This is a genomic window from Streptomyces sp. NPDC017991, assembly GCF_044328075.1.
GTDB lineage: Bacteria > Actinomycetota > Actinomycetes > Streptomycetales > Streptomycetaceae > Streptomyces.
On the sequence record NZ_JBIRGP010000001.1, the window covers coordinates 770,579 to 826,193 of the forward strand.

Genomic DNA, 55,615 nt, shown 5'->3' on the forward strand with positions numbered 1-55,615 from the left:
CCCGGGGGGGGTCTCCCCCCCCGGGGGCCCACCCGCCGGGGGGGGGGTGTGTGTCGCGGCCCCCCCTCCCCCGCGCCCCCGCCGGGGGGGGGGGCACCCCCCCGGGGGGTTCCCCCCCCCCCGCCGACGGGACGATGAGGTGGAGGGCGCAGACGTGCGCCGGCATGCGGCGGAACGGACGGCACGGCTGCCCGGTACAGGCGCTCGGTGACAAGTGCGCGTGGCACGGGAGCTCGTGAGCACCGTCCGGACGGTTCAGGAGGTTCGCGCCATGGCCATACCGATCGCCTTCACGCCCTCCCTGCCCCCCGCCGAGAGGGCGGTGTACGGCAGGGACGCGCGCAAGCGGGCCTCCCGTTCGTGTCACGGCTGGTTCGAGGCGGAGCAGGAGCGGCCCGACCCCGTCGAGGTGCTGGAGCGCCAGTCGCGGTCACGGCTGCCCGAGTTGGTGCCGATCCGCTACGGACGCATGCTGGAGTCCCCGTTCCGCTTCTACCGGGGCGCCGCGTCGATCATGGCCGCGGACCTCGGGCCCGTCCCGAACTCCGGCCTGACGGTGCAGCTCTGCGGAGACGCCCACCTGCTGAACTTCCGGTTGCTGGCCTCGCCGGAACGGCACCTGGTCTTCGACATCAACGACTTCGACGAGACCTGGACCGGACCCTTCGAATGGGATGTCAAGCGACTGGCGGCCAGCTTCGCGATCGCCGCCCGGGCCAACGGTTTCCCGGTCGAGGAGCAGGACAGCGCGGTACGGGCCTGTGTGCGGGCCTACCGGCATCGGATGCGCCGATTCGCCGGCATGGGCACGCTCGACATCTGGTACGCGCAGGACGACGTCGACCGGATGCGGGAGCTGCTGGCCTCGTCGATGGACAAACGGGCCAGGCGCCGTACCGCCGACGCGTCGGCGCGGGCCAGGACAAGGACGCACCTCCAGGCCTTCGAGAAGCTCACCCGGGTCACGGCCGAGGGCCGGCGGATCACCCCGGACCCGCCGCTGATCACTCCGCTGCGGGAGCTGCTCACGGACACCTCCGAGAACGACGAGGAGAAGGAGCTGCGGACCGTCGTGGACGGGTACGCGCGGACCCTGTCCTCCGAGCGCCGGCACCTCCTGCGTCGCTACCGTCTCGTGGACATGGCCCGGAAGGTGGTGGGCGTGGGAAGCGTCGGAACACGCTGCTGGATCCTGCTGATGCTCGGCAGGGACGACGGGGATCCCCTGCTGCTGCAGGCCAAGGAGGCGCAGGAGTCGGTCCTCGCCGCGCACACGGGCGGCGACCACTACGACAACCAGGGCCGCCGCGTGGTGGCGGGGCAGCGGTTGATCCAGACGACCAGTGACATCTTCCTGGGCTGGACGAACGTGGTGGGGTTCGACGGCCAGGGCCGGGACTTCTACGTACGGCAGCTGCGGGACTGGAAGGGCATCGCCCGGCCGGAGACCATGGACCCCCGACTGCTGAGCCTGTTCGGCCAGTTGTGCGGTGCCTGTCTGGCGCGGGCGCACGCCCGTTCCGGTGACCCGGTGGCCATCGCCGCCTATCTGGGCGGCAGCGACCGCTTCGACCGCGCGCTCGCCGGGTTCGCGCAGGCCTACGCCGACCAGAACGAGCGGGACTTCGAAGCACTGGGCGCCGCTGTCCGCTCCGGCAGGGTCCGCGCCGAGAGCCTCTGAGAGCACGCGTGCGGGGGGCGGCGCCGGCGGTGTCACTCCGGGAGCTGGCGCATCTCCAGGACCCGTAGGCCCAGCGACCGGCAGCGGGCCAGCAGCCCGAACAGGTGTGCCTCGTCGATCACGGGCCCGAACAGGAGGGTCTGGCCGGACATCAGCACGTGCTCCAGCTCCGGGAAGGAACTGACCATCGTCTCCGACATGTCTCCGTCGACTCGGATCTCGTAGCGCATGAGCTGACTCCCCGGATGACCTGGCAGGCGGGCCGCACCCCTGCTCATGATCTTCCGCCTCGTGGTGTCACCCGGCCTCACCCCGGAAAGGTGATACGCCGTTCGGCCCGCCCACCTGCGACAGCGCGCCGATGCGACAGCGCGCAGTGCGTCAGTGCGTCAGTGCGTCAGTGCGTCAGGAAGAGCTTGAACGAGATGATCAGCAGGCCGAGCAGCAGGTTCACCCCGGCGGTGACGGCCATCAGGCGGCGGGAGGCGCCGCTCCGCCGTGCCGCGGCTGTCGACCAGCCCACCTGACCGGCCACGGCGACCGCGAGCGCGAGCCACAGGGTGCTCTCCATGCCTAGCCCCAGCAAGGGGCTGGCCGCCACGACGACGGCCGGCGGCACGGCTGCCTTGACGATCGGCCACTCGTCGCGGCAGGCGCTCAGAACGGTGTGGCGGTCCAGCCTCCGCTGCGTCAGACGCGCGCCGAACACCTCGGCGTGCACGTGCGCGATCCAGAACGCCAACCCGGTGAGCAGCAACAGCAGCACCAGTTCAAGGCGGGGGAACGACCCCAGCGTGCCGGCTCCGATGATCACGGAGGCGGCGAGCATGGATCCGTAGACGCCACCGGTGCAGTCGGCCCTGGCCCGGCGCTCCGCGCCGCGTGTCGCACGAGGTGTGGCATGCCCGGTACCGGACATCTCGATCTCCCTTCGGGCGACGACCACGGCCGCCCGGGTGCCCGTACCGGCCGTCCTGTCTCCATGGCACGTGAAGAGCCCGGACGGCGCCTCACCCTCCATGGGCGACCCCGGCGAGACGCAACCACGACCGCGGCCCTGTCTCTTCGGATCGCGGCCGTGATCACAGCAGTCGCAGCTCGCGCGCGCGGCGGACCGCCTCGTTGCGCCGGTTCACCGCCAGTTTCCGGTAGACGCTCTTGAGGTGGGTCTTGACCGTGTTCACCGACACGTACAGATCGGCGGCGATCTCCTCCGTCGACATCATCTGGGCCAGCCGCTGGAGTACGTCGCGCTCGCGTCCGCTCAGCTCCTCGACGACCAGCGGCGGTGGCAGGCCCGCGGACCGGGGCGGCTCGACGTGCCGCGGCGAACCAGGAGTCAGCCACCCCGCGGCCAGCACCCGCAGGGGCCCCCTGTCCAGGCCAGGCCTGATCCACGGTCCGGCTTCGAGGAAGGGACGCCTCAGCCGCTCGGGGCGTGCCTCCCGCAGTGCCAGCGCGACGAGTCTGCGCGAGGCCGCGACATCGCCCGCCCTGTCCGCGGCCTCCGCTCTCACCAGTGTGGCCCGTACGGTCACCGCGGGGCCGGTGCGGCCCCCGGGCCGCACCCTGTCGAGCAGGTCGATCGCCTCGTCGGGCCTGCCCGCGGCGAGCTGGGCGCGCGCGGCCCCCACGACACACGCCACCTGGACGTCGGGCACCGCCTGCAGGAGCTTGGCGGCCGTCTCCGGGCGGCCTTCGGCCAGCCGGACCCCGGAGGCGATCAGCGCGGCGTGCCCCTGCGCCCACGGCGAGACGACGTCGGCACGGACGGCGGTCTCCGCCGCGACGAGTGCGGCTCGCGGTTTGCCGCAGGCCAGCAGCAGCCGCGCGGTGACGATCGCCCGGCCCGCCTCCGTCACCGGGTCGGGCAGATCACCGTCCGGCCCGGCCGCCGCGTCGAGGAGTGCCTGGGCCCGGCTCAGTTCGTTGCGGTCGACGGCCACGGCCGCCAGGACCAGCCGCCCCATGCCCGAACCGGGCAGATACGCGGGACCCGGCGGATGCGTAGGACCGAGCGGATGCGCGGGACCGGACCGCTCCGAGCCGGTCGTCGCGGCCAGAGCCCGGGACTCGGCCCTGCCGAGCCAGCCGTCCAGATAGTCCATCAGGGCCAGCCTGGCCAGGGAGTCCTCGCGCGCCGGCACCGTCATCGCCGCGCGGGGGCCGTCGGCCACCGTGGACAGCGCCTCGCGCGCGTCCTCGAAGCGCCCGGCCCACAGCCGTGCGGAACCGAGGTGGGTCAGCAGGAGGGCGGTGACTTCGGGGTGCCTGTCCAGGAGGTGGGCGGGAATCTCCCCCCGCAGTCTCTCGGCGGCCCGCGCGGCCGTCTCCGCCCGCCCCGGCGATCCGGTCAGGCGGGCCGCCAGGGCCTCCAGCAACTCGCAGCTCAGCCGGGCCGCCGCCGGTGCGGAAACCCCGCCCGGCTGAGCGCCCTCCCCCTCCAGGCTCCGCCGGGCCCGCCGCAGGTGGGGCAGGCCGCGCTCCAGGTCGCACCGGGCCAGTTCCCGGGCCGCGCGTACGAGGTGCGTGGCGGGGCTCGTCGCCTCGGGTCCCATCCGGTCGAACAACTCGGCGAGGTCCTCGGAGCGAAGGCCGGTGAGCAGCTCACCGATGGCGAGGTCGTCGACGAGCGCACCGGCCGTGAAGTCCCAGTCGCCGGCGTCGGCACCGTGGCCGAGCGTCTCGGCGAGGGAGCCGGAGCACCGCAGCCATACCGCCGCGCGCCGGTGGAGTTCGGGCTCAAGCCCTGGTGAGCGCATGCGCAGATGGGCGCGGAGGATTTCGCCGAACAGCGGGTGGAGGCGGTACCAGGTGTGCCCGAGGTCCTCGACGAAGGCGTTCTCCCGGTGCAGCCCCGCCAGGATGGGTTCGGCGTCGGCGCGTTCCGTCAGGGCGTTCGCCAGCGCGGGACTGAAGCGATCGAGGACACTCACCCTCAGCAGGAGGTCCTGGGTCTCGGGGGGCTGCCTCTTGAGCACCTCCGCCAGGAGGAAGTCGGCGACCGCGGAACGGTCCGCCTCGAACTCCTTCAGGTACCGCTCCGGGTTCGGGCTCTTCCGGGCGGCCAGGGCACACAGGCGCAGACCCGCGGCCCATCCCCGGGTGCGCTCCACGAGCGCGCTCGCGGCGTGGGCGGGAACCCGCAGTCCGTGTGCCTCCAGGAGTACGGCCGCCTCCTGCGGTGTGAAGGCCAGCTCCGCGTCCCTGATCTCGGTCATCTCGCCGGCCGCCCGGTAGCGGTGCAGCGGCAGCAGCGGTTCGGTGCGGGTGACGAGGACGAGACACAGGCCCCGGCCCGCGTGGTGCAGGACGAACTCCAGTTGCTCCGCGATCTGCGGGTCGGTGATGCGGTCGTACTGGTCGAGCACCACGGTCACGGGCAGGTCCCGGACGCTCAGTTCGACGGCCAGCCGGGCCAGGAGCGGGTGGTCCACGCGGCCGGCGTCGGCGGGGAGGCCCAACTCGGCGGACAGCGGCACACCCGAGTCGCGCAGGGCCTGGAGGAAGTAGGCCCAGAACATTCCGGGCTGCTGGTCCGTCGCCTCGGTGGTCAACCAGGCCAGGGGCTCGGTCCACCCCGTGGCCCAGTCGGCGACCAGCAGGGTCTTACCGGCTCCGGCGGCTCCGTTGACCAGGGTCAGCGGTGTCAGCAGGGACTGGTCGAGGTGTCGGACCAGCCGGTCGCGCCGGAGCAACATCGCCGGGCGTGCGGGTATGACGAATCTGGTGTGCAGAAAGGGGTCGCCCCGGGGATCGGCATACGGTGCTGTCGGTGCCGAACCGATCTTCTGGAACCCGGCCATGGCGCTCACCACCACTGTTCTGTTCGTCAGACCACACGGGCAGCGCTTCCTCCTCAGCATCTCAGGGTTCCCCCGTACCTGCGCGGCGCGCGGTCACCCCCGGGTACGGAGGGGCCCCGTCGGCCTCGGAGCCCGCCCGTCCCCTACTCAGCCGAGGGCGTCCATCTCCTTGTCGAGCGAGAGGGCGGCCGTGATGAGCGCCAGGTGCGTGAACGCCTGCGGGAAGTTACCGAGCTGCTCCCCGGTCGAGCCGATCTCCTCCGCGAACAGGCCCACGGGGTTGGCGTAGGTGAGCATCTTGTCGAAGGCGTACCTGGCCGGCCCGAGCTGTCCCGCCTGCGCCAGCGCGTCGACGTACAGGAAGCTGCACAGGGAGAACGTGCCCTCGCTGCCGCGCAGTCCGTCCGGGGACGCCTGCGTGTCGTAGCGCTGGACGAGGCTGTCGGAGACGAGTTCGCGCTCCATCGCGTCGAGGGTCGACAGCCAGCGCGGATCCTTGGGCGCGATGAAGCCCACGGACGGCATGAGCAGCAGGGACGCGTCGAGGGTGGTGTCCTCGTAGTTCTGGACGAACGCCTGGCGCCGGGTGCTCCAGCCGCGCTCCATCACCTGGCGCAGGAGGTCGTCCCGTGCCATGGTCCATCCCGGGATGTCGGCGGGCCGGGCGAAGTCACGGGCCATCCGGATGCCCCGGTCGAAGGCGACCCAGCACATGAGACGGCTGTAGGTGAAGTCCTTCTGCCCGCCCCGGGTCTCCCAGATCCCCTCGTCGGGCCGGTCCCAGGCCTTGACCAGCCAGTCCAGCACCCCGGACAGTGCCTGCCAGCCGTCGTACGGCGGTGCGTTGCCGGCGCCCTGCACGGTGTGCGAGAGGGCGAGGACGGCCTCTCCGTAGATGTCGAGCTGGAGTTGACCCGCGGCGCCGTTGCCCGCGTACACCGGCGCCGATCCGCGGTAGCCCTCGAAGTGGTCGAGAGGCACCTCCGTGAGCTCGGGATCGCCGTCGACGCGGTACATGATCTGCAGGGGTTCTCCGCTGACCGTGCGGCCCGCCTTCAGCCGGTCGCCGAGCCAGCCGCGGAACGCGTGGGCCTCCTCCTCGTGGCCGAGGCCCAGCAGGGCACCGACCGACATGGATCCGTCCCGCACCCAGGTGTAGCGGTAGTCCCAGTTGCGTCCTCCGCCGATCTGTTCGGGCAGTCCCATGGTGGGTGCCGCGACGGGCGCCCCGGTCGGCGCGTAGGTGAGCAGTTTCAGGGTGATGGCCGCCCTGTTCACCATGTCCTGCCAGCGTCCGCGGTAGTGGCTGCGGCGTACCCACGCGTGCCAGAAGTCCCGGGTACTCTCGAACAGCGCCCTGACGTCCGGGGGTGTCAGCGGCGGTACCGGGGTGTCGTCGGCGTCGCCCACCGTCAGGACGAGGGCGGTGAAGTCCCCCTCTTCCATGGTCAGTTCGCTGCGGATGTCGTCGCCGTCCCCGCTCCACCGCACCGGGCCGACGGTCTGCACCACGGCCTGGGCGCCGGGGGCGTCGAAACGCACGGCGTCCTCGCCGAGGTCGACACGGTGCCCGGCGCGGCCGTAGTCGAAGCGGGGCCGGCACGCCAGCGAGAAGCGGACCCGGCCGCGGGTCACCCGCAGGATCCTGACGAGCCGGTGTCGGCCCGCCGCGCGCTCGGGGCGCTCCACCGGCATGAAGTCGACCACTTCGCCCACGCCCGACTCCGTCAGGAAGCGGGTCACCAGGATCGCGGTGTCCTGGAGGTAGATCTGCACCGGCGGCCGCTCGGTGTCGGCGGACACGGTGAAGTGACCACCGCGCTCGTGGTCGAGGAGCGAGGCGAACACACTGGGCGAGTCGAACCTGGGCGCGCACAGCCAGTCGACCGTGCCGTCGGAGGAGACCAGTGCGGCGGTCTGCAGATCGCCGACCAGCCCGTGGTCGGCGATGGGGGGATAGCGTCGCATGGTCGGTGCTCCCTTCGGCCGGAGCGCCCCGAACACCGAATGTCCCGGCACCGTGTCACGCCCCGCGCCTACCAACATCGCCGCACGACACCACGCGAGCCTCCCCCGCGACGGGTGAGATCCCCCGCGTCCTGAGGGGCGCGGGGAACTGCGCACCGGGGGTCAGGGGGCGGAGCCCCCGAGGCGGTGACGGGACGCCCCACCAGGCCTGCGCACCCGCTCGACGCGGCCCGGCACCCGCCGGACTTCGGGCACCCGCCGCTCAGGAGAACAGCGCATCCAGATCCGGCTTCTCGCCACCGAAGAGCCCGTCCCGCTCACCAAGAGCCGCCAGCTTCTCCAAGGAGGCCATGTCCACGTCCGGCGGCCACCCCGGCAGCGTGAGCTTCGCCAGGACATCGCCGTCGATCCTGGTGTACGTGGTGAGGACCTGACGGGCCTCGTCGGGGTGGTCGGTGGCGTACCGGAGCGACTCGGTCATCGCCTCGGTGAACTTCTTCACCAGGCCCGGGTCCTCTTTCACCAGCTCGGCCGAGGTGAAGTACGTGGCCACGGTGAGCTTCGGGTCCGTCTCGGCGAACGGGGACGCCACCACGCGGGCACCCTGCGCCTTGGCGATCGTCATCGCGGGCTCACCCATCCACGCGGCGTCCACACGCCCTTCCTCCAGTGCCGCCGGCATCTGGTCGAACGGTATCTCCACGAACTCGACCTCGGACGGGTCGCCGCCGGCCGCGCGGACCGATTCACGCACCGTGGTGTCCCCGATGTTCTGCAGGGTGTTCACCGCGACCGTGCGTCCGGCGAGATCCTCGGCCGACTTGATCGGGCTGTCCTTGCCGACCCCCACACCGGTGACATCGCCCCCGACCTTGCCGTTGGACGCCGCGCCGTTCACCACGGATCTGACCGGGACTCCCTTGACCTGGGCGACCATCAGCGAAGTGGTGTTGCTGAATCCGAACTGGAACTGGCCGCTCACCACTCCGGGGATGATCGCCGCACCGCCCTGGGCACTGACCATGTCCAGCTCGATGCCGCGGCTGCCGAAGAATCCCTTTTTCTGTCCCAGATAGAGCGGGGCCACATCGACGATCGGAATGATGCCGACCTTGACCCGTGTGGTCTTGTTCCCACCCGAGGACGACGAACCGTCGGCTCCCGGGTCGGAAGAGCCGCAACCGGCCGCGGCGACGATCGTGGTCAGCACGGCGACAAGCCCGAGAACGCGCCTTCGCATGGGCTCCTCCTGCAGCTCGGTGCTACGGCTCGGCCTATGTTGTGCATTTTCGTGACGGCAGGAATCTACAGGCCTAGTTTCGCGCTGTCAGTACTCAGGACAAGGGCGGCCTCGTACGCCGCCGGCACCGCGGGCGCCGAAGATCTTTTACGCGCGCCCTTCGATTTCACACGTCCACCGCAACTTTATTTCGCTATCCACTTCTTTTCGTGCGAGTGATCCGGCCGTTCGGAGGACGGTCTTCGAATTCTCGAACGGCCGCGTTTGGACCGGCTCTCTCCGGTCAGCCGTAACAGTGGATCGCACGCACGAAGCACAAGTGAGGACGTGAACCGCAGTGGCCGAGAACGAGAAGGCGAAGGCGAAGACCGAGCAGGCCAAGGGCAAGGTCAAGGAGACCCTGGGCCAGGCTGTCGGCAACGAGCGTCTGACTGCCGAGGGCAAGGCGGAGCAGTCCAAGGGGGACGCCCGCCAGGCCAAGGAAAAGACCAAGGACGCATTCCGCCATTGAGGATCACCTATTGCGGAGGGCCCGTCGCACGCTCTTGCGGCGGGCCTGCTTCTTTTTCAGGCGAAGGAGCAAGAAATGCTCAGGGAGCACCGGATGTCCGTCACCGGCGCGACGACCTTCCCGTCCCGGCCCACCCCCTCCGGGCCCCGTAGTCCGGCCGAGGTGCGCGAAGAGGTGCGGTACGCGCTCGCGGAGGCCCGTCGGTCCCGGCGGCGCGAGGCCCTCGGCGGTGACGAGATCATCGGCGACGCCCTGCTCGTCGCCTCGGAGCTGACGACCAACGCGATGCTGCACGGCGGCGGTGTCACCGGGTTCGAGGTGACGCTGGACGACGAGGAGGTACGTCTGTCGGTGAGCGACCGCAGCCAGGAGTTCCCCACGCCGGCACTGCATGCCGACAACCGGGGCTTCATGCGGCCCGGCGGCCATGGCTGGCCGATCGTCTGCCGTCTCGCCCGCGACATCACCATCTCGGAACTCCGGACGGGCGGTAAGCGCATCACCGCCGTCGTGCCGCTCACCCGCCGGTAGGGCCCGGCCGACGCAGTCCCGCGTACAGCCCCAGCATGTCCGGGCCTGTCCGGTACACACGTCGGACCGGCCGCACCCTGCCGGTACAGCCGGTCCTTCGATGCCGACGCGAAGCCGTCCGCGGGGGTTACTCCTTCACGACCCGACCCGGATGCCGGGGAGAAGCCGGCCACAGGGGTCGGTCAGGCCTTCACGATGCCGCGTACGTTGTCGACGGATCCGCAGCCGGACTTCAGCCGGTGCGCCCGCTCCTTGAGGAAGTCCGCGCCGAGTTCTTCGCGGCGCTCCATGGCGACGTTCTCCCGCGCCCCGTTGAGGATGGTCCGCTCCTCCTCGTCGGTGTGGTGCGCGATGGCCTCCACCAGCTCTTCGAGCTTCTCGTCCCAGTCGTCCGAGCCGATCTCGTCGACCTCCAGGAGGGCGAGCAGCGCCTTGTTGCCCTCCGCGTGCTCCTCCTCGCCGTGCTCCACCTCCTCGTCGTCGATGTCCTTGTAACGCTTGAGGGCGGGGTAGACCTTGATCTCCTCCGCGAGCGCGTGGGCGATCAGCAGGTCGGCGAACTCCTTCAGCGCGGACGCCCGGTCCGCCTCGACACTGCGCATCTGCCGGAAGAGGTCCTCCATCCTCCGGTGGTCCGCAAGTATGAGTTCGACGACATCTCGTGTCTCAGGCATGAGTGCGGTGGGCCTTCCTCGCTGGAAATACAGTCCAGCGACACGTGTGCCCCCGCCGTCGTGGAAGAAAAGCACCGGAGGAAAAGCGCCCTGCCCGCCGCACCCGGCGTCAGGCGGTGAGAGCCTGCCGGGGCACCCTCACCGCCGTCGCCGGGGCCGGGGCCGGGGCACGCTCCACGGAACGGGCCGCGGGACGCGCCGTGGGACGCACGGCGGGTCGCACCGGGTACGTCGTCTTCGAGGGGTCGACCACCGGGTCGCCCAGCACGAGCCGGCCCGCCGCGTGCAGCGCGTCGCACTCGTCCGTGGGCAGGGCCACGTAACAGCCCCCGAACCCGGAGCCGGCCGTGGCCGCCTGCCAGTAGCCGTACCGGCGGCGGCCGTTGGCGTGCACGGTCAGGCAGACGGGGACGCGCTGCACCGTGATCAGCCGCAGCACCTCGGAACCGCCGGCGCCGAGCGGCGCCGGTGCGGGCGTGCGCGGGACGGCCCGCAGCAGAGTGAGCGGCGCTCCGTCCGAGGCTCGCGGCACGGCACGGCGGTGGAGAGGGGGTGTCATGTGCGGGCGGCCTTTCGACGGACGGGTTCGATCGCGTATCGCCTGGCGCGATGACGTTCTCGTTGCTCGGCATTCTTCCTCAGGGCACTGACAACGCGGGACGGAGCCGCTCCGGGCCACTCCCCGGGGCCGCCCCTCACCGGCGGCCGGGCGGCGGGGGCGCATGATGTGCGCGGCCTTCCAGCTCGCCCTGGACGAAGGGGTCGTCGGCGCTGTCGTACGCCCCGGCGTGATCGAAGAGCGCATCGGTGATGCGCTCCCACTCCTCTGTCTCCGCCTGCGCGATCAGTGCGTCCCGGCCGGTGCGCGAACCGTCCTCGGCCGCCTTGCGGGCGTCCTCCCACGCGGCCTTCGCCTCGTGATGCCGCATCCCCTGCGCGGATCGCCGTACCCGCTCCCACGCGTCACGCTCGTCCTCGGACGGCTCCACCACCTCGTCGCTCGTGTCGTCGACGAGACCGGACGCTCGGTCCTGCTGCGGGCTCACTGCTCCACCTCGCTGGGGTACGGCGCGAAAACTGCCTTCAGCAGTCTCGTCTGCCCCCGTCGCGGGAGCCGACACCTACCAGTGATGACGAGCCGTTACCTCAGTAGGTTCCCTCGGTCCCGGGCGGGGAGGCCCGCGTGCACCGCGTACCGCGGACATCGCCCCCTGTGCCCCTGTGCACCTCCCGCGCTAGGCGGTGTTGTCCCGGGAGGTGCGGCTGCGGATGCGTCGCCGCAGGGTGCGTCGTTCGGCCTCGCTCTTGCCGCCCCAGACACCGATGCTCTGTCCCGTGTCGAGCGCCCAGTTCAGACACTCGTCACGCACGGGGCAGCGCCGGCAGACGGACTTCGCGTCCTCGATCTGCACAAGCGCGGGGCCTGTGCTACCGATGGGGAAGAAGAGGTCGGGATCGACGGTGCGGCATTCCGCGTACTCGCGCCAGCCCTCCATGGGGGCCTCCTTCGGTCGCAGTGGTGTTGTTCATGGGATTCGGTCCCCCTTCGGGTCACCACGGACCGCCCCGGTGAAACAGGAAGTCTCGTGGGGCAGTGCTGCCCACCTCCCCGGGTGACCCCGGCGATCACGTACCGGACGTACCGAAAGGCCAGGCCCGCCGCGACGCGGACGCCCGGATGGCAAGATGGGCCTTCACGAGGCATCCCGGGATGCTTCACCAAAAGATCAGGTGGCGCATGTCTGAGGTGGCGGCCGAAGTCTGGGAGCAGTTCGCGATCGCCGTGGCGGAGATGGCGCGGGATCTGCTGGCGCAGGACTCCGCCCAGGGCACGCTGGACCGCGTCGTGGATCATGCGAAGGTTCTGATCGACGGGTGCGACGAGGCAGGCATCCTCACGGTGCGGCAGGGCGAGGTGCACGCACTGGCGGCCACGAGCGACGTGGTGCGCCGGTCGGACCGCATCCAGCAGGACCTGCAGGAAGGCCCCTGCTTCGACGCGGTGACCGACCGGCAGCAGATCTACGCCATCGAGGACCTGCGGGAGCCGAACAAGCAGTGGCCGCGCCTCGCCCCCGAGCTGAGGAAACTGGGCATGGGAAGCATGATGGGCTTCCTCCTCTTCACCGAGGACGACAACCTCGGCGCCCTGAACGTGTACTCCCACAAGCCGGACGCCTTCGACGAGACCGCGCGGCGCGCCGGCTGGATCCTCGCCTCCCACGCGGCCGTGGCCTTCTCCGCGGCCCGTACGCATCAGCAGCTGAGCCACGCCATGGAGACCCGGCACGAGATCGGCGAGGCCATGGGCATCCTGATGGAGCGCTACGGACTGACCGAGGACACGGCGTTCAAGGTGCTCAAGAAGACGTCGCAGGACCGCAACGTCAAGCTGCGCGAGATCGCCCGCCAGATCTGCCGCACCGGCGAGAAGCCCGCCTGACGCCCGGCCGCCCGGGCGGTCCGGCCCACCTGGCCCACCTGGACGATCCGGTCGACCTGTCCGATCCGGTCGAACCGTCCGATCCGGTCGAACCGCCCGTCACAGGAAACGGCGGATGGGGATGACGGCCGCCTCCCGGGCCCGCTGCACGACGGAGCGACGCTGCCAGCGGCCCTTCTCGATCAGGGTGCTGGCGGTCAGGTCCTCGTCGAAGTGGGCGTCGAGCGTCGACGTGAACTCCTCGTCCAGCACGGCGAGCATGATCTCCTCGTCGTGGTCGAGCGAGCGGCGGTTGAAGTTGGTCGAGCCGACCAGCGAGGCGACCTTGTCCACGGTGATGACCTTGGCGTGCATCATCGTCGGCTGGTACTGGTGGATCTGCACACCGCAGGCGGTGAGGTCCTCGTAGTAGTGCTGGCCGGCCAGCTGGCAGACCCGCTTGTCCGTGTGCGGTCCTGGCAGCAGGATCTCCACCCGCACGCCCCGGCGGGCCGCGGCGCACAGCAGCTCGACGAAGAACGCGTCCGGCGAGAAGTAGGCGGTGGCCAGCCGGAAGCGCTCCTCGGCCGACTCCAGCATCACCCGGAGCAGGGTCTGCATGTCCTGCCAGCCGAAGCTCGCCGAACCGCGCACGACCTGCACCACGGCCCCGCCCTCGGGGGTGTGCGCGACGAACCGGTCGCGGTCGTCGAAGAGTTCCTCGTGGCACTCGGCCCAGTTCTGCGCGAACGCGGCGGCGATACCGTCCACGGCCGGTCCGCGGACCTCGGCATGGGTGTCGCGCCACTCGTGCTCGTTGCGCGCGTCGCCGCACCACTCCTCCGCGATCCCCACCCCGCCGGTGAACGCGGTCCGTTCGTCGACGACGAGGACCTTGCGGTGACAGCGGTGGTTCTGCTTGAGCGGGGAGAGGGCGAGCGGCTTGCGGAACCACGCCACCTGCACCCCGGCCTGTTCCATGGCCGCCAGCAGGTCCTTCTCGATCAGCCTGCTGCCGAAGCCGTCCAGCAGCAGCCGTACCCGCACCCCGTCCCGGGCGCGGTCCGCGAGTGCCCGCGCGAACTCGCGGGCGATGTCGCCCTTCCAGTACACGAAGGTCATCATGTCCACGGTGTGCTCGGCGGACCGGATGCCCGCCAGCATCGCGGCGAAGATCTCGTCGCCGTTGCGCAGAGCGGTGAGGGAGTTGCCCTCGGTCGCCGCGATGCCGATGAGTCTCTCCAGTCGGCGCCGTATCCGTTCCGCGCGTCGCGCGTACTCCGGCGACGACCATGTCCCGGAAGGGCGGGTCGCCTTCTCCGGCTGGTCCTGCGTGGCGGACCGGTTCCGTGTGTCCGGCTGGTCCTGTGTACTGGTCATGGCATCACCCGGCCGGCACAGGGAGGAGACAGGAGGACGCGCTGCCCGGTCCGGCACGGGCGCGGCGAGCAGACTGTACTCCGGCCCCCTGGGTGCTCATGACGGACGCTTTCGTAATTGACCGGGGTTGAGCAGACATGCTCTTGAGGAAGCCGGGCAGGAGACGTTCAACTTGCTTTCTAGTTAAGGCGGCACCGTGACTACCTCCGTGAACACCCGCGAGGCATCTGACTGCGGCACGGGCGTGCAGGAGGCCGCGGGCGACCTGCCGTGGATCGAGGACGGGGGCAAGGTCGCTCCCAAGGACGCGCGGGTACTGTCCCGGCTGTTCCTCGACCGGCTACAGGAGCTGGAGGAGGGCACCCACGAATACCAGTACGCCCGCAACACCCTGATCGAGATGAACCTGTCCCTGGTCAGCTTCGCGGCCCGCCGGTTCCGCAACCGCGGCAGCGGTGACATGGAGGACGTCATCCAGGTCGGCACGATCGGCCTGATCAAGGCGATCGACCGCTTCGACCTGTCGCGCGAGGTCGAGTTCACCTCCTTCGCGATCCCCTACATCGTCGGCGAGATCAAGCGCTTCTTCCGGGACACCACGTGGGCCGTGCACGTCCCGCGGCGCCTTCAGGAGCTGCGTGTCTCCCTCGCCAAGAGCAAGGAAGCCCTCGCCGCCACGCTGAACCGCCCGCCGACCGTCAAGGAACTCGCCGTCCACCTGGACCTGAGCGAGGACGAGGTCATAGAGGGCCTGGTCGCCGCCAACGGTTACGTGGCCGGGTCCATCGACACCCCCGGTGGCGACGACGACTCCGCCGACGGCGGCCCGAAGTACGCGGACACCCTGGGCGAGGAAGACCCGGCGATGGACCTCTTCGAGGACCTGCACACGCTCGCGCCCCTCCTGCAGCAGCTCGACGACCGGGAGCGGACCATCATCGAGATGCGCTTCGGCCGCGAGATGACCCAGGCGGAGATCGGCCGCGAGCTGAATCTCTCCCAGATGCACATCTCCCGTCTCCTGACGCGCACGCTGAGCCGACTCCGCGCCGGCCTGCTCGCCGCGTGACGGCAGCTGTCGCGCGGGAACCACTGGCTGTCGCACACATGACGGGACCGACATGTGTGACGGGACTGACACGTGTGACGAGACCGACGCGTGTGTCAGGACCCACGCGTGTGACGGATCGAGAGGACGAGCAAGGGTGAACGAGCAGGACCCGCTCCGGGAGTCGGCCGCGCCGATCGTGACCGAGCCCGTACCGGATCTCCAGCTGCAGATGCTGGTACGACTGGTCGGCCAGGACCCCCAGGCGGCGCTGCCGATCACCTTGCTCATCGGGGGTGGTCTCCTCTACGGCGACCTCATCTCGCACAAGGCGTGGAAGACCGACTGGGCGCGCAGCCTGCGCGGTGTCGACGGACCCGGCGCACAGCTCCTTGAGCGGTTCCCCGAGCAGGTGGACGAGGCGGTCTCCGACAAGCAGGGGCGCCCGGTCCCGCAGCGGCTGCCGCAGTGGATCCATCTGCGCGACGCCACCAGTGTCGTCGGGGCGGGCGGCCCTGTCGTGATGCCCCTGTGGCGGGGGCGGCTCACGGACGTCTCCGGATGGTCCCTGGGCAAGCCCGACAGTTCCCTCGGCGAAACAGAGGACAGTCGCCTCTGACGTACGGACACCGAGCGAGGTGACTCAGGGGGGACCAGCGGAGCGGTCCCCGGAGGTCAGCCAGCACTCCTTCGCAGGCCGTTCGAGCCGGAGGTGCGCAGCGCGCCGACCGTCTTCAGCAGCAGGTCCGCGGGCTCCCTGAGCCTCGGGTGGGCCAGAACCGTGTTCCGCAGGCCGCGCAGCATCCTGCGCCACAGCCGGTGTGTCGTCGCCACCGGGCGGGGACGAGTCGCGAAGCCCTCCCCCACACGCAGCTCCCGGGTCTTGAGCCAGTCCTTGTACTCCTTGTCACCACGCCCCAGGTCCAGGCACCGCCCCTGGGTGCGCCATCCGCGCCCCGGCACCTCTCCGGCCGCCGGCTGCGGCCCGAAGTGTCCGACGGGCCCAGACGTCGCGAAACAGCAGGCGGCCCGTCGAGGCTGTCGGTCGTGACGGAAGAGGTGTGAGTCGGGTGCACCGGTCGGTCAGTTCGTAAAGTCACCTTGAAGGTTGAATTCGAGACATGGCTTCGGGTGACCGGTCAGGTGTCTCTCGCACACCTCGCCGCCTGCGCCTTTGCGGCCCGCGACAGTGTGCCGGGGGCCATGGAACTGCGGGGACGGTCCTGACAACTTCGGGATCATGGCCTGATGATGCGAGTAGCATCCGGCCCCAGCAGCACACGATGACGAGGAAAGGTAACTGCCATGTCCGAAGTCGAATCGGCCGCCACACAGCTCAAGACCCAGTACGCCGCCCAGGTGTCCGCGGACCTCGAACGCAACACCACGGAGCAGGAACGTATCGGCGCCGAAGTGGAGGCGCTCCAGGGGCAGTTGAGTGCCCTGCAGCATGACCAGACACTGCTGGCCGAGCTGCAGCGGGCGTTGGGGGGAGACAAGGTAGCCGCGAACACCAAGGACGGCTCCGCGCCCGCGCCTTCGGTACCGCGCCAGGCCACGGCCACGGCGGGCGGACGGAAGAAGGCCACCCCCGCGAAGTCGGCCGCCAGGCCGGCCGCCACGAAGGCCACCGCCAAGTCGGTTTCGAAGTCCGCTGCTTCGAAGTCCGCTGTTTCGAAGAACGCTGTTTCGAGGTCCGCCGCCGCAAAGCCCGCGGCTGCGAAGTCCGCCACCTCGAAGACCGCCTCTTCCAAGGCCGAAGCCGAGTCCGCCGCAGAAGGGTCCGGTGACGCGAAGGCGGTCGCCGCGAAGCCCACGCTCGTCGAGCTCATCCGCGAACACCTCGGCCGGCAGTCCGAGCCGCGCTCCTCCGCCGAGGTCGCCACGGCGCTGGCGCAGGCCCACCCCGAGCGCGAGATCAAGCCCAAGGTCGTACGCACCACGGTGGAAGGACTCGTCGCCAAGGGGCAGGTCCAGCGCACCAAGCAGGGGTCGTCCGTCTTCTACACGACGTCCAAGGCCGCGCCTGCCGACACCGCCGCCACGGAGCAGGCCGCCGCCCCGGCAGCCACTGCCTGACTGTCACCCGGCGCCCGCCCGGCCGACGGGGCGCGGTGACCCCGCCGGCCAGTGGCTGCCCGCGGAGGACCGCCGGGCGATGACCGCCGGTCAGGTGGTGACGCAGGTGGTGCCGTTGAGGGTGAACGCGGTCGGGGCGGTGTTCGCGGCGCCCTTGTTGGCGGTGAAGCCGACGGCGACCGAACCGCTCGCGGGAATGGTGGCGGTGTACGAGGCGTTGGCGACGCTCACCGACGCACCGCTCTGGGTCGGGGTACCACCCCACATGTTGGAGACCGTCTGACCGTTGGCGAAGGCGAAGGCCAGCTTCCAGCCGCTGATCGCGGCGCTGCCCGTGTTGCGGATGGTGATCTCGCCCTGGAAGCCGCCCGGCCACTCGCCGCTGACGCGGTAGCCGACGGAGCAGCTCGTGCCGGGTGTGCCGCCGCCGTCGGCCGTGGTGACACTCACCGTGGCCGAGCGGGCCGAGCGGTTCCCGGCCGCGTCACGTGCGTAGACGGCGAAGGTGTACGCCGTGTTCGCGGTGAGCCCGGTCACGGTGGCGGTGTTGGTGGTGGCTGCGGCGACCGTGGTCTCGCTGCTTCCGCCGACCCGCACGATGTCGTAGGCGGTGACGCCCACGTTGTCGGTGGCGGCGGTCCAGGTGAGGGTCACCGAGGTGGCCGCCACGGCGGAGGCACCCGGGGTGCCCGGAGCGGTCGGGGCCTGGGTGTCGCCCGGGGTTCCACCGCCGTAGATCGTGGCCTCCTTCGAGGTCTGGGCGATGCCGTTGGCGCCGTTGAAGATGCGCTGGCCCCACGAGCTGAGCTGTGTGGGGTCGAAGCCGATCGTGAGATCCAGGATCGGGTCGGTGTTGCCGCTCCAGGACCAGGCGAGGTAACCGAGGCGCAACTGCTGCGCCGTGGCCATCATGGTGTCCTCGTCCGGGTCGCCCCACTGGTCGGCCGGACCGCCGAACTCGCCGATGAGAATGGGGAGTTCGGCGGTGACGAACGCGTTCAGGTAGTCGGTGATCTCCGCCGCGGTGTCGAAGACGCTGTACATGTGGATCGAGAAGATCAGATTGCCGGTGGTGTCGGCGTCGTAGACGGCCTGGGCGTTGGCCCGCATGACTCCTTGCCAGTCCTGTCCCCAGTTGGGCGCGTCCACCATGATGGTGTGCTCGAACCCGGCGGCGCGCAGCTTCTTGACGGCGGCGACCGTCGGATCGGTCCAGCCCGCGGGGTTGGTGTTGCCCCAGGGCTCGTTGCCGATGTTGACGATGACGTAGTTCTCCTGGCCGGTGAGCACGCTCTTGAGGCCGATCCAGTAGTCGGCCGCGTGGTCGAGCGTGCCGGCCGCGGCGTCCTCGCCGTAACCGGTGGTGTCGTGCACCTCCAGTACGCAGATCAGCCGGTTGGCCTTGCACTGGGCGATGACGGCGGCCACATCCTCGGGGCTGTTCTTGCTCCAGCGGTGACCGTCGGAGAGGACGACACGGACGGAGTTGGCACCGAGCGCCTTGATGTCGGCCAGCGACTGCGTCTCACCCGGGTACCAGGTGTGGGCGTGGTTGACGCCGCGCATGACGAAATCGTTGCCGTTGCCTTCGAGCAGGCGGCCGTCGTCGATATGGAGGCCGGTCGCGAGGGCGCCCGGAGACGCGCCCGGCGGGTCACCGGGCACCTGGGCATGTGCGGTGGTCGGTGCGAGCGCGCCGAGAACGACGAGCCCCAGGAAGGCGGCCAGCCCGGCGAGCAACGCGCTGACAAAATTCTTCCGTGTCGTGCTTCTTGTTCTTCTCACTGCGACTCCAGGGAGTGAGCGCCAAGAAACTTGGGTTTCGGGAAAGTGGGAGCGCTCCCATAGAGGCATCTCGCCAGGAGCACGTCAAGACTTGGCGCATGCTCGGGCGTGTAACGGATGTGCCGGAGGGGCCTTGGGGGAGGCCCCTCCAGGGCTCATCAGGACCCGGCGGCGCCGGGGGCAGGAGCGTCGAAGGGTACGGACGTGTGCTGATGGACGATCAGCCAGCGGTCGCCCGTCAGCCGGTAGCCGGTGGTCACCCGTGCCGTCGTGTCCAGAGCGCCGCCGCCGGCCAGTGTGGCGCGCATCCGTACGAGCGCGTGGCTGAAGGCGATGCTCTCGTCGACCCGGACGCGGAATTCGAGCACCTCGCGCTCCACCGGCCCGGACAAGGCCGAGAACCACACCTCCTCGGCCTTGCGGAGCGCCGCGACCCCGCGCTGCTCCAGACCGCTCACCGGGTGGAACACCTCCACGTCCGGTGCGTAACAGGCCATCGCCCGGTCGAAGTCCCGCTCCCGTCCGGCGGCCGTCAGTTCCGCGTCGAGCCGGCGGATCTCCCCCTCGGCGTCCTCGTCGTCCCAGAACGCGCGCACCTCCATGGCCCCGAGGGCCGCGACCGGATGCTTCGCGGCGGCCTGAACGGCCTCCTCCAGGCTGTCGCACTCAAGGATGTCGTACCCGGCGACGTACTCCTTCGTCTCCGCGAACGGCCCGTCGGTGCGCAGCACTTCACCGCCGCGTACGCGCACCGTCACCGCGTCGGCCGGGGGGCGCAGCCGGTGCCCGTGGAGCCGTACGCCGCGCCGCACGCTCAGCTCCTCCACCCATGGTTCGACAGGGGCCATGCCCGAGGCGTCGGCGGTGTCGTCGCCGCAGACCAGCAGCATGTACTTCATGGTTCCTCCCGGTGTTCCTGAGACCCTGTACCTCACCGACGAACCGGGGCGAGCCGAATCGACGCCCCCGCAGCATCTCTTGTGCGCAGGGCGGCTGAACAGGCGCTCCCTTCCCGTCGGGAGTACCGGCGCGCGCCGCGTGACCACTCTCACGCCCCCCGAGGTCCGCTTGTCACCACCCCAGTACGCGCACTACTGTCACGACGCCTTGGTGCTCGGGAAATCGGTGTGATGCCGGTGCGGCCCTCGCCACTGTGATCGGGAAGTCCGGCTCCGGCCCTCGCGGGCAGCCACTGGGTCCTCGGACCCGGGAAGGCGGAGCACGGATGGTGTTACCCGTAAGCCAGGAGACCGGCCAAGGCGCGTCAACCATCCACGAGGTGCTGGAGAGGGTCTGCTGAGCCATGCACATTGCCGAGGGTTTCCTTCCTCCGGCGCACGCGGTCGCCTGGGGCGTCGCGTCGGCGCCGTTCGTCGTCCACGGAGTCCGGTCGCTCACCCGTGAGGTCAGAGAACATCCCGAGAGCACGCTCCTCATCGGCGCGTCGGGGGCCTTCACCTTCGTTCTCTCCGCACTGAAACTGCCGTCGGTGACCGGGAGCTGTTCGCATCCGACCGGCACCGGCCTGGGTGCCGTCCTGTTCCGGCCGCCGATCATGGCGGTCCTGGGCACCATCACCCTGCTCTTCCAGGCGCTGCTGCTCGCGCACGGCGGGCTGACCACGCTGGGCGCCAACGTCTTCTCGATGGCGATCGTCGGCCCGTGGGCCGGTTACGCGGTGTACCGGCTGCTCCGGCGGTTCGACGTGCCGCTGATGGTCGCGGTGTTCTTCGCCGCGTTCGTCGCCGACCTGTCCACCTACTGCGTCACCAGCGTGCAGCTGGCGCTCGCGTTCCCCGACCCCAGCAGTGGATTCCTGGGCGCGCTCGGCAAGTTCGGCTCGATCTTCGCCGTCACCCAGATCCCGCTCGCGGTGAGCGAGGGGCTGCTCACCGTGCTCGTGATGCGGCTGCTGGTGCAGTCGAGCAAGGGCGAACTGACCCGGCTCGGCGTGTTCCTGGCCGGCAGGCAGTCCCGGTCCGCGAAGTCCGGAACGGCCGAGTCGAACGACACGAACGAGATGAACGAGACGACCGGGACGGTGGCCCGATGAGCCGTAACGCGAAGATCAACGCCCTGCTGCTGCTCCTCGTGGCCGCGCTCGCCGTCCTGCCGCTGGCCTTCGGCATGGGCGACCACAAGAAGGAGCCGTTCACGGGCTCCGACGCGGAGGCGGAGACCGCGATCACCGAGATCGAGCCGGACTACGAGCCGTGGTTCTCGCCCCTGTACGAGCCGCCGTCCGGTGAGATCGAGTCGGCGCTGTTCGCCCTCCAGGCCGCCCTCGGCGCGGGCGTCCTCGCCTACTACTTCGGCCTGCGCCGGGGCAGGCGCCAGGGCGAACTGCGGGTCCTGGCACAGCGGGAGGGCGGCCGGACGACGGCCGGGGCACCCGGCGGCGCCGGTGAGTCCGCGGCCGGACCGAACCGACCGACCGAACGGGCCTGAGCCTTCGTGCTGCCGATCGACGCGGCGGCGCACAGCAGTCGCTGGCGCCGCCGCCATCCCGTCGACAAGGCCGTGCTCGGTCTCGGCCTGACCGTCCTGGCGATCTCCCTCCCGCCCTGGCCGGGCGCCGCGCTGGTCCTGGTGACCGCCCTCACCGTGCTGCTGGGCCCGGCCGCGGTGCCCGGCCGACGGCTCTGGCGCGCCTACCGGGTGCCGCTGGGCTTCTGCGTCACCGGTGCGCTCCCCCTGCTGCTGCAGGTCGGCGGCCCGGACGGGTTCGTGACCCTGGCGGCGGGCGGTCCGGTGCGCGCCGGTGAGCTGTTGCTGCGTACCTCGGCCGCCTCCCTCGGCGTGCTGCTGTTCGCGTTCACCACTCCCCTGTCCGACCTGCTGCCGCGGCTGGTGAACGCCGGGGTGCCCGCGCCGGTCGTCGACGTCGCCCTGGTGACGTACCGGATGAGCTTCCTGCTCCTGGACTCCGTACGCCGGATCCGGGAGGCGCAGGCCGCCCGGCTCGGGCACACCACGCGGGCCGCCGCCTGGCGTTCGCTGGCCGGGCTCGGCGCCACCGCCTTCGTCCGGGCCTTCGACCGGGCGACCCGGCTGCAGGCCGGGCTCGCGGGCCGCGGTTACGACGGCACCCTGCGCGTGCTGGTCCCCGAGGCCCGGATCTCCGCGCGCTTCACGCTCGCCAGTGTTGCGCTGCTCGCGGCGGTGGCCGCACTCACCTTCGTACTGGAAAGGCCGCTGCGATGAGCGAGCCCGTGCTGGTCGCCCTGCGGGGCGCGTCCTACGCCTACGAGGACGGCCCCACCGTGCTCAGCGGCCTCGACTTCGAGGTGCGCGCCGGGCGTGCGCTCGCCCTGCTGGGGCGCAACGGCAGCGGAAAGACCACCCTGATGCGGCTGCTCAGCGGCGGACTGCGCCCGCACACCGGGCAGTTGACCGTGCAGGACCGGCCGGTCCGGTACGACCGCAAGGGCCTGACCCTGCTGCGCACGACCGTCCAGCTGGTCGTCCAGGACCCGGACGACCAGTTGTTCGCCGCGTCCGTCTTCCAGGACGTGTCGTTCGGGCCGCTGAACCTCGGCCTGCCCGACACCGAGGTACGGGCCCGGGTGGACGAGGCACTAGCCGCGCTGGACATCTCGGCCCTGGCCGAACGCCCCACCCATCTGCTCTCGTACGGACAGCGCAAGCGGACCGCGATCGCGGGCGCCGTGGCGATGCGGCCACGGGTGCTGATCCTCGACGAACCGACCGCGGGGCTGGACCCGGACGGTCAGGAACGGCTGATCGCGACCCTCGACGGGCTGCGCGCTAGCGGCACCACCGTGGTGATGGCGACGCACGACGTGGACCTCGCCCTGCGCTGGGCCGACGACGCGGCACTCCTCACCCCGTCCGGAACGGTCACCGGGCCCGCGGATGCGACCCTGGCCCGTACGGACCTCCTGGAGCAGGCGGGGCTGAGGCTGCCCTGGGGGATCGCGGTGGCCGAACTACTGAGCGCGCAGGGCCTGTTGACCTCGCCGTCCATCGGTCCGCGCACTGCGGAGGAGCTGGCCGCGCTGACCTCGCGGCACTCCGCTCCCCCGGTGCCGGCCGACACCTGACGGCCGTCAGTCGGCGGGTGTCACCCTGGTCACCCTGCCGCGGGCGTCGGCCTGCAGATAGCCGCTTCTGTTGTACTCGTCGGCGAGGTAGACGAGCATCTCGGCGCCCCGGTCGAACAGATCGTTCGGTGACTTGACCACCAGGTAGCGGGTCTTCACGTCGTCGACGTTCAGCTTCTTCTCCGCCTCGGCGAGCAGCGCGGGGAGCCTGTCCCAGTCGAGGCCGTCCAGGGTCATCGGCTGGGCCCCGCCGGCCAGCTGCGCCTTGATCGGGCTCTCCTGGACGCCCCGGCCCACGTAGTAGGTGTACTGCTCGTAACTGGTCCGGCTGCCCTCGACCATCACCTGCGCGGAGACGTAGTCGGGGTAGACCGTCAGGGTGCCGTACCGGTCGCGGCCCGTCTCCTTCTCCAAGGCCTTGAACGCGGTGCGGATGCCGTCCGGCGTCAGCAGGTCGGTGGGCGTCTTCTGTTCCGTCCGTCGGGGTGTGGGGCTCTTGTCGGCCGTACCGGTCCTGTCCGCCGTGGAGGACCTGGCCGACGGATTCGCCGTCGCGCTGTTCGTCGGGTCGCCCGAGGCCGACGATCCCGAGCCCTCTCCGTCGGGCAGCAGTGTCCACGCCAGCACGCCCACCAGCACCGTTCCGACGGCGGACAGGGCGACCGTGGTGCGTCGTCCCCGCCTCGCGGGCCGTACGGGGGTCGGGCCGGCCGGCCCGGGCACGGCGTCCTGCGGAGGTGTGAGCCGGTAGGAGGTGGGCTCCGTACGGCCCTCGGGTGCGGCACCGGCCGCGCCCTCGCTCGTGGCCGCGGCCACGCCCGCGCCCACGGCCGTCAGCAGGCGGTCGAGCGTCCCGGCGTCCGGGCGGGCCTCCGGGTCCCTCACCAGCACCCGCATCAGCGCGTCCGCCAGCGGGCCCGCCTTCCGGGGCGGCGGAACGTCCTCGTACAGGACGGCCGCCAGGGTGGCCATCGTCGTGCCCCGGCGCAGCGGATGCCGGCCCTCGACGGCCGCGTACAGCATCATCGCCAGCGACCACAGGTCCGACGCCGAACCGCCGTCGTGGCCCGCGATGCGCTCGGGTGCCATGTAGTCGGGCGTACCGATGATCGAACCGCTGGCGGTGAGGGCCGTCGACTCACGGATCGCCGCGATCCCGAAGTCCGTGAGCACGGGGCGGCCGTCGGGGCGCAGCAGGACGTTGGCGGGCTTGACGTCCCGGTGCTGGATCCCGGCGGCGTGCGCGGCCCGCAGCGCGGCCAGCACCTCACGCCCGATCCGGGCCGTCTCCACGGGGTCCGTCGGGCCCCGCTCCAGCCGGTCGGCGAGCGAACCGCCGCCGACCAGTTCCATCACGATCCAGGGGTACGTTCCCTCGCCGCCGTCGACGATGTGATGGATCGTCACGACGTTCGGGTGGTCGATCCTCGCGAGTGCCCTGGCCTCGCGCAGCACCCGTTCCCGCAGCAGCCGCGCGCCCTGCGGGTCGTACTCGGCGAGGTCGATGTCCGGCGGCCGGACCTCCTTGACGGCCACGTTCCGGTGCAGGGCGAGGTCCGTGGCCCGCCAGACCGTACCCATCCCGCCGCCCCCGAGCCGCGCCTCCAGCCGGAACCGCCCGTCGATGACCCGTCTGCCGGAGTCCGCCTCGCTCATGCGCGGGAGCTTAGAGGACGGGTACGACAGGCCTTCTCCCGGGCGGGTGCGGCCTCACAGCGTGCCCACGGCCGTCGGCCTGCCCAGGTAGGTGAGCGGGCCGGGGTCGGGTACGGGGATCTCGTGGAAGCCCAGGCGGTCGTAGAACGCCCGCGCGGCGACATTGGCGGTGACCATGCCCAGATGGACCGCCGGGGCACCACGGTCGTGCAGGGCGGCGAGGAACGTCCGCATCAGCCCCCGTCCGAAGCCCCGCCGCTGCCAGTCCGGCAGGAGGTCGATGTGCAGATGTGCGGGATACGCGGCCAGGTCGGGCAGGATCATCCGCTCGGGAGTGTGCAGGAGAGCGATCATCTCCTCGTCGGGTGTCCGGGGTTTTGCGGTCGGCTGGGGATAGCGTCCGGCGACCTGCGGAATCCAGCTCGCGCGGAAGGTCTTGACGAACTGTTCCGTGTCGGCGGTGCCGATGACGTAGCCGACCGCACGGCCCGATCCGTCGTCCAGGACGAAGGCGAGTTCCGGCTCCAGGTGGCAGTAGGGCGTGGCGAAGATGGACGGCATCAGCTCCTCGTCGGGATACCGCTCGCGCGAATCCCCTCCGTCGAGGGCGGTTCGCACACAGATGTCGGCGACGGCGGCACGGTCGGCGGGTCGGTAGGAGCGGATGCTCGGCTGTGGGCGCATGGCGAGCATCCTGTCTCTCACGGGAGCGCTCCCACAACCGAGTTCACATGGACGGCTCCCAGCGAGCGAGCACCAGCTTTCCGCCCGGCTTCAGGCCCCGGTGCCCGCGTAGCTGTGCCCCATGACCGCGGCGCCGGCGTTCCCGGCGGCGTACGGGCCGGGGATGACGGATCCGTCCGGGCACAGTACGCGCGGGCGCCCGTGCGCAGGCCGCCCTTGGAGCCCAGGTCCCCCGGAACGGTCTTGAAGGCGTGGTACGGGGCCAGCCACAGCGGCGCCGGGCAAGAGTTCGGGAGGATCGCGGGGTCGGTGTTGTAGTGGTCGTAGACACTGTCGCCGCGGTGGAAGTCGGCGTCGGTGCCGCTCGGGCAAGGCTGTTGAAGCGGTTGCATTCCCGCCGCACCCGACCCGATCACGACGACGTCGTACGTGCCGAGCAGAGGCAGGCCAGCCGCCCGGGCCGTACCCGGCGGCCCGGCGGCGAGCGCGAGCCCTGTTCCGGTCGCCGCGCGTGGCAGCGGAGGAAGGAGGGGTTCAGGGGGTGGTGGCGGCCTCGCGCTCGCGGTCCGTCAGCGGCGGGCCCCCGAGGTGCGGTTTCTTGCGGCCGAGGCAGACCAGGGCGAGCATGTCGGGCATGAGGAGCCGGGACGGCGGCCTCTCCATGCTCATCACGTCGAGCAGGATGCGCAGGGCACGGGGGTTTCTCGATCCGGCGTCGACCGCCCTGTCCACAAAGGCGGCCAGGGCCCTTTCGAGCCGCGTGGGAGGCTCGTCGCTGGCACCCGGGTAGAACACGTCCTGGCCCACGGCCAGGCTCCAGGCGTTCTCGACCGGACGCGCCGCGCTCCGCTGGATGCGCCGGGCCGTGCCGGGCGCGCGGAGGTCCCGGCGTTCCAGGATGCGGCGCAGCGCGACGACGCTCTGCGCGGCGGCACTCAGCCCGTGGCCGTAGACGGGGTTGTAGCCGGCGACCGCCTCACCGAGCACGGCGAAGCCGTCGGGCCAGCGCGCGGCCTTCTCGTAGTAGCGCCGCCGGTTGGCCGTGCTGCGGGTGGTGACGACGTCCGTCTCGGGCACGGCGTCGGCGAGGAGTTCACCGATGACGGGGTGCGGCAGGCCGAGCGCGAAGGGCACGAACCGCTCGTTGTCGCCGCTCGGCCGGCCTCCCCTGGTTCCGGCGAGCGTGACCAGCCACCGGCCGCCCTCGATGGGGGTGATGATGCCGCCCCTGCCGGGGTTCTGACGGGGGTCGGCCTGGACGTTGACGATCGGGAAGCCGTCGGCAGCCGTGCCGGGGGCGCGGTAGATCCGGCTGGCGTAACCGAAGCCGGCGTCGACCGTGCGTTCCTGCACCGGCGGCAGCCCCAGGTCCCCGAGCCAGTGGGGGGCCCGGCTGCCCCGGCCACTGGCGTCGATCACCAGATCGGCCGGGAGCGTGCCTTCGGCGTCCGCCGAACGTATTCGTACGCCGGACACCCGGCGGGCGCAGCCTTCCAGGGACAGCAGTTCGGTCTCCTGGCGCAGGGTGACGCGGTGGTCCGCCAGCACCCGGTCGCGGATCACCGCGTCGAGCAGATCCCGGCTGCACAGCAGGCTGATGTGGCCGCCATGGGTGAAACGGCGGAACCACTGCCCCGAGGGAGCCTTGGACACCAGGTCGGCCATGACGGGTGTTCTCCGGGCGCCGCGGTCGACGAGCTGGTCGATGACGCCCGGCAGCAGCTCGTCGAGGGCCTTGACGCCACCGGACCACAGGACGTGTGCGTGCCGGGCCTGTGGCAGGCCCTTGCGTGGCCGTGGGCCGTCCGGCAGAAGGTCCCGTTCGATGATCGTGACATCCGCGTGGCCGGCCAGCACCGATGCGGCGAGCATGCCCGTCATGCCCCCTCCGACGACGATCGCGCGGCGCCGGGGGGTGGACTTCGTGTCGGACATGGGTGTGGGCCCTTTCTGTTGACCGGCGTCGGCGCATGACTGCGGCAGGCGGGGCGCGCGGGTACGGGTTGATCGCGGTGCGGAGCACGGGAACCGGGATACCCCCGGTCCGGCCGCCCGTTGATCGAACCATGAGCGGGCCGGCCGGCCACCTCGGACCGTCAGGCCCTGTCGTGGTCGTGGTCGTGATCGCGATCACGGTTGGGGCCGCGATCACGGTCGGGGCCGCGGTTGGGTTGGTGATCGCGGTGGGGGTCCTGCGCGTGCTCGTCGTGGCCTTGGCGTGCCTTCTGCCGGGCCGTCCGCTCCCGGGCCGCCCGCTGCCGGGCCTCGGCGACGACGGGCGAGGACGACAGGGCCCGAGCCAGCTGCACCATCAGCCGGGGGTGTGCCACCGACCGCAACCGGCCCACGTCCGAGGGGAGTTCCGCGTCGGGGTCCACGGAGACATGCACCCTGGCCGCCGCGAGCATGGCCGCCTCGGCCACGATCTCCGCGTGGTCCAGCGCCACCGCCCTGCGGACCTCGTCGTCGAGGTAGGGCGAGCACACCAGGACTCCGTCCAGGATCGTGATCTCCTGCTGGACCAGGCGTACCACCGGAAGGTCCCACCAGTGGGTGTCGGCCACCGGAGCCCGCAGGTCGCGCAGCTCAAGCCAGAGCGGCCGGAGGAGCCGGTACCGGCGCCAGGCGCGGAAGTTGGTCGCGGTGGAGGGGCCTACGCGCGGCAGCGCGAAGCCGGCGGCGACGGTGACGCCCGCGACCGCCACGAGGGGCGGCGAGAGGCTCGTGGAGAGGAAGTCCCAGTCGAGGCCGCTCCAACGGGCTCCGATGGCGAGGTACTTGGCGACCTGGTACGACAGGTCGAAGAGCACGCCGACGACGATCAGCGTCAGGCCCTTGCGCGTGAGGTCCCGCACCTTGCGCAGCCAGGCCAGGCACATGCCCGCGAGGGCGGCGGTCGCCGCGGTGTGGGCCACCAGGTACAGCAGGATCATCTCGCGCATGTACGGCGTCCTGGCGTAGTACGTGTCCAGGTCCCGGGTCCGTTCCACGGGTACGTCGGCCAGGACGAAGAGCGTGACGATCCCGATGATCACCAGCCCGTAGACGCACACCACGAGCCCGGACGCGCGGGCGACGCGCCCGGGCTCTCCGCCCCTCCAGGCGATCATCAGGACGAGGTAGCACGCGCTGAGCGCGGACATCCCCGAATAGACCAGCGGTGCGGAGAAGTTGGCGATGCCGGTGAGGTCGTTGACGACGCCGATGGTGGGAGGCGCGGACAGCATGCACACGAGCGCGCCGATGAGCAGGACCGAGATGCTCGCGGCCATCAGGGGGTCGCGCCAGGCTCCCCTCATGGCCGGCAGATTGAGGACGGCCGTGACGAGAAGGATCACGCCAGGGATGTAGAAGACGACGTCCACGACTTCACCGGCCTTCCGCGGCCACGGAGGGCTGTGCTTGAACGTGCATATGTACGTGCATGTGTACGTGCTTGTGTACGTGCTTGTGTACGTGCTTGTGTACGTGCTTGTGTACGTGGTTCGAGTGGCTCATGTGGGGGACTTCTCGCCGTCCTCGGCCGGGGCGGCGGTACCGCTCTCCCGGGCCGCCGCGACGATCGGGGACGAACGCAGTGCGACCGACACGCCCACGGGTGCGGTACGCACCGCGCTGATCTCGGAGTGGTCGGGGAGGGCACGGGAGCCGGCGGGCAGCGTCCGGCCGGCCGCGCGGACCGCGGCGGCGACCATCGCCGCGTGGCCGATCCGGGCGGCCTCGTCGTCGGTGTGGCCCGCGGCGACCGCCGCGGCCCGCGCGCGCGTACGGACCCCGGTGTCGAACCACGGCGCCACGAGGCTCAGCCCGTCCTGGATGCCCGCCTCGCGCCGGGTCAGGCGGACCTGGGGCGACGAGTACCACGGGACGGGGCCGGCGAGCGGTGTCCGGGGCGAGGCGCGTCCGAGTTCGCGCCACAGGGAGCGGAGCTTGCGGTAGGTCTTCGCCGCCCGCCAGTTGGAGACCGCCCAGGGGCCCACGAGGGGCATCAGGAATCCGACGGTGGCGCAGGGCGCTGACAACGCGGAGAGGAGCGGCGCCAGGGTCGTACTGAGGGCTCCCCAGTCCTGACCGGCCCAGCGCGCCGCCACCGCGGCCATTTTGAGGCCGCTGAAGGCCAGGTTCAGCAGCCAGCCGAGCACGAGGATCCACAGACCGGCCCGTAGCCATCCGCGTACCTGGAGCGCCCAGCGCCAGCACAGCACCGTCGTGACGAGCGCGGCGGTCATGTGGGCGACCAGGTAGAGCACGATCATCTCGCGGATGAACGGGGTCGTCGCGTAGTAGGTGTCGAAGTCCGTGTGCCGGTCCACCGGGGCGTCGCCGAGGGCGAAGAGGACGACCAGCGTGACGACGACCAGGGCGTACCCGGCCTGCCAGCGTCGCGAGACACTGCGTACGTGCTCGGGCGGGCCCCCGCGCCAGTGGACGATGAGCAGCAGACAGGCCGCGCTGAAGGCGCTGATGATGCCGTACACGAGCGGGCTGGAGAAGTTGGCCGTGCCGGTGACCTCGTTGACGGCGGTGATCGTGGGAGGCGCGGCGAAGAAGAAGCCCGCGCCGCCGAGGGCGATCACGAGACAGACGGACCGCACGAGCGGGTCGCGCCAGTCCTTGACCAGGCCCGGCAGTTTGACGGCGAGGCCGATCAGCGTGGCGACGGCCGGTATGTAGTAGTCCGAGGAGTCCACTGCTCAGCCCTGTGGCCGGCGCTGTCCCAGCGACGCACCGATCCGGCCGGCGATCTTGCCCCGGTCCATGGCCGCGCTGTCGGGTTCGCCCTCCAGCCAGACGCGGAAGCGGGTGACCGCCAGCAGTCCGAATCGCTCGGCGTCCGCCTCCTCGCGCCGGTCGAACTCGGTGCGGGCCGCCACTTTGCGTACCGGCTCCTGCAGTTCGGGGAGTTCGGCGCCGGTCGAGACCATGTGGGCCGCCACCGCCTTGCCCACGACGTGGTTGCCGCAGTCCCCCTTGAGCATGTGCCACACCTCGTGGAAGAAGATCGCCAGCTGGTGCAGTGGCGTCGCCCGCTTGTCCACCACGATGAGGTCGTAGGCGGGGAGGTCGAGCCACAGTCCGCTGGCCGTCTGGTGCGGGAACTCCTCCTTCACGAGCCGCACCTCACGGCCTCTCAGTTCACTCACGGTCGTGACCAGCGCGGCGAACAGGACGTCGGGATCCGTGGGCACGGGCAGGGTCAGCCCGTCGACCAGCTGACCGATCAGATTCCGCATCTCTCTGGCTTTGCCTGTGCGCACTGCTCTCCCCGCGAACCTCAGCACGGGCACCGTCGCACGGCGTCCGCCGAATCCCACCCTGCCTGCCGTACATCCGGTCGAAGGCGTTCGGCGGTCGTGCGGGGGACGGGCCCGGGGCGACGCCCTCGGTACCGACCACCGGCACGGGCTCCAGCGCGCCCAACTCGGTAGGCAAATATGTCAAACCAGAGCCGTGTCGGCCACACCGAGCCGGAAGAAGTACGGGGAAGGCAGTGATCTGAAATACCGAACAAACCCGACATGTGCCGGTCTGATCCTGGCGCATCCGTTGCGCTCACAGGGCCCTCCCTTGCGGCAGCGGAACGTCAGCCGCCTGCCGTGCCCTCCGGACCGCCCGGCACGGCCGCCCACCTCGGCCGGCATCGCCGCTGCTCGCAGGGGGTGTTCTCCGGCTGTACACGATGCGCCGCGAGCGCTGTCCGTTCCCCGACCCTGTGGAGTTCACGCTTCCTGGCCCTTCAGGAAGGTCTTGATCCAGTCACTCGTCGCCGCGTGTGCCGCAGTTCGCGGAGCGCACGGCCCTGGGCACGGAACGAGCGGGAGCGGTCCGCACGCGCGGAGGGGGGGGGGGGGGGGGGGGGGGGGGGGGGGGGCCCCCCCCGCCCGGGGGGGGGGGGGGGCCCGGGCGGGCGGGGGCCCCCCCCCCCTCCGTGATGTGCGACGGTGCCGCTACCTCGATCTGCTGCTGATACGGCGCAGGAGCACGAAGCCGGCGATCACCAGCAGTCCTCCGGCCGCGGCCGGCCACAGGCTCGTACCGGTTTCCGCGAGTCCGCCCGTGACCGTCTGCGGGGCGGCCACGCCGCCCGCGTCCTCGGGTTCGGGGCCGGGTACGGCCCCGCCGGCGTCCGCGCCGCCCGTGGAGCCGGCGGCATCGCTCCGGGTCGCCGACGGTGACGTGGCCGCCTTGGGCTCGTCGTCGCCCTTGCCCTGGTCGTTCTTGCCCTTGTCGGCGCCGTCCGCCGCCTCGGTCGCCCCGGTGTTGCCGGCCGAGGGCTTCGCGGTGTTCTTGCCGCCGTTGTCCGCGGGGGTCTCGCTCTGGCCGTTGTCCCCGGGCTCGTCGTCGCCCGGCTGCTCGGTACCGGGCTCCTCCGTGCCGGGCTCGTCGTCGCCCGGCTGCTCGTTGCCCTCGGTCGGGTCCGGGGCCGGCGAAGTCGCCGGCGGGTCGGTCGGCTCCTCGCCGCCACCGCCACCGCCGTTACCGCCTCCTCCGTTACCGCCCCCGCCATTGCCGCCGCCGTTGCCGTTGCCGCCGTCATCGGCGCCGTCGCACTTACGGCCCTCGTTGATGCAGTCCACCATCTCCCCCATCAGCGCCTCGTCGAAGACGTTGATGAAGTCGCCGTGGTCGGTGCCCGGCTTGTGGAGCTGCTCGGGGAAGGAGTCCACCGCGAAGAACGGCTTCGACTTGCCGCCGTCGGCCACACTCGGCGCGTCGACGTCGTAGACGATGCGCTGCACCAGCTGCGGAATGGCCTTGAAGTCGTTCGCGCAGCTGCCGTCGGCGGCGGCGAACGCCACGTGCGTGCGGTGGTTGGCGCTGTCGATGTTCCGGCCGTCCCAGCAGCTCTGGAACCTGAAGGTGCGGACCACGTCACTGCCCTGGGGACAGAGGGGGTACTTGTCCTTCAGCTGCCGGTCCTCGAACCCGGTGCAGCTCCACGACGCGTTGGCGTTGGTGGGGCCGTTGACGAACGCCTTGGCGTCGCCGGTGATGATGCGCAGCAGCTTCGGCATGGCCGTGACCTCGCCGCGCGGGCTGCCCTCGAAGGACATCGTGGCCGCCTTGGGCCTGATGATCTCGCCGGCGTTGCCCTCGATGCCACCGCCCGGAGAGGCGGCGTCCTTCTCGTCGGCGCCGTTCTGCAGACGCAGTACGGGCCAGAAGTACGAGGACTTGTCGCCCTCGTCCTCGCAGGACGTCTCGGCGTTCGCCAGGTCCTCGTCGCTCGCGAAGGCGTCGTTGGACTGGTTGCCGACGTAGTCGTGGAAGTGGTGGGCGCCGTTGCTGACACCGGGAGCCACGATCACGTTGTCGGAGTTGAACAGCCCGTTCTCGTTCACACCGCACTTGGTGACGAAGGAGCCCTTGGAGGCGTTGCCCTGGGCGGCAGGCTTCGACACGTTCGGCTCGACGGTGGAGATGTCCACGAAGTCGGCCGCCACGGGACCGTTTCCGGCCTGGCCGCCGTTGCCGGGAGGCTGCTCGCCCTGCTCCTGCTCACCGCCCTGGCCCTGATCCTGGCCCTGGTCCTGGCCGTCGCCCTGACCCTGGTCCTGGCCGTCCTGACCGGCGCCGTCACCCGCGTTGTCGCCCTCGGCAGCGCCGTTCCCCTCACCGTCCTGCCCGTTCTCCGGCTCGTCCTGGTTGCCGGAGGCGCGGAGGATGCAGGGCGCGAAGGCGTCCAGCCCCTCGGGGCGGTCCCCCACCGCGTCGATGGCCGCCACGATGCGCTCGATGGTCGCCGCTCGCTTGTCCTTGAGCGGGTTCATGATCGAGTTCTGCGCGAAGGCGGCGTCCTGCTTGATCGCGTCCGCGGAGCTCTGCAGCCGCTGATAGGCCTCGGCGATCTGCTTGTCCAGGAGGGCGAGTTGCTTGTCGACCTCCGTCTTGGACCCGTCCGGCACCGCGGCCAGTTCACTGCCGACATCCGGGCAGTCGATCGTGGCGGCACCCGAGGCAAGGACCTGGTCGGTCTGGCCCGAGGTGCTCTCGGAGGCAGTGGCGTAGACGTTCGCCGCTACCAGCCCGCCTCCTCCCAGCATCAGCGCGACCGCCCCGATGGTCGCGCGTCGTGCGCCTGTTGGGCGTCTGCGCGTGTTGCGTCCCAAGGATCTACTCCTACGCTTCGTTGCCGACCGGCATGGCAATCCCCCGCTTCATACGGAGATGAAGCTCCGAGTGTTCAGACACATCTCGAATTCATAGAAACCTCTCATGAACCAGACGTTTGCGAGACCCGTGTCCGGGCAATCACGTTTTCCTGCGGTCTGGTTGGGGAAGGGCGTTCCGATGCGCTCCGTGAGGGCGCACCTGAGAGCGTTTCCACCGGTTTGCGCTGGTCAAGTCGCCACTCGTGGCGGGTTTTTCCGACGGCCACGAAGGGAACGTGCCATCACCTTGGGCGGCTTACGCTGCTGTTGGTGTGGTGCGAGCGGGGTCCCGCCCGCACCGGCCGCCGCGCATCCGTTCAGGCCCCGCGTCCCGGTCATCCCGCGCGAGCGACCGTCCCGCGCGAGCGCCACGCACCCCGGGCCGCGCACAGGCACCGGGCTCCGGACCCGCAGCACCCCGTACATGCACATGACAGCCCCGCCGGTCGGGCGGGACCGCCAGGGCCGTGCGCCGCGGCCGGTGTCCGACGCGGGCGGCCTCACGCATGGACGCTCTGCCGTCGCCGGCATCCGGACGCATCATGGAAGTGGATGCATTTGCCCGGATCTGCGGCTAGAGCGTGCACGGAGGCCGTCATGCAAACCCCGGACCGCTACCGGCTGACCTTCACCCATGGGCGATCGGGCGGCGAGGCCGTCACGGACGAGGTGGTCGTGGAACGGACCACCTCCCTCGGGCCGGGCGGCAACCCGGTCTACTGCGACCCCACCGGCATCCTGCGCGCCGAGATCAGCCGGGCGGGAGAAGTGCGGATGCTCGCCAGCGGCGGCTACCAGGCGCCGCTGCCGCCGTCCGCCGAGCCGCTGCCCTGAGTGTCCGGGCCTCGCGCCGGACCTCGCGCGGGAACGGGAAGGGGCCGGCCGGAAGGGGCGGCCGGGGCGGGACCGGGCGAGTCGCCGACACGCCCTTCGCCCAGGTTCGGCCAGAGGTCCGGGCCGCCTGGGCCGGACCTTCACCCGTCACACCCACCAGGGGTGCCTCTCGCCTCTCGGCCCCCGGCAGTGTAGACATGAGCATATGGTCCGATACTTGGGTCGATCCTGGGCCCGGTCGACCTCCCGCCCCAGCGGCCTGCGCGCGCGACGCAGGCGTGACCGCCCCGGCCGAGCACACGGGCGGCGGGCGCACCAGGCGCCGCACCGGCCGCCCGGTCAGCGGGGAACGCGGGAAGGCGGGTACCCGCCCGGGTCCGCGGGAGTCCGGTCGGGGTTGCGCGGACGCAGCGTCGCCGGCCAGGTCTTCCTGCTGCAGGTGGCGATCGTGCTGCTGCTGGTCGTGACCGCGGCCGGTGCTCTGGTCCTGCAGGTGCGCCACGACAGCACGACGGAGGCGCGGAACCGCTCCCTGGCCGTCGCCGAGACGTTCGCCAACGCTCCGGGCACCCGCGAGGCGCTGTCCGCCCCCGATCCCACGGCCGTGCTCCAGCCGCGTGCCGAGGCCGCCCGCCTGGGGTCCAAGGTCGACTTCCTCGTGGTGATGAACACCGACGGCATCCGCTACACCCATCCCAAACCGGACCGGATCGGCAAGAAGTTCGTCGGCACTCTCGGCCCCGCCCTGGCGGGCAAGGCCTTCACCGAGGAGATCACGGGCACCCTCGGGCCCCTCGTGCAGGCCGTGGTGCCCGTCAAGACGGACGACGGCAAGGTCGTGGGTCTGGTGTCGGCGGGCATCACGACCGAGAACGTGGGAGGGGTCGGGGACCGCCAGCTGCCCCTCCTCCTGACCGCCGCCGCGATCGCCCTGGCGCTGGCCCTGGGGGGCACGGCACTCGTGAGCAGGCGGCTGATGCGCCAGACCCACGGCCTGGGCCCGTTCGAGATGACCCGGATGTACGAGCACCACGACGCGGTGCTGCACGCCGTCCGGGAGGGCGTGCTCATCGTCGGCGGCGAGGGCCGGCTGCTGCTCGCCAACGACGAGGCACACCGCCTGCTGGATCTCCCGGAGAACGCCGAGGGACGTCATGTCCTCGAACTCGGCCTGGACGCGGACACCGGCGCCCTGCTCGCCTCGGGACACGTCGTCACCGACGAGGTACGCCTGGTCGGTGACCGGCTGCTGGCCATCAACCAGCGGCCCACGGACCTCAAGGGCGGCCCGGCGGGCAGTGTCGCCACGCTCCGCGACTCGACCGAGCTGCGCGCGCTGTCCGGCAGGGCCGAGGTGGCCCGGGAACACCTCAAGCTCCTGTACGACGCCGGGGTGGGCATCGGTACGACCCTGGACGTGACCCGTACCGCCGAGGAACTGGCGGAGGTGGCCGTCCCCCGGTTCGCGGACTTCGCCACGGTGGATCTCGCCGAAGCCGTGCTGAGCGGCGAGGAACCGGACGCGGGCACCTCGCTGCGCCGTACGGCGTTCAGCGGGATCCGCAAGGACGCGCCCCTGTACGCGGTGGGCGAGCGGATCGGATTCATCGCCTCCACCCCGCAGGCGCACAGCCTCGGCACCGGCGAGGCCGTGGTCGCGCCCGCGCTCAAGGAGGCCCACGGCTGGCTCGCCCAGGACCTGGAGCGCACCGCGCAGGTCGTGCAGTACGGGATCCACTCGCTGATCACGGTCCCTCTGCGGGCGGGGCACCTGGTGATGGGCGTGGCGAACTTCTGGCGCTCCGAGAAGCCCGAGCCGTTCGACGAGGAGGAGCTGGCCCTCGCCGAGGAACTGGTCGCCCGGGCCGCGGTCTCCATCGACAACGCGCGCCGCTACACCCGCGAGCACACCATGGCCGAGACCCTGCAGCGCAGTCTGCTGCCCCGCAACCTGCCCGAGCAGAGCGCCCTGGACATCGCCTACCGTTACCTTCCCGCCCAGGCGGGTGTGGGCGGCGACTGGTTCGACGTGCTGCCGCTGTCCGGCGCCCGGGTCGCGCTGGTCGTCGGCGACGTCGTGGGCCACGGGCTGCACGCGGCGGCCACCATGGGACGGCTGCGCACGGCGGTCCACAACTTCTCCGCGCTGGACCTGCCGCCCGACGAACTGCTGGGTCTCCTCGACGAACTCGTCGGCCGGATCGACCAGGACGAGGCGACGGAGGACGGCAGCGCCGCGATCACCGGGGCCACCTGCCTGTACGCCGTCTACGACCCGACCACCCGGCAGTGCACGGTGGCCCGGGCCGGCCACCCGCCGCCCGCGGTGGTCCGCCCGGACGGCAGTGTCGACTTCCCCGAGGTGCCCGCCGGGCCGCCGCTCGGTCTCGGCGGTCTCCCCTTCGAGACGGCCGAGCTGAAGCTGGAGGAGGGCAGCAGGCTGGTCCTCTACACGGACGGGCTCGTCGAGGACCGGGAACGGGACATCGACGTCGGCCTCGAACTCCTGCGGACCGCCCTGACCGGGGCCGACCGCTCCCCGGAGGACACCTGCCAGGCCGTCCTCGACGCACTGCTCCCGCCCCGCCCCAGCGACGACATCGCCCTGATCGTCGCGGGCACGCGCGCGCTCGGCGCCGACCGCGTCGCCGAATGGCGGGTGCCGTCCGACCCGGCGGCCGTCGGTGAGGTGCGCGCCTCGGCCACCCGGCAGCTGACGGAGTGGGACCTGGACGACCTGGCGTTCACGACGGAGCTGATCCTCAGCGAGCTGGTCACCAACGCGATCCGGTACGGCAACGGCCCCATCGAGGTCCGTATGATCCTCGACCGCAGCCTGATCTGTGAGGTCTTCGACGGCAGCAACACCTCACCGCATCTGCGGTACGCGGCCTCGACGGACGAGGGCGGACGCGGTCTGTTCCTCGTCGCCCAGCTCACCGAGCGCTGGGGCACCCGCTACACGCCCGCGGGCAAGGTCATCTGGACGGAACAACCGCTCTCCTGAGCCGAACTCCTCCCGTGCCGCACGACGTGCCCCACGGCGTGCCAACGGCCTGCCCAACGGCTGCTACTGCTTGCCGTTTCCCTGGAGGCGCTCCAGGTCGTCGGGGCGTACCTGGATGACGAACAGCGCGACGAGGGCCGCAACGAAGGCGAAGATCGCGGCGATGACGAAAGCGTGCGAGATGCCCGACGTCAGCACCTGGTCGCCCCACGGCGACGGGAGTTCGCCGGTTCTGCGGAAGCGCAGGCGCTGGGCGGGCGTCGCCTCCGCCATGAACGCGCGGACCTGATCGGTGGCCTCGTTGCGGCTGGCCGTACCGAAGACGGTGACCAGTACGGACAGGCCGAGCGAACCGCCCACCTGCTGGGTGGCGTTGAGGATTCCGGAGGCCGCCCCCGCCTCCTGCGGCGCCACACCCGACACGGCCATCAGCGTCAGCGACACGAAGTTCAGCCCCATACCGAAGCCGAAGACCAGCATGGGCCCGAGGATGCTGCCCGCGTAGGTGCTGTCGACCTCGGTCAGGGTCAGCCAGGCGAGCCCGACGGCCGAGAGGATCGCGCCCACCGTCATGAACGGCTTGGGACCCCATCGGGGCAGCAGCTGCGAGGCGATTCCGGCGCCGACCGCGATGACGGCGCTGACCGGCAGGAAGGCGAGGCCGGCCCGCAGCGGACTGAAACCGAGGACGTTCTGCACGAAGAGCGTCAGGAAGAAGAACATGCCGAACATCGCCGCGGCCAGGCTCAGCATGATCGCGTAGACCCCGGCGCGGTTGCGGTCGCGGAACATCCACAGAGGCGTGATGGGCTGCTTGGACCGGCTCTCGACGAAGATGAACGCGGCGAGGAACACCACGGCCGCCACGAACGACCCCACGGTCAGGCCGTCGCTCCAGCCCTCCTCCGAGGCGCGGATGAAGCCGTAGACGAGCAGCACCATGCCCACGGTGGAGGTGAGCGCGCCGAGGACGTCGAAGTGGCCCGGCATCCGTTCGGACTCCCGGATGTAACGGGGCGTCGCGAGCGCAATCAGCAGGCCGATGGGGACGTTGACGTACAGGACCCAGCGCCAGTCCAGCCACTCCACCAGCAGGCCGCCCGCGAGCAGGCCGATCGCGCTGCCACCGGCCGACACCGCGGCGAACACTCCGAACGCCCTGTTGCGCTCGGGCCCTTCGCGGAAGGTGGTGGTGATCAGCGAGAGGGCCGTCGGGGAGGCGATGGCGCCGCCGACGCCCTGCAGGGCGCGCGCCGCGAGCAACTGCCAGGACTCCTGGGACAGTCCGCCGAGCAGAGAGGCCAGCACGAAGAGGAGAACGCCGAAGACGAAGACCCTGCGGCGGCCGAGGATGTCGCCCAGCCGGCCGCCGAGCAGGAGCAGACCACCGAAGGTCAGTGTGTAGGCGTTCACCACCCACGACAGGTTCTCGGTCGAGAAGCCGAGCGAACTCTGGATGTGTGGGAGGGCGATGTTCACGATGGTGATGTCGAGGACCACCATCAACTGGCACGAGGCGATGACGAGGAGTGCGATTCCGCCGCCGTGGCCCCGCTCCGGGGTCTTGGCGGTGTCGGAAGGTGTCGCGTGTGAGCCCGTCATGGGATCGGCCTGTGTCCTGGCGATGTCCGGTTCCGGACGTCCGCTACACCGACGTTAGCCCTGGGCTCCCGTCCCCACCAGTCGATCACCGGGCCCACGGACGACGCCCGTCGGGAGGCGGGTTCTCACGGTGGTGCGTGGTGCCCCGCCCCGCTCAGTCCTCGCCCCTGACGATGTTCCCCTCCGGCTCCGCGGAAGTGCGGCGGGTGTCCCTGTCGGCTGTCGCCGGAAGGCAGAAGCGCACGCCTCCCACCCGGCGGCGACGGGCCTGCGCCCAGCCGGTCTCGGGGCGACGGACGGTCTCCGGTGTGCTGCCGTACGCGGTCACGACTCCTCACATTCCTTCCGCAGACCGTGCCTCCCCTGGGGGCCGGGTCTGCGTCATGTCGCTGCCATGTGTCGTCTACCGGTGCCGGGTCCCCCGCGGCGGTGCCCGGAAACCCCGCCGTATCCGGGTCGCGTCCCCGCCGCGCCCGCCGGTCCCCCGTACGGGTGGAACCGACGTCAGTGGCCGGCTCGGGAGTCGGGCTCGTGGGCCGGGGCCGTCCGCGTCGACGGGGGTCTCGCGTCACGCTCGGCGTCGTGCTGCTCCAGCAGCGACAGCAGACCCGCGACCGACAGGCCGGCGTCTGCCGGGTGGCGCAGGATCGTCCCGGGCTCGATGCGGTACTCGTTGGTGCGCCCCTGCCGGGTGTGGGTGAGATAGCCGTCCTGCTCCAGATCAGAAATGATCTTCTGTACGGCACGCTCGGTCAGCCGGCAGCGCGCCGCGATGTCCCGGATGCGGGTGTTCTGGTCCTCGGCGATCGCGGCCAGCACCCGGGCGTGGTTGGTGAGGAACGTCCAGCCGGAATGTGTCTCAGGTACTTCACCCATGACCGACAGTATACGTCCTGTGATTCACGCAAACCAAAGGGTGAAAGAATTTTCATGTATCACTTGACGTGTGAAACTCTGGGGCGGAATCTGGAGGAGACAGTGACGGTGGATGCCCCGGGAGCGGCTGCCATGTCGGAACCCACGCTTTCCGCACAGGTCGGCGGTTCGTACACAGCCTCCTGCGAAGGGCCGCCCGGCCCGGAGCACACCTCTGCGTCCCTGAAGGTCGAGACGCACCGCGCCGGTGAGTGGATGACCGTGGTGGCGGCCGGCGAGATCGACATGGACACCTGCGCGGCGCTGCGGCACTCCCTGTGCGAGGCCCTCGCCGATTCGGTGCGCGGTGTGCGTCTCGACCTGGCCGGGGTCGACTTCTGCGACTGTTCCGGACTCAACGTCCTGCTGCTCGTCCGGCGGTACGCGTTGATGGACGGCAAGAGGGTCGTCATGTGGTCCGCGAGCCGCGCCGTCGAGCGGCTGCTCGCCCTCTCGGACACCTCGTCACTGTTCACGCCCGCGGGCGATGCCGACCGTGACATCGCCCGCGGGAATCGGAACCAGCACCACGGCACGAAGCGCAGCACCATGGAGGAGAGAGCGTTGTCCGGTGACACCACGGACGCCATTGACATCGTCGACACCACCGACGCCGAGCACAGTCTGCGCGTCGAGGTGGTCCAGTTGAAGCGCGCCATGCAGACACGGCCGGTCATCGATCTGGCCCGCGGAGTCCTGATGGCGTCGTTCGGGCTGAGCCCCGAGGACGCGTGGAGCGTACTGGTCACGGTCTCTCAGAACGCCAACATCAAGCTGCACCATCTCGCCGAGGACACGGTGGCGGCCGTCACGGGCGAGCCCCTGCCCGAGGCCCTGCGCCGCCAACTCTCCGCGGCGGTGGCCGAGCTCGCGGCACTCCGCCCGGCGGCGACCCGGGAATCGGAGCCGTGAACTCGGGAGACGTCCTGGCGGACGCCCCTCCCGCAGTTCCGCCGGCCGCAGGGGCGCACGGCCCCGTCCTGGCGGCGCTGCCGTTCCAGCAGCCCGTCGCTGAGCCGGTGGACGCGACGGGGATCATGCTGAACGCCCCTGTCGGCGGGCGCGTATGACTTTCCGGAACCGCTCCCACCGCAGGGGCGGCAGGTGTGTGCACTCCGGGAAGAGACGAGGGATCGATGACCGAACAGCGTTACCACGTCATGGGTATGACCTGCGGCCGCTGCGCCGACAAGCTCGGGTCCGAGGTCGGCGGAGTCCTCGGGGTGAACGGTGTGCTCGTCGACATCGACACCGGGTCGGTGACCGTGACGGGTGAGGCGTTCGACGGGTCGAAGGTCTGCGCGGCCATCGCGGGAGCCGGTTTCGAGGTCGCCGCAGTGCTCTGACCCCTGCCCGCCGCACGCGCAGTACGCCCTGTCCAGCCGAAAAGATGCCTTTCATCCTAACGAAGGGCACATCCGGACGGACCGCACGAGCCGGGCTCCGCGTCCACTAGCTTCCCTTCCCTGCGCATGTGCCCGCACCTCAGGGCGTATCAGGGACAGAGGAGCGACGTGGCCGGAGTGAGCCTCCCGGAACATCCGTACAACCGCACGGAGGCGACCCGGCTGCTGTGCGCCGGCACGTATCAGGACGCCGCCTTCCGCCGGCGGGTCATCGACGAACTGGTGGTGCACCAGGAGCGTCCCGTGGCCCCGCCGCTGGGGGTCGACGTGCTTCCCGTGCTCACGCACGCCGTACGGATCACGCGGCAGGAGTCCCGTACCGCGGGGCTGATGCTGGCCGCCTGGCTGGGGTTCCTGCTGTCCGACGTGGTGATGTTCTGGGACAGCGTCGCCGACCGCTGGGGCGTCGGGGCCGAGGTCGGCCTCGGTGACGTGTTCACCGCGTTCTACGCGGGCGACGACCGGCTGACCGCCGGGTTGCCCATGCCGTGGTCGCAGTTCTACGCGTTCGTCGCCCTCGGCCTCTGGTGCGCCCACTCCGTGCGCGCGCAGGGCACCGACGGCCGCCAGGCGGGCCTTCCCGCTCCGGTGGCGAAGGCTGCCGCCGGTCTCGGCCTCGCGGTGACCCTGTGCGCCGTGCTGTTCGCCCTCTTCTACTGGCTCTGGTTCGTGGCCGGGGTGCTGGGCGGTGACGTACAGACGCCCTACCCGTTGCTCTTTCCGCTGCTCATCGCCCTGATCGCCTGGTGGCACGAGACCACTCAGCGCAGGGCGCTGTGCCGCTGGCTGTCCCGCTGGACGTTCCCGACGACGGCTCAACCTGACCTGCCCGCGGGCCCGTTGTACGAGGACCTGGTCGGCAGCATCCGCCGCGAGCAGACAGCCGCGTTGACCCTGTACGAGCCGGACAGTCCCTTCGTCGGGATGGGCACACCCCGCCGGGCCTGGTCCTTCGCGATGGAACTGCGCAAGCGCCCCGCTCCGCCGAACGGGCCCGACGCCCCGGACACCGGCTCCCGCTCCCCCGACGGCTCGCTGGTTCCGCACCAGAACCACGGCCCGCTCACCGCGGAGAGCGCGCTCGCCATGATCGAGCCGCAGTTGGTGCGGCTGCGCGAGTCCGCCGCCCTCACCGGGAAGGACCGGCTGCGCGAGCTGGAGGTCGACCGCTTCGTCTGTCTGCCCGGTGGGGTCGGCCGCGACGAGCTGCTGCGCCTCGGCGGCAGCGACGACGTGCACGCCGTGAGGGCGGACGGACAGCGCGACGGTGACGGCCGGACCGTCTACGACCCCGCCCAGGTCGCCGCCCATCTCGCGGAGGCCGTGGACGAGGGCGGCGAGGGACGGCGCGTCTTCCTCCGCGTCCGCGTCGGCGCCTGGCACGAGCAGGTCGTGGTGACCGTCCTGGTCCGCGTGCACACCCAGGGCGGCATGCTCGTGATGGAGGTCGTCCCGTACGTACTCGGCCCGGTCCGCAAGGACTTCAGGAGTGTGGACGCCCTCGTGGACCGGCTGCCCGAGACCTGGGCGGGCGGTGCCGTACGTGCCCTCGGACACGGGCCCGCGACCGGTGTGAGCACCGCTCTCGGCGCGCTGAGGACCCTCGCCCGGGAGATCGGCACCAGTTGGTCCGACCGGGAGACGGACCCCGACGTGCCGCGTGTCTCGCTGCGCCAGCTGGCCGGCACGACCGTTCTCCCGCCGTATCAGGAGATGGACGTCACCCGGTACATCAAGACGGTCCAGGAACGCATCGTGAACGGCATGCGCGAGGCGCTGCAGTCCCACGGCTACCGGACCGACCAGTTCGAACAGCACGTGTACCAGCTCAGCGGTGGCAGCGTCTTCGTCCAGGACATGTCCGGCGGCGCCGTCGCCACGGGCAGCCACGGCAACGCGACCGCGCACACCAACGCCCCCGCCGCGGCGAACGGCACACCGCCGCGCACCGGCGCCTAGACACCGAACCCCGAACCCCGGCCCCGAGGAACCAGCACATGAACGACACAGGACACCCCAACGGCGGCCGGCCCGCGCAGGACAGCGGATCCGGCAGTGTGCACATCGGCTCCATGAGCGGCGGTTCGATCGCCACCGGCAGCCACGGGCACGCGACGTCCGTCAACCGCACCACGGCCGAGACCGCTCTGCCGCACGAGGAACTGCTCCGGGCCATCCGCGCCCTCCGCGAGGCCCTGCCCGCCCAGGAGCGCAGCGCCGAGGACATGTCCCTCGACGGCGAACTGGCGGACGCGGAGAGTGAGATCGTCCGCACCGGGGCGGCTCCCCCGGAGCGCCTCAGCCGGCTGCTGGTGGGCGTCCGGGGCTGGCTCGGCTCACAGGCCGCGGCCGCGGGGGCCGTCGCCTCGGCCACAGCCGTCGTCCAGGGCATCGCCCAGCTCCTCGGATGACCGGCGCGACGGCGACAGGGAGGACCGCGCCATGAGGGTGTTCGACACCGAGCGGCAGGAGTGGGCCGGCTCCCGCCGCGAACGCCTCTTCCACCCCGACCAGTACCTCGACGTACGACGGCAGAAGGTGATCCGGCGGAAGACGGCGATCGTCCTCGCGGTGGCCGGCCTCACCTTCGGCGTCTGGGCCCTGGCCTGGAAGGACGAGCCGGAGCCCTACCGGGACTTCACCGCCGCCCGGTCGGACACCGCGAAGGAGACCTCGGAGGGGCCCGGGGACGGGTCCGGGGACAGCGCGCCACCTGCTCAACCCTCCGCCTCCCTGCCCGCGGGCTATGAGCCCTGGCAGGACGTGGCGGGATTCCGGGTGGCGTTCCCGACGGGCTGGGAGCGCGACAGCAGGTCGTCGCAGTACGGCATCGACGTGGTCGACTACCGCAGCCCGGACGGCACCCGACGGCTCCAGGTGTTCCAGGTGATGGAGACCTCCCCGTACGAGTCCTTGCAGGTCGCGCAGGTGGAGGCGCAGAAGCTCGACGGATACGAGGCGCTCTCCCTCACGGAGGTCCCCGGTGGCGAGGAGCAGGCCGCCGAGCACGAGTACCGTGCGGACGAGATCTCGGGCGAGCAGGGTGGCGGGACCCGGCACGTGATCGACCACCGCTTCGAGGGCGCCGACGGCGAACGGTACGCGTTGGTCGCGTACGGCTCGGACGCCGACGGGCCGGACGACGAGCGGGAACTCGTGGACACGGCGCTGCGCTGGTTCTGCCCGCCGGACACGCGGTGCGACACGCCTGCCGGCTGACGGGACCGCCGCTCCTCGCCCCAGCGGGTCGGCGTGGGCCTCAGGAGGGCGCCGCGGTCGTGCCCCGCACCTCCAGGGAGGGCGGGCTGAGGACGACTTGGCCGGGGCGGGCGGGGTCGGCGATCCGGTCGAGCAGGCACTGCGCGGCGCGGCGGCCGACGTCGTGGCCCGCGCTGTCCACGGTGGTGAGCCAGAGGTGGCGCAGCCGGGCGAGGTAGGTGTTGTCGTAGCCCACGAGGGACAGGTCCCGGGGCACCTGGAGGCCGAGTTCCTCGGCGGCCGACAGCGCGCCGACGCAGGCGATGTCGTTGAAGGCGAACACGGCGGTGGGCCGCCGGCCGGTGCTGAGCAGCCGGACCGTGGCCCGGTAGCCGCCCTCCTCGGTGAGGTCGCCCTGTTCCACGACGGCCGTGTCGCCCAGCCCGTGCTCGCGCATGACGGTCTCGAAGCCGCGGCGGCGCAGTTCGCCGACCATCCCCTGCCCGGCGATGTGGGCGATGTGCCGATGGCCGAGCCCGATGAGGTGTTCGGTGGCCAGGCGGGCGCCGTACTCGTCGTCGTTGGCGACGATGTCCGCGCGGGGCAGCACCGGCTCGCGGGCGCCCGCGACGACGGTCGGCAGTCGCCCGGCCGCCGTACGCAGCATCTCCGGGCCGGGCAGTGTGCCGACCGCGATGAGTCCGTCGACCCGCAGGTCCGTGAACATGCGGGTGAGGTCCTCGCCGAGCCGCCGGTTCAGATGGCCGTCGGCCAGCAGCATGTGCAGGCCGTGCGCGTCCAGCAGGGAGTTGAGGCCGTCGAGCAGTTCCACGAACCAGGGGTTGCGCATGTCGTTCAGGAGCACGCCCACCATGGGGGTGCCCCCTGACCGGGCGTGGTCGAGGGCCTGCGGGTGGGCACGCCGCTCGCTGAGGCTGCGCGCGGCGGCGTTGGGCCGGTAGCCGAGCTCCTCCACGGCGGCCAGGACGGCCGTCCGCTTCTCGGGGCGCACCCGGTCGGAGCCGCGCAGTACGAGCGAGACCAGGGATTTCGACACTCCGGCCCGTTCGGCGACATCGCGGATCGTCGGTGGTCTCATGAAATGGACCGTTCCACAGGCCGCGAGGGAAAGTCAAAGGGGTTGACACCTGCTGTGACGAACTCCAGTGTGATCGGATACTGATATGGACCGATCCAAAGTAGGGACAGTCATGGGGAGTACGCTCGGCGTCGCCGTCGTGGGGTTCGGCTGGATGGGGCGGGTGCACACCCAGGCGTACGCGCGCGTGCCGCACCACTTCCCGGGGCTGTCCGTACGACCGGAACTGATCGCGGTCGCCGACGAGGTGCCCGGCCGGGCCGAGGAGGCCGCCGCGCGGTACGGGTTCGCCACGGCGGCCCGGGACTGGCGTGAGGTCGCCGCCGATCCCCGGGTCCAGGCGGTGAGTGTCGCCGCTCCGAACTTCCTGCACCGCGAGATCGGCGTCGCCATGGCCGAGGCGGGCAAGCACCTCTGGATCGAGAAGCCGGTCGGTCTCACCGCCGACGACGCGCGGGCCGTCGCGGGCGCCGTCACCAAGGCCGGCGTCCAGGGCACGGTCGGCTTCAACTACCGCAACGCGCCTGCCGTCGCCGCCGCCCGCGAACTGATCGCCTCCGGCGGGATCGGCACCGTCACGCACATCCGTATCCGCCTCTTCAGCGACTACGCCGCCCATCCCGAGGGCGCCCTGACCTGGCGGTACGAGCGTGAGCGCGGCGGCAGCGGAGTGCTCGGCGACCTCGCTTCGCACGGCGTGGACCTGGCCCGCTTCCTGCTTGGCGAGATCGCGACGCTGACCGCCGACACGGCCGTCTTCGTCCCCGAGCGGGCCCGGCCCACCGGCGCCACCGCCGGCCACACCCGTTCCAGCGGCGGCGAGTTGGGGCCGGTGGAGAACGAGGACTACGTGTCCTGTCTGCTGCGCTTCGCCTCCGGCGCCCGCGGTGTCCTGGAGGCCTGCCGGGTCTCGGTCGGCGAGCAGAACAACTACGGCTTCGAGATCCACGGCACCACGGGCGCGGTCTCGTGGGACTTCCGTCGTATGGGTGAACTGGGTGTCAGCCGCGGCACGTCGTTCCAGGACCAGCCGGTGAGCACGCTGTACGTCGGACCGGGTCACGGGGAGTTCGGCGCGTTCCAGCCGGGCTCGGCCAACAGCATGGGTTACGACGACCTGAAGGTCATCGAGGCATACAACTTCCTGCGCTCCATCGCCGAGGGGACGCCGTACGGCGCCACGCTGGAGGACGCCGTTCACAGCGCAACTGCCCTGGACGCCATGGCCCGTTCCGCCGAGCACGGCACGTGGGTGAGTCCGGGGGACTGAGTCTGGCATAAGCCCGGGGTACGTGCCGCCACCTGACGTGGGCCCACCGGATCGTCAGTAGGATTGCCTGCTCATGGACACACGCCAGGTGTACGAGATGATCGCTGTCCCGCCGGGGCAGGTCACACTGTCGGACCGGCGGACGCGGCGCAGTTGGTCGGTCGAGCTCGCGCCCTACCGGCTCGGGGCCTTCGCGGTCACGCAGGCGCTGTACGCGCGGGTCTCGGGCACGTGGCCGAGCAGCGCCGACGGGGACCAACTGCCCGTCGAGGGCGTCTCGTGGTGGGACGCGGTCCGGTTCTGCAACGCCCTCTCGCTGCGGGAGGGGCTCACCCCTGCCTACGCCATCCGGGCCGACGGCGAGGGTGTCGACCGGGACGTCGACTGGGACAGGGCCGCCGACGGTTACCGGCTGCCCACGGAGGCCGAGTGGGAGCACGGCTGCCGTGCGGGTACGCCGGGGCCCCGGTACGGGCCGCTCGACGAGATCGCCTGGTACCGCGACAACTCCCAGGAGCGCGTCCACGACGTGGGCGGCAAACGGCCCAACCAGTGGGGCCTGCACGACATGCTGGGCAACGTCTGGGACTGGTGCTGGGACGTCTACGACGCGGAGGTCTACGGCGGGTACCGGGTGTTACGCGGGGGTGGGTGGTTCGACGAGCACTGGAGTGTTCGCGCCGGTGCGCGGCGCCGCAGCCATCCGAGCTACCAGGTCGACGACGTGGGCTTCCGGGTCGCCCGCTCGGTGCCGCAGTCGCCGGCCGGCGGGGGTCGAATGTGAGCTGCGGGGCGGGGGGGGGGGGGGGGGGCCCGCGCCCCCCCCCCCCCCCCCCCCCCGGCCGCGGGGCCCCCCCCGCCCCCCCCCCCCCCCCCCCCCCCCCCCCCCCCCCCCCCCCCCCCCCCGGGGGGGGGGGGGGGGGGGGGGGGGGGGTGGGGGGGGGGGGGGGGGGGGGGGGGGCGCCCGGGCGCGGCCCCCCCCCCCCGCCCCCCGGGGGGGGGGGGGCCCCCGCCGCCCCCACCCCCCCCCGCCCCGCGGTACAGACACAACCCCGCCCCCTCCCCCGCCCGGAGGGCGAACTCACCCTTTCGGGGGACAGCCCCGGCTGACAGACTCTGGTGGTGCGCGACTTCGACTTCCTCGTCATCGGATCCGGCCCGGGCGGCCAGAAGGCCGCCATCGCCGCGGCAAAGCTCGGCCGCCGGGTCGCCGTCGTAGACCGCCCCGACATGGTCGGAGGGGTCTCCATCCACACCGGAACCATCCCCTCGAAGACCTTGCGCGAGGCGGTCCTCTATCTCACCGGTCTCACCCAACGGGACCTGTACGGCCAGAGCTACCGGCTGAAGGAGGACATCACCGTCGCCGACCTGACCGCGCGCACCCAGCACGTGGTCGGCCGCGAGGTCGACGTCATCCGCAGTCAGCTGTCCCGCAACCACGTCTCCCTGTTCGCCGGCACCGGCCGCTTCGTGGACGACCACACGGTCGCCCTGCGCGAGGTGACCGGCAACGAGAAGCTGTTGACCGCGGACAACATCGTCATCGCGACCGGGACCAGGCCGGCCAGGCCCGCGACCGTCGAGTTCGACGAACTGACGGTCCTGGACTCCGACAACGTTCTCAATCTGGAGCGGGTACCCCGTTCCATGGTCATCGTCGGGGCCGGCGTGATCGGCATGGAGTACGCCTCCATGTTCGCCGCCCTCGGCAGCAAGATCACCGTGGTGGAGCAGCGCCCCGGGATGCTCGACTTCTGCGACGTCGAGGTGATCGAGTCGCTGAAGTACCACCTCAGGGAGCTGGCCGTCACCTTCCGTTTCGGCGAGACGGTCGCCGCGGTCGAGCGTCACGCGCGGGGCACGCTCACCGTCCTGGAGAGCGGCAAGAAGATCCCGGCGGACGCCGTGATGTACTCCGCGGGCCGGCAGGGCCTCACCGACGACCTCGACCTGGACAAGGCCGGTCTGTCCGCCGACCGGCGCGGCCGGATCAAGGTGGACGAGCACTACCGCACCGAGGTGCCGCACATCTACGCGGTCGGTGACGTCATCGGCTTCCCGGCACTGGCGGCGACCTCGATGGAACAGGGGCGTACGGCGGCGTACCACGCGTGCGGCGAGCCGGTGGCCCGGATGCACGACCTCCAGCCGATCGGCATCTACACGATCCCCGAGATCAGCTTCATCGGGAAGACCGAGGACCAGCTCACCGAGGACCGCGTGCCGTTCGAGGTCGGCGTCTCCCGCTACCGGGAACTGGCCCGGGGCCAGATCATCGGCGACTCGCACGGCATGCTCAAGCTGCTCGTCTCCCCCGACGACCGGAAACTGCTCGGTGTGCACTGCTTCGGTACGGGTGCCACGGAGCTGATCCACATCGGGCAGTCGGTGATGGGCTGCGGCGGGACGGTCGACTATCTGGTCGACGCCGTCTTCAACTACCCGACGCTCGCGGAGTCCTACAAGGTCGCCGCGCTCGATGCCACGAACAAGATCCGGCAGATCGATCGGCTTCGGGACTGATCGGGCGCGGGACGCCTTCGCGGTTTGCGGCACCGGGTGCGGTCGTGTGCCCGGTGCCGGCCGGCGGGGGTTGCTCGCGCCCCGCGGCGGAGCCGCACATGCCGCAGCCCCGCGCCCCTGACGGGCCGGGGGCCCGAGGGGCATAAGCTCGACGCGTGGCAGAGTACTTCGATGTTCATCCCGAGAATCCCCAAGCGCGGACCATCACCCAGGTCGCCGACTCCATTCGCGCGGGTGCGCTGGTCGTCTATCCCACGGACTCCTGCTTCGCACTGGGGTGCCAGCTGGGCAGTCGTGACGGTATCGACCGGATCCGCTCCATCCGCCGGCTCGACGACCGTCACCACTTCACACTGGTGTGCCAGAACTTCGCGCAGCTCGGCCAGTTCGTGCAGGTCGACAACGACGTGTTCCGTGCCATCAAGGCTTCGACGCCCGGCAGCTACACCTTCATCCTCCCCGCGACCAGGGAGGTCCCGCGCAAGCTGCTCCACCCGAAGAAGAAGACCGTCGGGGTCCGCATCCCCGACCATGTGGTCGCCCAGGCCCTGCTCGCCGAGCTCGGTGAGCCGCTGCTGTCCAGCACTCTCCTCCTGCCCGACGAGGAGGAGCCGATGACCCAGGGCTGGGAGATCAAGGAGCGCCTCGACCACTCCGTCGACGCGGTGATCGACTCCGGCGACTGCGGCACCGAGCCGACCACGGTCATCGACTTCTCCAGCGGCGAGGCCGAGATCGTCCGCAAGGGAGCCGGCGACGTCTCACGGTTCGAGTGACGCGCGGCCCGGCCGCGGCGCGGCGGCGCTGCCGACCGTGGTGCGGCGCCCGCCGGCCCGTCGGCCGTCCGACGTCGGTCTCATGACCACCGGTCCGCGGCGGGGCGTCGCGTGACGCCGTGGGAGGCCGTCGCGGTGTTCGCGGCGGGTGTGGCTGCGGGCGGGGTCAACAGCGTGGTCGGTTCCGGCACCCTGATCACCTTTCCCGTGCTGCTCGCCACCGGTCTGCCGCCTGTCACCGCGACGGTGTCGAACGCGCTCGGTCTCGTCCCCGGCGCCGTCAGCGGAGCGTTCGGCTACCGCAAGGAGCTGCGCGGTCAGCGGCGGCGCATCCTCAAGCTGAGCGTCGGTGCGCTGCTGGGCGGCTTCACGGGTGCCGTGCTGCTGCTGGCCCTGCCCGCGACGGCGTTCGAGAAGATCGTGCCGGTCGTGGTGGGTCTGGCGCTCGTCCTGGTCGCGTTCCAGCCGCTGATCACCAAACGGCTGCGCCGCCGCCCGGGGGGTCGTTCGTCGTCCGCGGGTCCGCGGGGGCTGGTAGCGCGGTTCCCCACCCCCCTGAAGGGGCGCCGCCGGGCTGCGGCGACCACCGACGCGCCTGCCGGGCCGATCCACCGGGACGGCGGCCCGCTGCTGTTCGTCGGTCTGACCCTCGCGAGCGTCTACGGCGGCTACTTCGCGGCGGCGCAGGGAATCATCTACATGTCTTTGATGGGGGTGCTCCTGGACGAGACGATGCAACGCCAGACCGCCGTCAAGAACGTCCTTGTCGCCGTCGTCAACACGGTCGCCGCGACCTTCTTCCTCTTCGTCGCGGACTTCGACTGGACGGCGGTCGCGCTGATCGCCGTCGGCTCCGCGATCGGCGGGCAGCTCGGCGCCGCGGTCGGCCGCCGCTTCAGCCCGGTGGTCCTGCGCGTCCTCATCGTGACGATCGGCACGGTAGCCCTCGTCCAACTGCTGCTGCGCTGACCGCCGGCGCACGACCGCCGCCCGCTCGACGGGAGGGCCTACTTGCTGAACGGCCCTTCCAGCGCCGCCCACTGCAACAGCATGATGGTCTTGGCGTCGGCGATCCCGCCCGTACGGATCATGCCCAGGGCCTCCCTGAAGGGCAGTTCGACGGTCTCGATGTCCTCGCCCTCCTCGTCCAGTCCACCGCCCTCGTGGGTGCGGGTGGCCGGTCCGTAGGAGGCGGCGTAGAAGGTGACGCGCTCGGTGACCGAGCCCGGGCTCATATAGACCTCGAAGACCCGCTCGACCTCGCCGACCGTGTGCCCGGTCTCCTCGATGACCTCGCGTCGTACCGCGACCTCGGGGTGCTCGTCGTCCTCGTCGAGCAGACCGCCCGGTGTCTCGACGAGCATGCCGTCGGGGTGGCCGTTGACGTACACGGGATAGCGGAACTGCCGGGTCAGCAGCACGGTCTCGCGTTCCGTGTCGTAGAGCAGGATCGTGGCGCCGTTGCCGCGGTCGTGCGTCTCGCGCTCCTGGGTGGACCAGGTGCCGTCGGCGAGCTGGAGGTCGAACGTCGTGGTGCGTTCCACGTACCAGTGGCAGGACAGCAGGGTCACGTCCCGCACCTTGACCCGGGGGTTCCCCGTCAGGTCGAGGCCGACCCGGTCGAGTCCGGTACGGCCCCTGCGGTCCGGGGTGTCGACGCCCGCGGTCATCGTGCGCCGGCCGGGGAGGAGGTGCGCAGGGAAGGAGTACGGGGGGAAGAAGTACGGGTGGAACAAGTGGTCATGTCCTGCTTCTACCATCCCGGTCCCGCCCCTGTCAGGCGTGTTGTTGATCACCGAAGGCATCGGTGGTCAGCGAGGCCACGGTCGACAGCGCGCCGTGCGTGCACGCCCGGGGCCGCGCCCGCCGTGCGGCACGGGCCGGGCCGGTCGCGCAGTTCCCCGCACCCCCGGGAGGCCCTGCGGGCCATCAGGTCATCCGTCCCGGACCCTTGACTCTCCTTGCGGCAGTCGGGATTCTCGTTCCACGCGTTTGCAGGAGTCATGACAAGCAGCGTGCCGCCGACCGAAGACGTGGGTGATGTTCATGACCCGACAGCCTCTCCACCGGCGCAGGCCACTCACCGTCCTGTCGCTGCTGCTCGTCGTGATGGCCATGGCTCTCGGCCCCACGCCCAGTTCCGCCGCCGGAACGGACTGGTGGAACCCGACCGCGCGGCCCACGCCCGACTCGCAGATCAACGTCACCGGGGAGCCCTTCAAGGGCACGAACTCCCAGGGCGAGGTACGCGGATTCGTCGACGCGCACAACCACATCATGGCCAACGAGGCCTTCGGCGGTCGGCTCATCTGCGGCAAGCCCTTCTCGAAGGCGGGGGTCGCCGATGCCCTCAAGGACTGCCCCGAGCACTACCCCGACGGCTCGCTGGCCATCTTCGACTTCATCACCAACGGCGGTGACGGCAAGCACGACCCGGACGGCTGGCCCACGTTCAAGGACTGGCCCGCCCACGACTCGCTGACCCACCAGCAGAACTACTACGCCTGGGTCGAGCGGGCCTGGCGCGGCGGCCAGCGCGTACTCGTCAACGACCTCGTCACCAACGGCGTGATCTGCTCGGTCTACCCCTTCAAGGACCGCAGCTGCGACGAGATGACCTCGATCCGGCTGCAGGCGAAGCTGACGTACGACATGCAGGACTACATCGACGCGATGTACGGCGGTCCGGGCAAGGGCTGGTTCAGGATCGTCACCGACAGCGCGCAGGCCCGTGAGGTCGCCCAGCAGGGCAGACTCGCCGTCGTCCTGGGCGTCGAGACGTCCGAGCCGTTCGGCTGCAAGCAGATCCTGGACATCGCGCAGTGCGACAAGGCCGACATCGACGCCGGCCTGGACGAGTTGTACGACCTCGGCGTGCGCAGCATGTTCCTGTGCCACAAGTTCGACAACGCCCTGTGCGGAGTCAGGTTCGACGAGGGCGGCCTCGGTACGGCGATCAACGTCGGGCAGTTCCTGTCGACGGGCACCTTCTGGCAGACGGAGAAGTGCACGGGCCCGCAGCACGACAACCCCATCGGGGGCGCGGCGGCGCCGGGCGCGGAGAAGGAACTGCCCGCGGGCGTCGACGTACCGTCGTACGACGAGGACGCGCAGTGCAACAAGCGGGGGCTCACGGATCTCGGCGAGTACGCCGTGCGCGGGCTGATGAAGCGCAAGATGATGCTGGAGATCGACCACATGGGCGTCAAGGCCACCGGCCGGGCGCTCGACATCTTCGAGGCCGAGTCCTACCCCGGCGTGATCTCCTCGCACAGCTGGATGGACCTGAACTGGACCGAGCGCGTCTACCGTGTCGGCGGGTTCATCGCCCAGTACATGCACGGTTCGGAGGCGTTCGGCGCGGAGGCCGCGCGGACGAAGGCCCTGCGCGACAAGTACGACGTGGGCTACGGCTACGGCACCGACATGAACGGCGTCGGCGGCTGGCCCGCCCCGCGCGGCGCGGATGCCCCGAACCCCGTCCAGTACCCGTTCCGCAGCACCGACGGCACCGCCGTCATCGACCGGCAGACCACCGGGCAGCGCACCTGGGACATCAACACCGACGGGGCCGCCCACTACGGTCTGGTCCCTGACTGGATCGAGGACATCCGGCTGGTCGCGGGGCAGGGAGTCGTGGACGACCTGTTCCGGGGCGCCGAGTCCTACCTCGACACCTGGGGCGCCTCCGAGCGGCACGAGGCCGGGGTGAACCTCGCCAAGGGCGCGCCCGCGTCGGCCAGTTCGTCGGAGTCGAACCCCTTCACCAGCTACGCGCCCGGCCGGGCCGTGGACGGGGACACGGGCACCCGCTGGGCCAGCGACTGGAGCGACGACCAGTGGCTGCGGGTCGACCTGGGCGCCACGAGCACGGTCAAGCGGGTCACCCTCGGCTGGGAGCGCGCCTACGCGAAGTCGTACCGCGTGGAGGTCTCCACCAACGGCACGGACTGGCAGTCCGTCTGGTCCACCACCACCGGGGACGGCGGCCTGGACACAGCGCAGTTCGCCGGTGTGCTCGCCCGTTACGTACGCGTCCACGGCCTGGATCGCGGTACGGACTGGGGCTACTCCCTGTACGAGGTGGGCGTCCACAGCAGCTGACGCCCACCGGGAACGAGCAGGCGCGAAAGGGACCTCATGGCACGGATGCCGTCGGCGGAGCGGCGCCGTCAGCTCACCGAGGCGGCCATCCGCGCGATGACCCGGGACGGCGTCCCCAGGACGACGACCCGGTCCATCGCGGCCGAGGCGGGCGTGTCACTGAGCGTCTTCCACTACTGCTTCGACTCCAAGCAGGCCCTGATCGAGTCCGTCATCGAGACGATCACCGGTCACTCCGTCGCAGTGGTGCGCGAGGCGATCCGGCCGAAGGCGACCCTGCGGGAGACCGTCGCGGCCGGCTTCCGGGCCTACTGGGACCATGTGTCCGCCCACCCGGGCGAGCACATGCTCACCTACGAGCTGACGCAGTACGCCCTGCGCCAGCCGGGGTTCGAACATCTGGCTCGACGACAGTACGAGCTGTACTCCGACACGTACGCCGAACTCATCGGGGAGCTCGGCCGCGACATGGACTTCGCGCTGCGTGTGCCCGTTCCGGTGCTGGCCCGCTATCTGGCGGCCATGACCGACGGGCTGACTCTCAACTTCCTTGTGCTCGGTGACGACTCGGCGTGGGCCGACATCCTCGACACGATCACCGACCATGTGGCCGGGCTCGTACGCGACACGGACGAGGTTGCGTGAGCCTGCGGGCCCGGTGGGGGCCGGCCGCGCAACTCCCCGCGCCCCTTACGGGCGCAGCGGTGCTGCTCAGCGACCGCGGGGTTTGCCTCGTTTGACGCTCTTCGTGCTCTTGGCACCCTTGGGTCTGCCGGCGGCGGGCTTGCGCCGGGGGGCGGCCTTGTCGGAACGGCCTGCCTTGTCGGAGCGGGCGGCCTTCGGCTCCGCGGGGGGCTGCGCACGGCCGCGTGAGCTGTTGACCGTCCGGCCCCGGACGATGCCGATGAAGTCCTCCACCAGGTCGGTGGTCCGGTCCTCCGGCCACGACAGGGCCACCCGTGACTCGGGGGCGTCCGTCACCGGTCGGTAGGTGAGGTCCTTGCGGTGGTGCAGTCGGGCGATCGACTGCGGAACGACGAGGAGCCCCACTCCCGCCGCCACCAGGTCGACCGCGTCGGCCGTCGTGGCGGGGCGCTCGATCGCGGGGCGGCCCGGCAGCCGCTCCCAGTCGAGGGTGTCGTCGAGGGGGTGCAGCACGATGTCGTCCGCCAAATCCTCGGCGCTCACCTCGTCCA

The 55,615-nt window shown here is 71.1% G+C and carries 51 protein-coding genes, 2 pseudogenes and 1 riboswitch (1 of these 54 only partly in view); of the genes and pseudogenes, 26 read left to right on the forward strand and 27 right to left on the reverse strand.

From position 1 onward, the window contains the following. Nucleotides 1–271 precede the first annotated feature (271 nt). Complete coding sequence (locus tag ACH4DZ_RS03320) at nt 272–1,681, forward strand: DUF2252 domain-containing protein (RefSeq protein WP_398285184.1); 1,410 nt, start codon at nt 272–274, stop codon at nt 1,679–1,681. A 32-nt stretch (nt 1,682–1,713) separates the two neighbouring features. Here the strand turns inward: ACH4DZ_RS03320 and ACH4DZ_RS03325 are convergent, their stop codons facing one another. The 5 genes from ACH4DZ_RS03325 to ACH4DZ_RS03345 form a co-directional block, all read right to left on the reverse strand. Continuing rightward, on the reverse strand, nt 1,714–1,911 hold the full coding sequence (locus tag ACH4DZ_RS03325) for a hypothetical protein (protein WP_398285185.1): 198 nt from the start codon (nt 1,909–1,911) through the stop codon (nt 1,714–1,716). Between the two features lie 167 nt (nt 1,912–2,078). After that, complete coding sequence (locus ACH4DZ_RS03330; protein WP_398285186.1) at nt 2,079–2,600, reverse strand: hypothetical protein; 522 nt, start codon at nt 2,598–2,600, stop codon at nt 2,079–2,081. A 163-nt stretch (nt 2,601–2,763) separates the two neighbouring features. Next, nucleotides 2,764–5,487, reverse strand: coding sequence for a LuxR C-terminal-related transcriptional regulator (locus tag ACH4DZ_RS03335; RefSeq protein WP_398285187.1), 2,724 nt, complete (start codon nt 5,485–5,487; stop codon nt 2,764–2,766). Between the two features lie 147 nt (nt 5,488–5,634). Next, nucleotides 5,635–7,455: a glycoside hydrolase family 15 protein gene (locus ACH4DZ_RS03340; protein ID WP_398285188.1), complete on the reverse strand. Its 1,821-nt coding sequence runs from the start codon at nt 7,453–7,455 to the stop codon at nt 5,635–5,637. A gap of 262 nt (nt 7,456–7,717) precedes the next feature. After that, the gene (locus ACH4DZ_RS03345; protein ID WP_398285189.1) at nt 7,718–8,695 is read right to left on the reverse strand and encodes an ABC transporter substrate-binding protein; all 978 of its coding nucleotides are present in this window, start codon (nt 8,693–8,695) and stop codon (nt 7,718–7,720) included. A 337-nt stretch (nt 8,696–9,032) separates the two neighbouring features. Here ACH4DZ_RS03345 and ACH4DZ_RS03350 point away from each other — a divergent pair, with 337 nt between their 5' ends. Further along, nucleotides 9,033–9,206 (forward strand): CsbD family protein, encoded by a 174-nt coding sequence (locus ACH4DZ_RS03350; RefSeq protein ID WP_210886400.1) that lies wholly within the window; start codon nt 9,033–9,035, stop codon nt 9,204–9,206. A gap of 75 nt (nt 9,207–9,281) precedes the next feature. Further along, complete coding sequence (locus ACH4DZ_RS03355; RefSeq protein WP_398285190.1) at nt 9,282–9,737, forward strand: ATP-binding protein; 456 nt, start codon at nt 9,282–9,284, stop codon at nt 9,735–9,737. Nucleotides 9,738–9,919: 182 nt separating this feature from the next. Here ACH4DZ_RS03355 and ACH4DZ_RS03360 read toward each other — a convergent pair whose 3' ends face one another. The 4 genes from ACH4DZ_RS03360 to ACH4DZ_RS03375 form a co-directional block, all read right to left on the reverse strand. Continuing rightward, nucleotides 9,920–10,411: a hemerythrin domain-containing protein gene (locus ACH4DZ_RS03360; protein WP_398285191.1), complete on the reverse strand. Its 492-nt coding sequence runs from the start codon at nt 10,409–10,411 to the stop codon at nt 9,920–9,922. 109 nt (nt 10,412–10,520) lie between these two features. Then, nucleotides 10,521–10,970 (reverse strand): hypothetical protein, encoded by a 450-nt coding sequence (locus ACH4DZ_RS03365; RefSeq protein ID WP_398285192.1) that lies wholly within the window; start codon nt 10,968–10,970, stop codon nt 10,521–10,523. A 136-nt stretch (nt 10,971–11,106) separates the two neighbouring features. Beyond that, nucleotides 11,107–11,457 (reverse strand): hypothetical protein, encoded by a 351-nt coding sequence (locus ACH4DZ_RS03370; RefSeq protein WP_398285193.1) that lies wholly within the window; start codon nt 11,455–11,457, stop codon nt 11,107–11,109. A 189-nt stretch (nt 11,458–11,646) separates the two neighbouring features. Continuing rightward, the gene (locus ACH4DZ_RS03375; protein ID WP_398285194.1) at nt 11,647–11,907 is read right to left on the reverse strand and encodes a WhiB family transcriptional regulator; all 261 of its coding nucleotides are present in this window, start codon (nt 11,905–11,907) and stop codon (nt 11,647–11,649) included. Nucleotides 11,908–12,149: 242 nt separating this feature from the next. Here ACH4DZ_RS03375 and ACH4DZ_RS03380 point away from each other — a divergent pair, with 242 nt between their 5' ends. Further along, complete coding sequence (locus tag ACH4DZ_RS03380) at nt 12,150–12,854, forward strand: GAF and ANTAR domain-containing protein (RefSeq protein ID WP_398285195.1); 705 nt, start codon at nt 12,150–12,152, stop codon at nt 12,852–12,854. A gap of 99 nt (nt 12,855–12,953) precedes the next feature. Here the strand turns inward: ACH4DZ_RS03380 and ACH4DZ_RS03385 are convergent, their stop codons facing one another. Further along, nucleotides 12,954–14,213, reverse strand: a complete 1,260-nt coding sequence (locus tag ACH4DZ_RS03385; protein WP_398285196.1) for a phosphatidylserine/phosphatidylglycerophosphate/cardiolipin synthase family protein — start codon at nt 14,211–14,213, stop codon at nt 12,954–12,956. A gap of 196 nt (nt 14,214–14,409) precedes the next feature. On the opposite strand from ACH4DZ_RS03385, the gene ACH4DZ_RS03390 reads away from it, so the two are divergent. Beyond that, a complete protein-coding gene (locus tag ACH4DZ_RS03390) occupies nt 14,410–15,282 on the forward strand; it encodes a SigB/SigF/SigG family RNA polymerase sigma factor (protein ID WP_398285197.1) in 873 nt (290 codons plus the stop codon). 136 nt (nt 15,283–15,418) lie between these two features. Further along, nucleotides 15,419–15,880, forward strand: a complete 462-nt coding sequence (locus ACH4DZ_RS03395) for a hypothetical protein (protein WP_398285198.1) — start codon at nt 15,419–15,421, stop codon at nt 15,878–15,880. 56 nt (nt 15,881–15,936) lie between these two features. Here ACH4DZ_RS03395 and ACH4DZ_RS03400 read toward each other — a convergent pair. Next, nucleotides 15,937–16,194, reverse strand: a pseudogene (locus tag ACH4DZ_RS03400) (cellulose biosynthesis protein CelD); the annotation flags it as partial. 372 nt (nt 16,195–16,566) lie between these two features. On the opposite strand from ACH4DZ_RS03400, the gene ACH4DZ_RS03405 reads away from it, so the two are divergent. Next, nucleotides 16,567–17,340: a hypothetical protein gene (locus ACH4DZ_RS03405; RefSeq protein ID WP_398285199.1), complete on the forward strand. Its 774-nt coding sequence runs from the start codon at nt 16,567–16,569 to the stop codon at nt 17,338–17,340. Nucleotides 17,341–17,430: 90 nt separating this feature from the next. Here ACH4DZ_RS03405 and ACH4DZ_RS03410 read toward each other — a convergent pair whose 3' ends face one another. Together ACH4DZ_RS03410 and ACH4DZ_RS03415 are read right to left on the reverse strand one after the other, a co-directional pair. Then, nucleotides 17,431–19,125 carry a cellulase family glycosylhydrolase gene (locus ACH4DZ_RS03410; RefSeq protein WP_398285200.1) on the reverse strand — a complete coding sequence of 565 codons (1,695 nt, stop codon included), beginning with the start codon at nt 19,123–19,125 and terminating at the stop codon, nt 17,431–17,433. A 158-nt stretch (nt 19,126–19,283) separates the two neighbouring features. Beyond that, the gene (locus tag ACH4DZ_RS03415) at nt 19,284–20,024 is read right to left on the reverse strand and encodes a nuclear transport factor 2 family protein (RefSeq protein WP_398285201.1); all 741 of its coding nucleotides are present in this window, start codon (nt 20,022–20,024) and stop codon (nt 19,284–19,286) included. Between the two features lie 192 nt (nt 20,025–20,216). Then, a riboswitch (cobalamin riboswitch) is annotated at nt 20,217–20,399 on the forward strand. Between the two features lie 29 nt (nt 20,400–20,428). Here ACH4DZ_RS03415 and ACH4DZ_RS03420 point away from each other — a divergent pair. From ACH4DZ_RS03420 to ACH4DZ_RS03435, 4 genes are read left to right on the forward strand one after another with little or no spacing between them, the layout of a single operon-like run. Further along, the gene (locus ACH4DZ_RS03420) at nt 20,429–21,178 is read left to right on the forward strand and encodes an energy-coupling factor ABC transporter permease (RefSeq protein ID WP_398285202.1); all 750 of its coding nucleotides are present in this window, start codon (nt 20,429–20,431) and stop codon (nt 21,176–21,178) included. Continuing rightward, nucleotides 21,175–21,573, forward strand: coding sequence for an energy-coupling factor ABC transporter substrate-binding protein (locus ACH4DZ_RS03425; protein WP_398285203.1), 399 nt, complete (start codon nt 21,175–21,177; stop codon nt 21,571–21,573). The genes ACH4DZ_RS03420 and ACH4DZ_RS03425 overlap by 4 nt, the downstream gene beginning before the upstream one ends. Nucleotides 21,574–21,579: 6 nt before the next feature. Then, a complete protein-coding gene (gene cbiQ / locus ACH4DZ_RS03430) occupies nt 21,580–22,329 on the forward strand; it encodes a cobalt ECF transporter T component CbiQ (protein ID WP_398285204.1) in 750 nt (249 codons plus the stop codon). Then, nucleotides 22,326–23,189 carry an energy-coupling factor ABC transporter ATP-binding protein gene (locus ACH4DZ_RS03435; RefSeq protein ID WP_398285205.1) on the forward strand — a complete coding sequence of 288 codons (864 nt, stop codon included), beginning with the start codon at nt 22,326–22,328 and terminating at the stop codon, nt 23,187–23,189. The genes cbiQ and ACH4DZ_RS03435 overlap by 4 nt, the downstream gene beginning before the upstream one ends. A gap of 6 nt (nt 23,190–23,195) precedes the next feature. Here the strand turns inward: ACH4DZ_RS03435 and ACH4DZ_RS03440 are convergent, their stop codons facing one another. The 8 genes and pseudogenes from ACH4DZ_RS03440 to ACH4DZ_RS03475 all read right to left on the reverse strand — a co-directional run bounded on the left by ACH4DZ_RS03440 (nt 23,196) and on the right by ACH4DZ_RS03475 (nt 33,640). Continuing rightward, nucleotides 23,196–24,845, reverse strand: coding sequence for a serine/threonine-protein kinase (locus ACH4DZ_RS03440; protein WP_398285206.1), 1,650 nt, complete (start codon nt 24,843–24,845; stop codon nt 23,196–23,198). A gap of 54 nt (nt 24,846–24,899) precedes the next feature. Continuing rightward, entirely contained in the window at nt 24,900–25,529 is a 630-nt protein-coding gene (locus ACH4DZ_RS03445; protein WP_398285462.1) for a GNAT family N-acetyltransferase, read from the reverse strand. A 90-nt stretch (nt 25,530–25,619) separates the two neighbouring features. After that, a pseudogene (locus tag ACH4DZ_RS03450) lies at nt 25,620–25,920 on the reverse strand (FAD-binding protein); the annotation flags it as partial. A 143-nt stretch (nt 25,921–26,063) separates the two neighbouring features. Further along, nucleotides 26,064–27,464 carry an FAD-dependent oxidoreductase gene (locus ACH4DZ_RS03455; protein ID WP_398285207.1) on the reverse strand — a complete coding sequence of 467 codons (1,401 nt, stop codon included), beginning with the start codon at nt 27,462–27,464 and terminating at the stop codon, nt 26,064–26,066. 161 nt (nt 27,465–27,625) lie between these two features. Then, nucleotides 27,626–28,894, reverse strand: coding sequence for a hypothetical protein (locus ACH4DZ_RS03460; protein ID WP_398285208.1), 1,269 nt, complete (start codon nt 28,892–28,894; stop codon nt 27,626–27,628). A 129-nt stretch (nt 28,895–29,023) separates the two neighbouring features. Further along, the gene (locus ACH4DZ_RS03465; RefSeq protein ID WP_398285209.1) at nt 29,024–30,220 is read right to left on the reverse strand and encodes an MAB_1171c family putative transporter; all 1,197 of its coding nucleotides are present in this window, start codon (nt 30,218–30,220) and stop codon (nt 29,024–29,026) included. A 3-nt stretch (nt 30,221–30,223) separates the two neighbouring features. Then, nucleotides 30,224–30,763 (reverse strand): toxin-antitoxin system, toxin component, encoded by a 540-nt coding sequence (locus ACH4DZ_RS03470; protein WP_398285210.1) that lies wholly within the window; start codon nt 30,761–30,763, stop codon nt 30,224–30,226. 714 nt (nt 30,764–31,477) lie between these two features. Beyond that, the gene (locus ACH4DZ_RS03475; RefSeq protein ID WP_398285211.1) at nt 31,478–33,640 is read right to left on the reverse strand and encodes a DUF1996 domain-containing protein; all 2,163 of its coding nucleotides are present in this window, start codon (nt 33,638–33,640) and stop codon (nt 31,478–31,480) included. 639 nt (nt 33,641–34,279) lie between these two features. On the opposite strand from ACH4DZ_RS03475, the gene ACH4DZ_RS03480 reads away from it, so the two are divergent. Both ACH4DZ_RS03480 and ACH4DZ_RS03485 read left to right on the forward strand, forming a co-directional pair. Continuing rightward, complete coding sequence (locus ACH4DZ_RS03480; protein WP_398285212.1) at nt 34,280–34,516, forward strand: DUF6296 family protein; 237 nt, start codon at nt 34,280–34,282, stop codon at nt 34,514–34,516. 205 nt (nt 34,517–34,721) lie between these two features. Further along, nucleotides 34,722–37,523 (forward strand): SpoIIE family protein phosphatase, encoded by a 2,802-nt coding sequence (locus ACH4DZ_RS03485; protein WP_398285213.1) that lies wholly within the window; start codon nt 34,722–34,724, stop codon nt 37,521–37,523. Nucleotides 37,524–37,586: 63 nt separating this feature from the next. On the opposite strand, the gene ACH4DZ_RS03490 is transcribed toward ACH4DZ_RS03485, so the two are convergent. From ACH4DZ_RS03490 to ACH4DZ_RS03500, 3 genes are all read right to left on the reverse strand, one after another. Then, nucleotides 37,587–39,125 (reverse strand): MFS transporter, encoded by a 1,539-nt coding sequence (locus ACH4DZ_RS03490; protein ID WP_398285214.1) that lies wholly within the window; start codon nt 39,123–39,125, stop codon nt 37,587–37,589. 154 nt (nt 39,126–39,279) lie between these two features. Beyond that, nucleotides 39,280–39,453: a hypothetical protein gene (locus ACH4DZ_RS03495; RefSeq protein ID WP_398285215.1), complete on the reverse strand. Its 174-nt coding sequence runs from the start codon at nt 39,451–39,453 to the stop codon at nt 39,280–39,282. 176 nt (nt 39,454–39,629) lie between these two features. Further along, complete coding sequence (locus ACH4DZ_RS03500; protein ID WP_398285216.1) at nt 39,630–40,001, reverse strand: helix-turn-helix transcriptional regulator; 372 nt, start codon at nt 39,999–40,001, stop codon at nt 39,630–39,632. Between the two features lie 132 nt (nt 40,002–40,133). On the opposite strand from ACH4DZ_RS03500, the gene ACH4DZ_RS03505 reads away from it, so the two are divergent. The 6 genes from ACH4DZ_RS03505 to ACH4DZ_RS03530 all read left to right on the forward strand — a co-directional run bounded on the left by ACH4DZ_RS03505 (nt 40,134) and on the right by ACH4DZ_RS03530 (nt 44,665). Continuing rightward, complete coding sequence (locus ACH4DZ_RS03505; protein ID WP_398285217.1) at nt 40,134–40,952, forward strand: ANTAR domain-containing protein; 819 nt, start codon at nt 40,134–40,136, stop codon at nt 40,950–40,952. Continuing rightward, a complete protein-coding gene (locus tag ACH4DZ_RS03510; RefSeq protein WP_398285218.1) occupies nt 40,949–41,110 on the forward strand; it encodes a hypothetical protein in 162 nt (53 codons plus the stop codon). Before ACH4DZ_RS03505 ends, ACH4DZ_RS03510 begins: the two co-directional genes overlap by 4 nt. Before the next feature lie 66 nt (nt 41,111–41,176). Next, a complete protein-coding gene (locus ACH4DZ_RS03515) occupies nt 41,177–41,386 on the forward strand; it encodes a heavy-metal-associated domain-containing protein (RefSeq protein ID WP_398285219.1) in 210 nt (69 codons plus the stop codon). 168 nt (nt 41,387–41,554) lie between these two features. Beyond that, on the forward strand, nt 41,555–43,405 hold the full coding sequence (locus ACH4DZ_RS03520) for a hypothetical protein (protein ID WP_398285220.1): 1,851 nt from the start codon (nt 41,555–41,557) through the stop codon (nt 43,403–43,405). Nucleotides 43,406–43,443: 38 nt separating this feature from the next. Continuing rightward, a complete protein-coding gene (locus ACH4DZ_RS03525; RefSeq protein WP_398285221.1) occupies nt 43,444–43,857 on the forward strand; it encodes a hypothetical protein in 414 nt (137 codons plus the stop codon). A gap of 31 nt (nt 43,858–43,888) precedes the next feature. After that, on the forward strand, nt 43,889–44,665 hold the full coding sequence (locus ACH4DZ_RS03530; protein ID WP_398285222.1) for a hypothetical protein: 777 nt from the start codon (nt 43,889–43,891) through the stop codon (nt 44,663–44,665). A gap of 40 nt (nt 44,666–44,705) precedes the next feature. Here ACH4DZ_RS03530 and ACH4DZ_RS03535 read toward each other — a convergent pair whose 3' ends face one another. Continuing rightward, entirely contained in the window at nt 44,706–45,743 is a 1,038-nt protein-coding gene (locus tag ACH4DZ_RS03535) for a LacI family DNA-binding transcriptional regulator (RefSeq protein ID WP_398285223.1), read from the reverse strand. A 112-nt stretch (nt 45,744–45,855) separates the two neighbouring features. Here ACH4DZ_RS03535 and ACH4DZ_RS03540 point away from each other — a divergent pair, with 112 nt between their 5' ends. From ACH4DZ_RS03540 to ACH4DZ_RS03560, 5 genes are all read left to right on the forward strand, one after another. After that, the gene (locus tag ACH4DZ_RS03540) at nt 45,856–47,013 is read left to right on the forward strand and encodes a Gfo/Idh/MocA family protein (RefSeq protein WP_398285224.1); all 1,158 of its coding nucleotides are present in this window, start codon (nt 45,856–45,858) and stop codon (nt 47,011–47,013) included. 73 nt (nt 47,014–47,086) lie between these two features. Then, complete coding sequence (locus ACH4DZ_RS03545) at nt 47,087–47,797, forward strand: formylglycine-generating enzyme family protein (RefSeq protein ID WP_398285225.1); 711 nt, start codon at nt 47,087–47,089, stop codon at nt 47,795–47,797. 338 nt (nt 47,798–48,135) lie between these two features. After that, a complete protein-coding gene (gene sthA / locus ACH4DZ_RS03550) occupies nt 48,136–49,539 on the forward strand; it encodes a Si-specific NAD(P)(+) transhydrogenase (protein WP_398285226.1) in 1,404 nt (467 codons plus the stop codon). 155 nt (nt 49,540–49,694) lie between these two features. Further along, nucleotides 49,695–50,315, forward strand: coding sequence for an L-threonylcarbamoyladenylate synthase (locus tag ACH4DZ_RS03555; protein WP_398285227.1), 621 nt, complete (start codon nt 49,695–49,697; stop codon nt 50,313–50,315). A gap of 111 nt (nt 50,316–50,426) precedes the next feature. Then, entirely contained in the window at nt 50,427–51,284 is an 858-nt protein-coding gene (locus ACH4DZ_RS03560) for a sulfite exporter TauE/SafE family protein (RefSeq protein ID WP_398285228.1), read from the forward strand. Between the two features lie 38 nt (nt 51,285–51,322). Here ACH4DZ_RS03560 and ACH4DZ_RS03565 read toward each other — a convergent pair whose 3' ends face one another. After that, complete coding sequence (locus ACH4DZ_RS03565; RefSeq protein ID WP_398285463.1) at nt 51,323–51,985, reverse strand: NUDIX domain-containing protein; 663 nt, start codon at nt 51,983–51,985, stop codon at nt 51,323–51,325. A gap of 376 nt (nt 51,986–52,361) precedes the next feature. Here ACH4DZ_RS03565 and ACH4DZ_RS03570 point away from each other — a divergent pair, with 376 nt between their 5' ends. Together ACH4DZ_RS03570 and ACH4DZ_RS03575 are read left to right on the forward strand one after the other, a co-directional pair. Beyond that, entirely contained in the window at nt 52,362–54,419 is a 2,058-nt protein-coding gene (locus ACH4DZ_RS03570; RefSeq protein WP_398285229.1) for a discoidin domain-containing protein, read from the forward strand. A 36-nt stretch (nt 54,420–54,455) separates the two neighbouring features. Continuing rightward, nucleotides 54,456–55,064: a TetR/AcrR family transcriptional regulator gene (locus tag ACH4DZ_RS03575; RefSeq protein WP_398285230.1), complete on the forward strand. Its 609-nt coding sequence runs from the start codon at nt 54,456–54,458 to the stop codon at nt 55,062–55,064. A 66-nt stretch (nt 55,065–55,130) separates the two neighbouring features. On the opposite strand, the gene ACH4DZ_RS03580 is transcribed toward ACH4DZ_RS03575, so the two are convergent. Beyond that, a protein-coding gene (locus ACH4DZ_RS03580) for a LysR family substrate-binding domain-containing protein (protein ID WP_398285231.1) crosses the window boundary here: on the reverse strand, nt 55,131–55,615 show its 3' portion. The gene runs 274 nt beyond the window's last position; only the last 485 of its 759 coding nucleotides appear in the window; its start codon lies beyond the right edge, outside the window; its stop codon occupies nt 55,131–55,133.

Coding starts and splice junctions, on each gene's coding strand:
- ACH4DZ_RS03320 (WP_398285184.1), top strand. CDS start 272: ATGGCCATACCGATCGCCTTCACGCCCTCCCTGCCCCCCGCCGAGAGG.
- ACH4DZ_RS03325 (WP_398285185.1), bottom strand. CDS start 1,911: ATGCGCTACGAGATCCGAGTCGACGGAGACATGTCGGAGACGATGGTC.
- ACH4DZ_RS03330 (WP_398285186.1), bottom strand. CDS start 2,600: ATGTCCGGTACCGGGCATGCCACACCTCGTGCGACACGCGGCGCGGAG.
- ACH4DZ_RS03335 (WP_398285187.1), bottom strand. CDS start 5,487: ATGGCCGGGTTCCAGAAGATCGGTTCGGCACCGACAGCACCGTATGCC.
- ACH4DZ_RS03340 (WP_398285188.1), bottom strand. CDS start 7,455: ATGCGACGCTATCCCCCCATCGCCGACCACGGGCTGGTCGGCGATCTG.
- ACH4DZ_RS03345 (WP_398285189.1), bottom strand. CDS start 8,695: ATGCGAAGGCGCGTTCTCGGGCTTGTCGCCGTGCTGACCACGATCGTC.
- ACH4DZ_RS03355 (WP_398285190.1), top strand. CDS start 9,282: ATGCTCAGGGAGCACCGGATGTCCGTCACCGGCGCGACGACCTTCCCG.
- ACH4DZ_RS03360 (WP_398285191.1), bottom strand. CDS start 10,411: ATGCCTGAGACACGAGATGTCGTCGAACTCATACTTGCGGACCACCGG.
- ACH4DZ_RS03365 (WP_398285192.1), bottom strand. CDS start 10,970: ATGACACCCCCTCTCCACCGCCGTGCCGTGCCGCGAGCCTCGGACGGA.
- ACH4DZ_RS03375 (WP_398285194.1), bottom strand. CDS start 11,907: ATGGAGGGCTGGCGCGAGTACGCGGAATGCCGCACCGTCGATCCCGAC.
- ACH4DZ_RS03380 (WP_398285195.1), top strand. CDS start 12,150: ATGTCTGAGGTGGCGGCCGAAGTCTGGGAGCAGTTCGCGATCGCCGTG.
- ACH4DZ_RS03385 (WP_398285196.1), bottom strand. CDS start 14,213: ATGACCAGTACACAGGACCAGCCGGACACACGGAACCGGTCCGCCACG.
- ACH4DZ_RS03405 (WP_398285199.1), top strand. CDS start 16,567: ATGTCCGAAGTCGAATCGGCCGCCACACAGCTCAAGACCCAGTACGCC.
- ACH4DZ_RS03415 (WP_398285201.1), bottom strand. CDS start 20,024: ATGAAGTACATGCTGCTGGTCTGCGGCGACGACACCGCCGACGCCTCG.
- ACH4DZ_RS03420 (WP_398285202.1), top strand. CDS start 20,429: ATGCACATTGCCGAGGGTTTCCTTCCTCCGGCGCACGCGGTCGCCTGG.
- ACH4DZ_RS03425 (WP_398285203.1), top strand. CDS start 21,175: ATGAGCCGTAACGCGAAGATCAACGCCCTGCTGCTGCTCCTCGTGGCC.
- ACH4DZ_RS03435 (WP_398285205.1), top strand. CDS start 22,326: ATGAGCGAGCCCGTGCTGGTCGCCCTGCGGGGCGCGTCCTACGCCTAC.
- ACH4DZ_RS03440 (WP_398285206.1), bottom strand. CDS start 24,845: ATGAGCGAGGCGGACTCCGGCAGACGGGTCATCGACGGGCGGTTCCGG.
- ACH4DZ_RS03445 (WP_398285462.1), bottom strand. CDS start 25,529: ATGCGCCCACAGCCGAGCATCCGCTCCTACCGACCCGCCGACCGTGCC.
- ACH4DZ_RS03455 (WP_398285207.1), bottom strand. CDS start 27,464: ATGTCCGACACGAAGTCCACCCCCCGGCGCCGCGCGATCGTCGTCGGA.
- ACH4DZ_RS03470 (WP_398285210.1), bottom strand. CDS start 30,763: ATGCGGAATCTGATCGGTCAGCTGGTCGACGGGCTGACCCTGCCCGTG.
- ACH4DZ_RS03480 (WP_398285212.1), top strand. CDS start 34,280: ATGCAAACCCCGGACCGCTACCGGCTGACCTTCACCCATGGGCGATCG.
- ACH4DZ_RS03485 (WP_398285213.1), top strand. CDS start 34,722: ATGGTCCGATACTTGGGTCGATCCTGGGCCCGGTCGACCTCCCGCCCC.
- ACH4DZ_RS03490 (WP_398285214.1), bottom strand. CDS start 39,125: ATGACGGGCTCACACGCGACACCTTCCGACACCGCCAAGACCCCGGAG.
- ACH4DZ_RS03500 (WP_398285216.1), bottom strand. CDS start 40,001: ATGGGTGAAGTACCTGAGACACATTCCGGCTGGACGTTCCTCACCAAC.
- ACH4DZ_RS03505 (WP_398285217.1), top strand. CDS start 40,134: ATGTCGGAACCCACGCTTTCCGCACAGGTCGGCGGTTCGTACACAGCC.
- ACH4DZ_RS03515 (WP_398285219.1), top strand. CDS start 41,177: ATGACCGAACAGCGTTACCACGTCATGGGTATGACCTGCGGCCGCTGC.
- ACH4DZ_RS03525 (WP_398285221.1), top strand. CDS start 43,444: ATGAACGACACAGGACACCCCAACGGCGGCCGGCCCGCGCAGGACAGC.
- ACH4DZ_RS03530 (WP_398285222.1), top strand. CDS start 43,889: ATGAGGGTGTTCGACACCGAGCGGCAGGAGTGGGCCGGCTCCCGCCGC.
- ACH4DZ_RS03535 (WP_398285223.1), bottom strand. CDS start 45,743: ATGAGACCACCGACGATCCGCGATGTCGCCGAACGGGCCGGAGTGTCG.
- ACH4DZ_RS03540 (WP_398285224.1), top strand. CDS start 45,856: ATGGGGAGTACGCTCGGCGTCGCCGTCGTGGGGTTCGGCTGGATGGGG.
- ACH4DZ_RS03545 (WP_398285225.1), top strand. CDS start 47,087: ATGGACACACGCCAGGTGTACGAGATGATCGCTGTCCCGCCGGGGCAG.
- ACH4DZ_RS03565 (WP_398285463.1), bottom strand. CDS start 51,985: ATGACCGCGGGCGTCGACACCCCGGACCGCAGGGGCCGTACCGGACTC.
- ACH4DZ_RS03570 (WP_398285229.1), top strand. CDS start 52,362: ATGACCCGACAGCCTCTCCACCGGCGCAGGCCACTCACCGTCCTGTCG.
- ACH4DZ_RS03575 (WP_398285230.1), top strand. CDS start 54,456: ATGGCACGGATGCCGTCGGCGGAGCGGCGCCGTCAGCTCACCGAGGCG.